Genomic DNA, 57,671 nt, shown 5'->3' with positions numbered 1-57,671 from the left:
AGCAGATAAAATCTCTACTTGGGGTGATAAGAAGAAAGTCAGCACTCATAAGAAGCACAGTACCCAGGGGGCGAAAGCTGGAAAACCCACCAGAAGCAAGCCCGCAGCTAAAGATCCAGTGATCCTTCTGTTCAACAAGCCTTTCGATGTACTCTGTCAATTTACCGATGAACAAGGCCGAAAGACCCTCAAGGATTTCATTCCCGTGAAAGATGTCTATGCCGCCGGTCGTCTAGACAGAGACAGTGAAGGCCTACTGCTACTGACCAATGACGGAAAACTGCAGTCAAAAATCACTGAGCCGAAGAAAAAAACCTTCAAAACCTATTGGGTTCAAGTGGAGGGCGCACCGGATGAAGCAGCGCTACAGGCATTGCGTGACGGTGTAGAACTGAAAGATGGCATCACGCTACCCGCTAAGATATCCATCATCTCAGAACCCAGAGTATGGGACCGAGAGCCCCCTATCCGTGAACGTAAAAATATTCCGACCACCTGGCTTGAGATACAGATCTGTGAAGGCCGCAACCGACAGGTGAGACGCATGACCGCCCATATTGGTTTTCCCACCCTCAGACTGATCCGTTATAAAATAGATCAATGGAGTCTGGACGATATCGATATCGGCCAATACCGGATCCTGGATATGAAAGCCAAAGGCTAACACAGACAAGTTTACAATCACTCCCTTGAGGGCATTGAAATGACACCTAGATATAGACCCAATGTAACTGTTGCCTGCATCATAGAGTCCCAGGGTAAATATCTGATTGTCGAAGAGCTTATCCAAGGTCAACGACGGTATAACCAACCTGCAGGTCACCTGGAGCTAGGAGAAAGTTTGCTTCAGGCCTGCCAGAGAGAGGTTCGGGAAGAGACTGGGCTCGAAATAATCCCCCAAGGCCTAACGGGCATTTATCAGTTTTCTGCCAATGAATCCCTCACCTTCTTACGATTCACCTTTCATGTGACACTCGAAGACTGTGCCCAGACTCAACCACAAGATCCGATAATTCAGGACACACATTGGTTGACCTATGCTGAAATTTCGGCACTGGGAAGCCGTTTGAGAAGCCCGCTAGTGCTCTCTTGCATAGATGATTTCCTGAATAAAATTCACTATCCGCTGGAAGTGCTCAATGATGACTATCTCAAGTTAGCCCCGAACAATAATGCGTGATAGAATACGTCCCCGAAAAAGTCGCTTATTTTGCTCATTGTTTGAAAACGGTCAACGCAGAATTTTGTGCTTGATTCATGGGCTCTTCTCTAAGTAAATCAGCGATTAAAGACACATTCAATGGTTTTAGGATCTATGGCATTTATCGAACCCACAGCAAATAGCAGTAAAAAAGTCATTGTCGGTATGTCCGGCGGTGTTGATTCATCAGTCTCGGCTTACTTGCTACTTAAGCAAGGTTATCAGGTCGAAGGCCTTTTCATGAAAAATTGGGAAGAAGATGATACCGATGAATATTGTGCTGCTGCAGACGATCTAAAAGATGCCCAAGCTGTATGTGACAAGCTTGGCATCAAGCTCCATACCGTCAACTTCGCCTCCGAATATTGGGACAATGTGTTCGAATACTTCCTAGCCGAATACAAGGCTGGTCGAACTCCAAATCCAGATATCATCTGTAACAAAGAGATCAAGTTCAAAGCATTTCTCGAGTTTGCCGATGAAATTCTCGACGCCGATTATATCGCCATGGGGCATTATGTACGCCGCAGCGATGAAACAGGTCAAAGTCAGATGCTACGTGGTGTCGATGGCAATAAAGATCAAAGCTATTTCCTCTACACGCTCAGTCATCAGCAGATTGCCCGTTCTCTCTTCCCCGTGGGCGAGCTCGAGAAGAGTGAAGTCAGAGAGATAGCCAAAGAGATGGGCCTCATCACCCATGACAAGAAAGACAGTACCGGAATTTGTTTTATCGGCGAGCGAAAGTTCACCGACTTCTTAAGCACCTTCTTACCTGCCCAGCCCGGCAATATAGAAACTGCAGAAGGCGAAGTCATCGGCAAGCACCAGGGACTCATGTACCACACCTTAGGCCAGCGTAAAGGCCTGGGTATCGGCGGAATGAAGAACAGTAATGACGACCCTTGGTATGTTGTCGATAAAGAGATGGACAGAAATGTCTTAGTCGTCGGCCAAGGTGGCACTCACCCGAGATTAATGTCCGTGGGTTTTTATGCTGATCAGCTCCACTGGGTCGACAGAAAAGGCCCCATCAATGAAGCAAAAATCACGGTAAAAACCCGCTATCGTCAACGAGACGTAGCCTGCACCCTGTTCCTTGAAACCAATGATAAAGGCGAAGACACAATAAGAGTCCTTTTTGATGAACCTGTTGCGGCCGTGACCCCAGGCCAATCGGCTGTCTTCTATTCTGGTGAGCTCTGCTTAGGCGGCGGCATCATCGACTCATTAATCAGAGAGTAATCCGTGAACGAGCAACTAAATGAACGCACAATGGCCTTCGCAGGTATCTTACAGGCCATCGCCCAGGTGCAACATATTGCCAGACACGGAAGTGCTGATACTGATAGTCTCGCAGCCAGCCTGAACACGGTCTTAGTCACTGAACCTGAGAGCACATCAGATGTCTACGCAGATAAAGTTGCCCTAAGAAAAGGCTATCAACTGATAGTCAATCAGTTAGGCGACGGCAAAGAGAAAGATGTAGAGGTCACACGTTACCTTATTGGCATTTTGGCTCTGGAACGCAAGTTGTCCCGAGGTAATGCTATGGGGATCCTGGCCGAAAGAATCAATCAGGTGCACCGTCAACTGCACCATTTCGCCATCACAGATGAACAGGTAGTTGCCAATTTTGCTGGCATCTACAGCGATATTATCAGTAACTTAGGTCCTAAAATCCAGATATCGGGTAACCCTGAATATCTGAAACAGTCTCAGGTACAGGAAAAAATCCGAGCCCTATTACTCTCTGCCATGCGCAGCGCAGTATTATGGCGCCAATTAGGAGGCAAGCGTAGACACCTTGTCTTCGCCAGAAAAACAATAGTCGATATAGCTAAAAAAAGCCTCACCCTATAATAAGTCAAGTTCATTAAGGAGCTTCTAATGGAACTTTCCGCACTAACTGCTATCTCTCCCGTAGACGGTCGTTATGGTAGTAAAACCGCCTCATTAAGAGGGATTTTCAGCGAGTACGGCCTGACCAAGTACCGTGTTCAAGTCGAAATAAACTGGCTAAAGCTGTTGTCCAGCTGCCCAGAAATAGTTGAAGTCCCACCGTTCAGCGAAACGGCATTAGCCCTTCTGGATCAAATTAAAGATAACTTCAGTGAAGAAGATGCACTGAGAGTTAAGGCTATCGAAGCGACCACTAATCATGATGTGAAAGCGGTCGAATACTTCATCAAAGAGCAGATTACCGATAATGCCGAACTGGCCGCTATCGGGGAGTTTGTTCACTTTGCCTGTACCTCGGAAGACATTAACAACCTGTCTCATGCTCTGATGCTAACCGAAGCTCGCGAGCAAGTGCTGGCTCCTTACTGTCAGAAGGTTATCGATGCCATCAAGGGACTCGCAGTCGAGCACAAAACAGTGCCACTGATGTCCCGTACCCATGGTCAACCCGCCTCACCTTCGACCTTAGGTAAGGAGATGGCCAACGTAGTAGTTCGTCTGGAGCGTCAGCTTAAGCAGATCCAAGCGGTCGAAATCATGGGCAAGCTCAATGGCGCCGTGGGTAACTACAACGCTCACATATCAGCTTATCCTGAAGTCGATTGGCACACATTATCCGAGCGTTTCGTCACAAGTCTGGGCATAAACTGGAATCCATACACCACTCAGATTGAGCCTCACGATTATATCGCCGAGCTGTTTGATGCCATCGCCCGTTTCAACACTATCTTGATCGACTTCGATCGTGATATCTGGGGCTATATCGCACTGGGCCACTTCAAGCAGAGAACCATAGCCGGTGAAATTGGTTCTTCAACCATGCCTCACAAGGTTAACCCTATCGATTTCGAGAACTCGGAAGGTAACTTAGGCATAGCAAATGCCTTGATGCAGCACTTAGCCGCTAAGCTGCCAGTATCGAGATGGCAACGTGACCTTACCGACTCTACCGTGCTGCGTAACTTAGGCGTAGGCATGGCACATGCCTTGATCGCTTATCAGTCAACCCTGAAAGGGATCAGCAAGCTGGAAGTTAACGAAGCTCAGCTTAGAGCCGAGCTGGACAAAAACTGGGAAGTATTGGCAGAGCCAGTTCAAACCGTGATGCGCCGCTACGGCATCGAGAAGCCCTATGAGAAGCTTAAAGAGCTGACTCGCGGTAAGCGTATCGATGGCGAGCAGTTAGCCGTATTCATCGAGGGTCTGGAGCTTCCAGCTGAAGTGAAAATTGAACTTAAGAAGATGACGCCAGCCAACTACATTGGCCGCGCCGAAGCCTTCGTAGATGAACTAAAGTAACGCTTTAATAGTCTATAAGACAAACTACACCAAAGGCGGTAAGCTTATCCTTACCGCCTTTTTTATGACCTTATCAATAAGCATCTATGTATAAACTGAATATCAATACTCAAGACTTCCTAGCACAGCATTGGCAGCAGACCCCCTTAGTCATCAAAAATGCCTTCACAGATTTTATCGATCCTATCAGCGCCGATGAGCTTGCGGGTCTCGCCTGCGAAGAAGAGCTCTCCTCTCGGGTTATCATAACCAAAGGCGATGGCTGGGATATCATTCAGGGCCCCATAGAAGAATATGATCAATTTGGTGAAGATAATTGGCAATTGTTAGTGCAAGCCGTCAATCATTGGCACCCTGATTCAGTCTCATTAGTCGAAGCCTTCAGATTCATCCCAGATTGGCGCTTCGACGACCTCATGGTGTCATTTGCGACACCTGGAGGCGGCGTCGGACCTCATATCGATAACTATGACGTTTTCCTGCTTCAAGGAGATGGGACACGCCGTTGGAAAGTAGGTGCGAGAGGAGATTACTCTCCTCGTGGTGGCGATACCCATACCGCACTCATCGACGACTTCGAGCCTATTATCGATGTGGTGCTGGAAAAAGGCGACATGCTGTATATCCCCCCTGGCTACCCACACAGAGGGGAAACTATCACAACGGCCTTGAGCTACTCCATAGGCTTTAGAGCACCGAGTCAGCAAGAGCTGATGAGTGGACTGGCGGATCATCTGCTTGATACCAACACGGGCTTACAGCGTTTTATCTCTGCAAATGAGCCTGAGTTTCCAGCGAGTCTTTCCATAGACCATCAAACAGGAATACTGGATCTGCTCAAAGACTTATTAGCACAGCCTCAGCATTACCAGCAGATGTTAGGCCAACTGCTGAGTCAGAACCGTTTCGAGTTGGACTTGTGCGAGCCAGAGCAAGATTACTCGACGGCAGATTTAACCTCTGCCCTGTCGGAAGGTGCTCAGTTAGTCCGAATTGGAGGCTTAAAAGTTATCAGTCTCGAGGACGATACTCAATCACGCTTATTCATTAACGGTGAGGAGTTCAAGTTAAACATAGACCAAGATGAGCTGAGCTATATCGCCAATCAGATGAGTCTGGATAATGATAAAGTGCTCGGCTTAATCCGCTCAGCAGAGGTGACAAAGTTTCTGCTCACTATGCTTAACTTAGGCTATTATTATCTAGCTTAAGCTGAGTTCCTTTAGGCTTAGCTCACGTAAAGCTAGCAGAATCAAAAATGGCACCTCAAATAAGGTGCCATTTTTATGTGCAGTGTTTAAAACAGAGAATAATCTACCACTAGCCCCAGAGTTTTTCATCGTTATGAATGTGGTACAAACTTTCGGCTCTAGAGACCAAAAGTTGAGCAAATTTAGCTTGAGTAGGCTCTCTTGTGGCGCCACTTTTTTGTAAGTTTTCCGCTTTCAACTGCCACACCATAGAGAAGTGACGCAATGCCTCACGGGCTGTTGCCGCCACTTTTACATCAACATAATCCGAGGGTAGATCGCCAGACATCACCCAAAAAGTCTGCTTCTTAGGCTGCTTAGACTGCATCTTCCAAACCGCGACGTAGGGCGCCAGGTAACGGCTCTCATCGGCTATGACCTTGCTAGGAATGATGCCTTTTTCAGCTAAGAATTTATTCGCCTTTTGAAAATGCTCTCTGATCCACTCCTGTCTCAGCTCTTCTTGTTGTTCTGCTGTTAGCGCTTGAGTTTGATCGACTGCTTGTTCCGTCATACTGAATTCCTATCTTATTATTGTAAACATATTGATTTCGCTTCGCTGGCTAATGCAATTTGGACATTAAAACCACTACTACTTTACGTTGACGTAAAGTGGAAAGCTAGATTGCCACACAGATCACAATTAATCCGAATCTTTACTTTGTTGAGAGTATCGCTAAATGCTATCGTTCTGCAATAAATATAACAAGCCGTCGGAGCATCTCTTTGAGCTCTGGCGTTTACATCCCCAAGTGGAGAACAGTACGTGGCTGTATTTAATCATATCTCTTTCGACGATCATGAACAGGTCGTATTTTGTCAAGACAAGGAAAGTGGCTTAAAAGCCATCATTGCCATTCATAACACCAATCTTGGGCCAGCCGTTGGCGGTTGTAGGATGTGGAATTATGAGTCTGATGATGAGGCATTAAACGATGTGTTACGCCTATCACGTGGCATGACCTATAAGAACGCCCTCGCGGGCCTCACCATGGGAGGCGGTAAGTCTGTCATCATCGCAGACCCTAAGCTTCAAGACCGTGAAGCCCTATTTCGCGCCTTTGGTCGCTGCATCGACGCTCTGGGGGGAAATATTACTCCGCAGAGGATGTCGGGGTGTCGACCAAAGATATCATGATCGCTCATGAAGAAACGCCTTACATGGCAGGACTCGAAGGAAAAAGTGGCGATCCATCACCTTTCACCGCATTGGGTACTTTTTTAGGCATAAAAGCGGCGGCGAAGCATAAGCTAGGTGTCGACTCACTCAAAGGACTCAAGATATCTGTCCAAGGTGTGGGCCATGTCGGTTATTACCTGTGTCGTCACCTCCATGAGGAAGGGGCTGAGCTAATCGTCACTGACATACATCAGGCTTCTCTAGATAAGGCAGCCGCCGAATTTGGTGCCATAGTCGTTGCTCCTCAAGATATCTATCATCAAGATGTCGATATTTATGCCCCTTGTGCTCTGGGCGCAACGATTAACGATACGACTATCCCACTGCTTAAGGCCAGCATAGTGGCAGGTTGTGCCAATAATCAGTTAGCCGAAGCACATCACGGCGAGAAGCTAAAAGAACTGGAGATTCTTTATGCGCCGGATTATGTGATCAATGCTGGTGGCATCATCAATGTCTCTTTCGAAAAAGACTATGATGCCAATGCATCGACTAAAAAAGTCGAAGAAATCTACCACACCTTGATGACTATTTTTACTGCATCTGATGAGCAAGATCGCACTACCGCTTCTATTGCCGATGAGATGGCCCGCAAGATCATCGAAGCGGCAAAAAAATAGGAAATATCGGTAAAATTACTACAGATTTTTTCACTATATTGATGGGACAAAATTAATTTTTTGTCCCATTTTTTATTTCTAAAAATAAATTTTCAATGCAGGCAAATAGATACAAGTCAGACATAGAAATTTAATCAAACCGTACTGGAAAATGTCATATTTGTCAGCTTAACTTAGAGGCTCGTTTACTCGCATAGGAAAATGCTATGGTGACTTTCAGGTATGATCTCAACCAAGACATGATAGAACTTCAGGCCAGTAACTGGTGTGGTTTAGAGCAAGTTTTTGTCAATGGGAAACGGGTTTCAAGAAAACTAAATTTTGGCCATAACAGTGAACACAACATCCGGCTCAATGATGGTAATTCCTGTCGTTTTCAATTACTTATAGATCCAACATCCGAAGAGATGATCTGTCGAATTTATAAGAGTAACAGTCTAATCACTAGCATTCACCAGGGGAAAGAGAACCTGAGCAAGAGTAGACAGTTGCTGCAAAATCTCGTCATTTTCACCACATTGTCAGGCTTACTCTTGCTGCTATTAAACTGATCACTTTATTCAATAAGAGGGATCAGACTAAACCAGTAAGGTGATGGATACACCTCTATCGCTCTGAGCTAGCAAAGGCTGAGCCTTTCACCTTGGATGCAGATAAGCTGGCTAGTTTGGTAATTGCCACTGCCTGCCGTGATGGTGGTAATTGACAGCTTTTGTTTATGAGTGCCATGTTCAATCAATAACGACGTTAATATCGTCCCATCTCTGGGATATGACACTGCAGAGACGAAGTCTCCTACGCTTAAATCCCGATACAGTTTTACGGTAACACTTCCGATAGATCTCGGTTCCAACGGGCCTTCAGACACCACCAGAGTGTAACCCCTTGCAAGCTCGACCTTAGTGACATAAATTTGGGCAGTATTGTTCTCGCTCACCCGCTTTATGGATGACGGTTCGGCAGTTTTCTGAATATTAACAGAGCATGCGCTCAGCATAAGAGAAAAGACGAGTATTGCAGTGGATTTTGACATTTGAAGCTGTGCCTATTGTGACCAATGGCAGGTATCTTAACCGATCAGGTGGGGAAGCGATTGATCTTATTGAGCATAAGGATAAAAGACGCTTGCTCATCTTCAGACAAATTGACCAGAAAATTATCATTGACCCTTTCGGCTTCACGGATTAAATCTTGTTCTAGGGCTTTGCCAATGTCGGTTAAAAAGATCTGAAAAGCACGACGATTGTCGGCCTCTTGGTGGCGATGGATTAAACCTTGTGTCTGAAGTTGGTCTAATAACCGAGTCATGGTGTAGTTAGCAACATCGCAACGCTTAGATAACTCAGTTTGCGTTATCCCCTCCTCTTGCCAAAGAGCAAAAAGAACCGGCCAAAGCTTAATATCGAGTTGGTATCGTTTGAGTTTCTCATCCAGTGCATTTTGCAGGTCAATATTCAAGTGAGATACCAAGTAGCCAAGACTTTCATAATGTTTCAACTAGCACCTCCAATTCAATAAGAACCTAATTTAATACTACCACTAAGCTCACAAGAAACTAGCAATACTCAAAACTAATTATGAAAACGATATAACATCAAAGCGTTAACCTAGATTTTCTTTATACCAGCTCACTCAAGAACATACTCTTCTACGAATCGGTAATAACAAGCCCTGCCGAGCTTGGCCGCCAGCCCATTAGATAGCTCAACGAAGACGCCATCCTCTTCAATGGTAAAGGCGCTTACGCCCTCAATATTAAAGTAAGTATCCAAGCCTGTCACCAGCTTAAAACTGCCACTTTCTAGCGCTTGATAATCAACAATAATGAGAGGAACAGATTCCACCGACACCTTAAGCTTTTCAACCGGCGTGATCAAAAAATGTTCTGCATCGATACGCTGAAGAATACTACTGAACAGACGAGCAAATTTTGTCGGTAGGGGTTCATTTTGGTAAAACCATTGCCCCTGATTGTCGATATGAAATAACACAGTTTCAGTGCATAGGGCATTATCTTGCCTCAACTGCTTCAATGCACTACCGACTTTATCTGCCTTGCTATTTTCCGATGTTTTACTCATCTCATCTCCTTATGCCGCCCTCCCCTTATTACCAGTAGAAAGGCCAATAGAAAGGGCAGTGGAAAGGCTAATAAAAAGACCAGGGTAACCTAGCCTTTTTATCTCATACTCAACAATGATTAAATTAAGCTCAATAACGCCTGCACGGGATGCCTCGGCTTGAAACCGCCAAAACGCTTCACCTGGCTTCGACAAGAGTAACCCGAAACCAATATTTGCTCCTGAGGCACGGCCTTCATGGCCTGCTCCCATGACATATCATACAGGGACTTAGAACGCTCCTTGTTCTCGAGTTCATGGCCATAAGTGCCAGCCATGCCACAACAACCTAGACTCACAGTGTCAAGTTTGGCACCAAAGTGAGAGAAAATCGTCTTCCATTCGGCGCCAGTACTTGGCTTAGCAGTCGATTCAGTACAATGACTAAACCAAGTAAAACTGGTGTTCTTGAGCGCCTCCCCTACCTCGGGCATGGTTTTTATCGCCTCAAGCAGCCACTCGCTGGACAGTTTAACCTCGAAATTACCTCTGGTATCACCTAAAACTTCCCGATACTCATCGCGATAACACAATACCATGGCCGGATCTACGCCTACCATGGGCATGTTCAATGCGTGCAACTTGGTCAGAAAATCTGCCGATGATTGAGCAGTCTTGGCAAACTTATCCAAGAACCCCTTGATATGAATGGGCTTACCGTTAGGTTTATAAGGCAGCAACACAGGCTTAAGCCCCATTTTTTCAATGAGCTTGATGAAATGGTAAACCGTGTCGGCCTCATAGAAACTATTAAATGGGTCTTGAACCACCAAGACATATTGATGACGTTCATCATCGTCTATCGCCTCCAGCGCCTCAAGATCATAACCTCTGCAAGCATGACCATCTAATTGCTGCTTCAGAGTAGGCACAGATAAAGCCGGCGCATCCACATAACCCAAGGATTTCTTGATCACCCATTGACTGATGCTGTTTTGCGCCAGTGCATTGGTGAGTCTGGGCGCGATGGCCATCAAGGGTAAAGAGTCCTCGATGCCGGCCACCAGATAATCTTTTGCCGGACGCAGATACCTTTGATAGTAGATATTGAAGAATTGTGCCCTGAACTTAGGCACATCGACCTTAACCGGACACTGAGATGCACAGGCCTTACAGGCTAAACAGCCCTTCAACGACTCCATGACTTCGTGTGAATAATCGTATTCACTCTTAGCTTTTAAGCTATTTTGTGCCCTCTGTAGCAAGCCCTGAGGTTTTTGCTTCGCAAGCTCTACGACATCCACCCCCTCTTTCTCAAGCAGGCGAAGCCACTCTCGCATCAGACCCGCACGACCTTTCGGCGACTGGACTCTGTCACCTGTGGCCTTAAATGAAGGGCACATGGGTGAATAGCTGCTGTAGTTGAAACACAGGCCATTGCCATTACAGTTCATCACATCGGGAAATGCATTTCGAGTCTGTATCGGGATCTGTCGATCTAGGCTGCCACGTTTGGCACTGTCGACATTGTAGATCAAGGCACCAGTGCCTTTAGGCGCCACCAGCTTGCCGGGATTGAGTTTATTATGGGGATCGAACAATCCCTTCACCTCTTCGAGCAGGCCATACAGATGCTGACCAAATACCGCCGGGCCATACTCACCGCGCACTCCTTTACCGTGCTCGCCCCACATAAGGCCGCCATATTTAAGGGTTAGCTCAGCGACTTGATCGGAAACTCGCTTCAATAACCTCTCGTCATTGATATCACACATGTCCAGCGCCGGCCTCACATGCAATACCCCGGCATCTACATGACCGAACATGCCATATTGAAGCTGATGGCTGTCGAGCAGGGCTCTAAATTCCATGATAAAGTCGGCTAACTTCTCCGGCGGTACGGCGGTATCTTCGGCAAAGGCTATGGGCTTACGTCGCCCCTTCATCGCCCCTAGCAAGCCAACCGCCTTCTTACGCATGGCGTAGATCATATTGATACTGGTTTTATCACTGGTCTGCTGATAACCAAGTAAGCCACAAGAACCTGCCGCTAGCTGGGCGTCTAGGCTGGAGATAAGTTTTGATACTCTCGCTTCAACCTCTTCTCTTTCACCGGCAAACTCCACCATGTTCAGGCCATCGATACGACTACCGGGAACATCTTTAATCAAGTCTGAGACAGAATGCCAGATAATATCCTGCTGCGCTAAATTGAGGACCTTAGAATCGACAGTTTCTACCACTGTCGCGTTGGCTTTAACCAGCTCGGAAGCATGACGCAGCGCAGATTCGAATGAGTCATACTTGATGTTGACCATCATGCGGACATCAGGCAGAGGCGTAATATCCAATTTAGCCTCGGTGATCACCGCCAAGGTCCCTTCGGAGCCAGTTAAAATACGCGACAGGTTAAATTCGGTGAGTTCATCATTCCAGACATTTTTTAGATCATAGCCGGTGAGAAATCGATTGAGCTTAGGAAAACGCGTTTCTATCTCACCACGATTGACACTGCACATATCGGCAATCTTAGCGATTAATTGCTGACCTAGTGGGTTATTAGTGAGCGCTTCGACATTTTTCAGTTTTTCACGCTTAATTGCATAAGTATTCAATACGCTGCCATCATATAACACGCTGGATAGCTCGAGTACATGATCGGAAGTCTTGCCATAGACCAGCGAGCCAGCCCCGGAAGCATCGGTATTTATCATGCCCCCCATGGTGGCACGGTTGGAGGTGGAAAGATCTGGACTAAAAAAGAAGCCATGATCCTTGAGCGCATCGTTGAGGGCATCCTTGACCACACCGGCCTCTACCCTCACCCAGCCCTCCTCGGCATTGATCTCCAGCACGCTATTGAGGTAGCGGGACAGATCTAAAATCAAACCATGGGTCAGTGACTGACCATTGGTGCCGGTGCCGCCACCACGAGCACTGAATACCACGCTATCAAACTCTTTTCGTGAAGCAAGCGAAAGGGCAAGGGCAACATCTTGTTGATTTCTGGGGTAAAGAACAGCCTGGGGTAGAAATTGATAGACAGAGTTATCGGTTGCCTGAGCTAAGCGTGCACTGTAACGCTTGTCTATGTCACCGCTGAACTCACTGCGTTCGAGTGCGATTAAGAAGGCAAGGTATTCAGGCTCGAGGGTGTTTTCATGTGATAACTTGGGCAACTTAGCGTTAGGTAACATATATGTTTCTGTCTATTATATTTATGTAATTATACCGCTATTATATAAAAATCTGACACAAAAAAAAGCCGCTATATAGCGGCTTTTAAGATTAGCTTATTCTATGTAAAGAATAATTAACTCTGTGCTTTACCCAAATACAGCCAGGTATCGATCACAGTGTCGGGGTTCAGTGAAACAGTATCGATGCCTTGCTCGACTAACCAGGCAGCAAAATCGGCATGATCTGAAGGTCCTTGACCACAAATCCCGACATAAGCACCCTTAGCCTTAGCGGCTTTAATGGCCATAGCCAGCAGGATTTTAACAGCTTCGTCACGCTCATCAAACAGATGACTGATGATACCTGAGTCGCGATCCAGACCTAGCGTCAACTGAGTCAAATCGTTAGAACCGATAGAGAAACCGTCGAAGTACTCGAGGAACTGCTCGGCAAGCAGTGCATTAGAAGGCAGTTCACACATCATGATGACGCGAAGACCATCTTTACCGCGCTCCAGACCTTCCTCTTTAAGCAGTTCAATCACCTGAGCCGCTTCACCTAAAGTACGAACGAATGGGATCATGATCTCGACGTTAGTCAGACCCATTTCATTACGCACACGCTTGATAGCCTCACACTCGAGTGCGAAACAGTCACGGAAAGAATCAGAGATGTAGCGACTAGCGCCACGGAAACCTAACATAGGGTTCTCTTCTTCAGGCTCGTATCTATCACCACCGACCAAGTTAGCGTACTCGTTCGACTTAAAGTCAGACATACGAATAATCACTTTCTTCGGATAGAAAGCCGATGCGATAGTCGCCATGCCTTCAACCAGACGCGCAATATAGAACTCAACCGGCGATGAATAACCCGCTATCATCTCGTTGATCTCTTCCTGAAGCGCAGCATCTTGCTGGTTAAACTCGAGTAGCGCCTTAGGATGAATACCTATCATGCGGTTGATGATGAACTCAAGACGTGCAAGACCAACGCCGGCATTAGGAAGACGGGCAAAGTCGAACGCTCTGTCCGGGTTACCCACGTTCATCATGATCTTCATTGGAAGATCAGGCATAGAATCTACACGAGATGAAGTGACTTCGAAGTCCTGGATACCTTCATAGATAAAGCCAGTATCTCCTTCAGAACAAGAAACTGTGATTTTTTGACCGGTCTTAATACGCTCAGTCACGTCACCACAACCTACGACAGCAGGCACGCCTAATTCACGGGCTATGATCGCCGCGTGGCACGTACGACCACCACGGTTAGTGATAATGGCACTGGCGCGCTTCATGATAGGTTCCCAATCGGGATCCGTCATATCAGTAACCAGTACATCACCTTCTTTAATCTGATCCATGTCTGCGATTGAAGACAGAACCTTAGCCACACCACTGCCTATCTTATGACCGATGGCGCGGCCTTCACAGAGTACCTCACCCTTAGTCTTAAGATGATAGCGCTCAATCAACTGCACATCTTCACGAGAACGCACAGTCTCAGGGCGAGCCTGAACGATGTAAAGCTTGCCATCATTGCCATCTTTAGCCCACTCGATGTCCATTGGACGTCCGTAGTGCTTTTCGATGACCATGGCCTGTTTAGCCAGTTCCATGACTTCATCGTCATTGATAGAGAACTGACGACGCTTATCGGCGGCAACGTCTTCAATCTTGACTTGCTTGCCATGGGCCTCATCATCGGAATACACCATCTGAATGAGCTTGCTACCGATATTGCGGCGAACAACGGCTTGATGACCGGCCGTTAAAATGGGCTTATGGACATAAAACTCATCCGGGTTAACCGCACCTTGAACAACCATTTCACCCAGGCCGAATGAAGAGGTAATAAATACCACATCATTATTGCCTGACTCGGTGTCCATGGTGAACATAACACCAGAAGCGGCGGTGTCAGAGCGAACCATGCGCTGCACACCGGCTGACAGGGCGACACCTTTATGGTCGTAACCTTGGTGAACACGATAAGAGATAGCGCGATCGTTGAACAAGGAGGCAAATACATGCTTCATCGCTACCAGAACCGCGTCATAGCCTTTAACGTTAAGGAAGGTTTCTTGCTGACCGGCAAATGAAGCATCGGGCATATCTTCTGCTGTCGCCGATGAGCGAACCGCAAAAGATGCATCCTTAGTTTCAGAGGAAAGCTTGTCGTAAGAATCTCTTACGGCCTGCTCAAATTCGGGGTGGAATGGGGTATCTATCACCCATTGTCTGATCTGTGCACCGGCTGTAGCGAGTGCGTTCACGTCATCTACATCTAGAATATCTAGAATGTCGTATATCTTCTGGTTCAGTCCGCTTTGTTCAAGGAATTCGTTGAACGCGTAAGAGGTGGTGGCAAAACCGCCAGGCACTTGAACGCCTGCATTAGCTAAGTTGCTAATCATCTCTCCAAGAGAAGCGTTCTTACCGCCGACCTTGTTGACGTCACCCATGCCTAATTCTTGATACCAGAGTACATATTGCTGCACAGTTCTATCTCCGCAAGTTTATTTCAGTGTGGCCCCTTCACAGGAGGGCAGCGGCATTTTACACTCCATCGCAACAAGCGTAAATCTATAATTTTATTTGTAATTTTATTACTACAAGAGGTCAAAATGTTACGTAAAGTTTTCTATATTTCAGACGGTACCGCCATCACAGCAGAGGTGTTTGGCCATGCAGTCCTCTCACAGTTTCCCGTTGAATTTGATGCACTTACAATTCCATTCGTCGAAACAGAAGCTAAAGCTCAAGCAATTAAAGCCCAAATAGATGATTGTTTTATTACAACAGGTGAACGTCCCTTAGTCTTCCATTCTATCGTCAAACCTGAGATTCGAGACATCATCTTCAGCAGTGAAGGCATAGATTATGACTTTTTGAACACTTTTGTGGCCCCATTGGAGAAACAATTGGGAATGAAAGCCTCTCCCGTGGTTCATCGAACTCACGGCAAGGATAATGAAGGCTATGAGGCCAGAATAGAAGCCATCAATTACACCATGGATAATGATGACGGTCAGACATTAAAGAACATAGATAGTGCCGATCTAGTTCTATTAGGTGTGTCTCGTTGTGGTAAGACCCCAAGCAGCCTCTACCTTTCGCTGCAGTTCGGTATTAAAGCCGCCAACTATCCTTTTGTCGAAGATGACATGGATAACCTCAAACTTCCCCCTGAGCTCAAACGAAATAAGAAAAAACTATTCGGTCTAACCATAGATCCGGTACGCCTCCATGAGATACGCCAGAGCCGCATGGAGAACAGCCGTTACTCCTCATTGCGTCAATGTCGTATCGAAGTTAAAGAGGTAGAGATGATGTACAAACGCGAGCGTATCCCCTACGTCGACACCACCAATCATTCGGTCGAAGAGATAGCCACTAAGATCCTCGATGTCACCGGACTGAAACGTCATATGTTCTGATGTAGGGCTGAAACTGCTTAAATATTCACTTATTTGGCAACTTATATGCACAGAGAGCCGAAATTAACCTCACTTTTCGTGATTAAGGCGCTGTGCATCTTTAAACTATTCGTTATAATCCGAAGCAATCAGGCTAAATGCCCTTACGAACGCTCGGTACAATGAATGACCATTAAAACAGACGAACTACGCACCACTTTATTATGTAAGGCAATTTCTCCGGCTAAATTAGCTTCTGAATATCCCCTCACCCAAGAGGCTGCCGACTACCTGGTTCAACAGAGACGCGAAGTCGAAGCTATCTTAACCGGTGAAGACCCAAGACTGCTGGTTATTATAGGTCCCTGCTCAATTCATGACACCAAGGCGGCCGTAGAATATGCGGAGCGCTTGGCAAAACTGCATATGGAGCTGAAAGACGATCTGTGTATCCTGATGCGCGTCTACTTCGAGAAGCCCAGAACCACAGTCGGCTGGAAAGGACTCATCTCAGATCCCGATCTCGACGGCAGTTTCAACGCCAACAAGGGACTTCGTCTCGCCCGTGAATTATTGCAAAAAATTACCGAACTCAAGTTGCCTATCGCAACCGAATTCCTCGATATGGTGAACGGTCAGTATATCGCCGACCTCATTACCTGGGGCGCTGTCGGCGCGCGCACCACAGAGAGTCAAATTCACCGTGAGATGGCATCGGCCCTATCTTGCCCGGTTGGTTTTAAAAATGGCACCGACGGCAACATCAATATTGCCATCGATGCCGTGCGCGCTGCGAAAGAGCCGCACATCTTCTATTCTCCGGATAAAGATGGCGCCATGGCGGTTTATCGCACCAGTGGTAACCCATTTGGCCACATCATTCTACGGGGTGGTAAGCAACCTAACTATCACGCCGAAGACGTTAATGCCGCTGCAGAGCAACTGAAAAGCTTAGGTGTTTCCCATCGTATGGTTGTCGACTTCAGCCACGGCAACAGCCAGAAGAAACATGCCCAGCAACTCATCGTCGCCGACAGCATCATCAAACAGATGAATGAAGGCTCGACGGCTATCGCAGGTATCATGGCCGAAAGCTTCATCGAAGAGGGTAACCAGAAGGTGATCCCTGGTGAGGAGCTGGTCTATGGTAAGAGCATCACAGATGCCTGTTTGCATTGGGAAGACTCAGAGAAACTGCTTCGCTCTCTCGCTAAAGCGTCGAGAGACAGAATAAATAAACTTAGCTCGTAAAGGCTAATCCCGTAAAAAAGGCTTCTCAGCATTGCTAAGAAGCCTTTTTTTGATCTAAAAATCCATCAAGATCATTGACACGCTCCCAATAACTGCCACACGCCCGACGCGGATGGAAGTTCATTCTGAGTCCACCACTTGGCTTGATAGCTGAGTGACTCATATACCACGAGATCGCCACTGTTATAGGTACCAGACTCATCCCATGGAGACTGAGTGCATGTTTTAGGTGGCTCAGTGGGCGTTTTCACATCCAGCCTGAAGGTGAGTCCTAACTGGTTAACCCACACTTTATTAAGAGCCAGATCCTCTGAATAGACAATTGCATCACCACTAGATTTAACTCCCACTTGTATTACTGAAAAATATTGAGCCGACACTTGCTGTGAAAGCTGTTTAGCCCATATCTCAGTGGCCAGGTTTGACTGCTCTACCGTAATTTTCTCAAACACCAACTCATCCCCCTGGGGGCTAAACAGACGGAACCAGACTTCATCACCTTCATTAGCCGTTAAACCGTTGACGATATATTGGTCTAACTCGGTCCACTCCAAAGGTTGAGTCTCATTTACTATGGTAATATCACTGCAATTGTAAAAACCTTCACCAGCGGCATCTTCACGCTGCCATCGAGTATACAAGGTCGCAGCACCAAGGCGGTCTCGAGGAAAAGGAACCCTTATCTGATACACATTACGGCCATCGAGACTGGTGACAGCAACATCGCTCACCTCGGCAATAAGCGCGAGTTTTTGCCAACTCAGAGTTTCCGTGTCAGCATCGAAACTGGGGGCGGACAGGTAAAACTCCCAGAAACTGGGGTTATGGGGAGTATGAGCATCGAAAGTCACAGTCACATGACCCTCGCTGTCCGGGGTGATCAGGCTACGCTGCCAGTATGGTGAGGCGATATCCATGCCGGACTTGTCAATGTCTCCACCGGCGCAGAGCTGACCATCCGGGATAGCCAGTTTTACCGCTTCGATATTGTGGTAATCGATAACATTGACCGAGAATTCGTTATTTTGCACGAAAGGTTTAGTGCCCTTGGCAAGAAAAGCCACCCGGCAAGCCAGATTCGGGATGGCCGAGCCGTCTTCGGGCCACCAATAGCCCCCCGCTTCGACACAAAACTGCTGACGCGCCTTAGGATTTTCCATAAAACCGTGAGCCTGAACGAGCTGACTGCTTAGCAAGGCCATTGTCAGGCCGAGACTGATGATAATTTGAATTGAGTTTTTCATTGTTTCTCACTCATCGATTAGGCAGTACCACTGAGTCTGCCTCAATCAAAAACGGGTAATACAAGGGAAAAGCCACCACTTGGCCTGATACTGATTGCCTGAATAAGCGGCTCTGTCGCGACTTAGGTCCATTGCAGCGATCTGGAGTCAGTATTTAAGCGAACCGTTCCTTTAGTTTGGTTCACTCAAATACTGGCTTAGCCAATCAGTTATTTAATTAAAAAACTGATTCAGTTGATGACTTACGCAGTTAATGACTTAGTTCATCACCTAGTTCAGGTTACAAACAAAGTCCCAATCGCCGCTCGAGGCACTTGGCTTGGCATTGGTCCACCAAAGCGCAACGAATACGGCCGTCTCATCTTTCATCCTGTCTCCACCAGTGGCGTGACTGGGATTTCCCGCCCAGTCTGTTTGAGGGAAGTTCGGATAAGCCGGGATAACGGACGGTTCGATATTGGCATCACGACATGAATCAGATATTGGTGGTGTGGTATCACCACAACCCGGCGCCGTTGGATCCAGCTCACATTCACCCGGCACTGTGCTCCCTGCTTGACCAAAGTCATAGGTAACCCCATCAAATGACACGGTGAAGTTCGAAGGCATAGACACAGGTAAGTAATACTTAATCGTGCCACCAAAATCGGCACCAGGCGCGATAGACTTGTAGCTAGGCAAAGTAAAGCGAACCCGATGGAAATCATTTTCCAGGCCGCCGACGTTACCCGAAGCCGCGTTTGACCCATCGGTAACAACCGCTAAGTTCATGCCCGATTGATCGCTTATTTGAGATGACGTCGACGTCGAGATATCAAACTCAAACACGGCACCGCCAGGTATAGTGCTCTGGCTGTTGTTGCTGATGGTGAGTGTCGGCGTAATGGGATAATTACTGTCACCCACCTTGTAACCCGACAAGTTCGCGCTCAAGGCTAAGGCGTTAGCCAGCGCAGGAGAGTTGCTGACGGTATTGCCGTAAGGCGTCGCACTGGCAAACTTATCGTAGGCAATCGTTGTCATCGTTTCACCGATGAAATACTCGCCTTGGCCAGAGTTACGCTCTGGATACCAGTCAAAATCACCGGCCAGCTCCCAGAACATCACGCCACCGATACCTTTGTCGACCACATACTGAACCTTAGTATTCATCGCCTGCTCATCTTCGGTAGACAGGTAGACTTGCTTTGATGGATTCCATAACCAGGAAGACTGGGCGACATTATCGTAATGACGCTCGTAAGTTCCCGTCAGTTCATCGGCAGGATCATTGATAGGATCTAGGCCATAGCTGGCAAGGTAACTGCCGGTTATGCCCTGTTCCAGGTTCTTGGCATGCCACATGGGATTAGATCCGGCGAACATCTCGTTGCCGTTTTTATCAAGATCGTGCCAGAGGTTATCTATCCCCTGAGCACCATAACCACAATTATTGTCGCCTTCACCGGTACCCGATGGACAAGAGGCTTGATCAGGTAATGCCGCCTTACCCCACAGACCGTTTAACCCACCAGTGACTCCTTGCCAACCTCGGGTATAGTAAGGTAAGCCTATATTAATACGGCCCGCTGGCATGGCGCCGCGGAAATAATGATAGGCCCAGTCGGTGTTGAGGTAGCCAATGCCACCATATTGCGCAGTCGAATACACATCCCAAAATGCCAGCTCGGCATCTTCGCCGGTATCATAAAGCGCGGCGTTATGGCCGACAAAATCGTTCCAGGCACCGTGTAGGTCATAACTCATAATGTTGACGTAATCGAGGAATCGCGTCATCTGATACGCTTCCATGCCGCGCAGCAAATAGCCAGATGCAGGGGCGGCAACAGTAAGCATGTAGTGCTTATTGTCTTGCTTACCGGCAGTATCAAGCTTCTCACGCAGGGTTTTCATCAAGGTGTCGTACTGAGCAAATAGGGTCGCTCTGAGCGGATCGGCGACGGCAAAGTCATCGGGATTACCGGATTTAGCCATCGAGGTGGCATACTCATAATCAATATCTGCGCCATCGAAACCATAGGTTTGCAAGAACTCCACCACAGAATCGGCAAAGGTATTGATCCCAGCTTGTGTCTTGGTCATCTCATAGAAACCACCACTGGCAATACGGTTACCAGTATCATCGAAATAGCCACCGGTCTCGGCCCAACCACCGATTGAGATCAAGGTCTTCACCTGAGGATGCAACTTCTTATACTTATTAAGCAGGTTGAAATGTCCCTTATAGCTGTACTCAGGATCCATCTCGGCGCCGACCACTCCCGCCCAAGTCATGCTGGTTGCGGGGTTTTCCAAACTGTTTGGATCACCAACCGATACCTTGTTATTGCCATCGATATGGGCAAATGCATAGTTAATATGGGTGATCTTATCCCATGGAATATCGTTCACCAGATAACTTGGCTGGCCGTTGGTACCATTTCTCCAGGAGGTAAAGTAACCAATTACGCGGCGCGCATGATCGGCGCCCATCTTCTCACGACCATTTTCATCATAAATATCACAATAAACTGAATCCCCTTCTAAACCATCGGGACGACAGGCTTCATGGCTTGTCGGTCTATCACCCACATAACCAAGAATGGCACTCGAAAGCGCACTCGCCCCCAGGTTATCGGTCACTTCGGCCGTAATAGACAGATCGCCCACTTGCGCTGTGCTATACAGAGTCGAATACGGCGCTAGGGTGTCTGTTTCTATCAAGACACCATTGGCGAAGAAGCTCACCGAGACGATATCACCATCACTGTCCAAGGCATTGGCACCGATAGACAGTTCACCATTGACAACCAAATTGAAATTGGCACTCGGAGAGGTTAATTCAACACTCGGCAGCTGATTGGCCGCTGTAACGTTTATATTGACTGACGCAGAGACAGCGCTGTCATTTTGAGAGTCAAATGCACGCGATTGCAGACTATGATCTCCCGCATAGCTAGCAATCCAGCTAAACTCATAGGGATCGCTAGTATCTGTGCTCACAACCACGCCGTCAACAAGCAGCTCAACCTTAGCTATGCTGTCGCCAACATCGGGATCCGATGCATTTGCAGTAATAAGAATCGAGTCTCCGGATGTGACAGCGCTGTCATTAATTGGCGAAATAATAGCTGTCTCAGGCGATAAATTCTGGTTATTCACCACAGTAATATTAACCAGCTGCTCAGTCGATGCACCATCATTATCGGTAGCGGTGACCTTCAATACCACGGCGCCTTGAAGGTGTGCTAACCAAGGGCTGGTCACCGGAATATCGTTCGCCGTCCACATCAAGCTGTCTACCGTGCCATCACTGTCGGTCGCTTCGGCGTTAAGCACCATCGAATCATTTAGGTTGACTGTACTACCTGCTTGAGGCGCGAGTATGTTCACCACAGGCGCTTGATTTGAGGCTCCATCGCATTGACCTAAGGTTTCCCACACCCCCCACTCACCGGCATCCGCTGGTGACTCGTTGGTGGTCCACCATTTATTTTGAAAGAGGGTATTTTGCTCTGTGACCTGTGTGGTACTGGCATACACGGTATCGGCTAGCCAAGGTGCGACCCCTTGGCAATCGACAGCGTAAGCTTGGCTGACCACGGCTTGACTCAAAAGCGATGTGCTTATTAATAAAGCGAGGCGGTGCCGCCTGCCCAAATATGCAGTTTTGTTACTCATTTGATTATTCCTATTATTATTTAGTTGTACCGAAATACCTAAATACAGAGACAACAAAACTCAACAACCATAACGGCAAGATAACTTCATCGGTATTTACACCCGCTCACTTCAAGCCATTGGTTATGAAGTGGTTTGGATACTATTTAAACTACACTCATATTCTGAATTTGTTTATTAGTTTAATATAATAATAAAATCACCTCTTATAACTTAGCTAACTTTTCATTTATTTTTCAAAGACTAACAAATACGCCACAAGCGATGAACTATGCGAAATAGATGCGTATTTATTATTTTAAATACAATCAACTCAGGTTAAATAAACTCAATATCAGTTTATTTTTTAACAAATGACACCGCTAAATCATAGATAATCGGTTTTAAAAACGGCAATAAAACACTCGTTTAATAATGATTCCTTTAGACAGGAAGTTTCACTATAATTCTCCGCCTATATTCCGCCAATATTGAACTAGCATAACCTTAGGTTGCCGTATGCCATTATCCCAAACACCCGAATGTCGCTCGCCAGTGATCAATGCCCGTATAGAACAATCCGAAGCCCGTGTCATCAAGGCCATATTTCCGTCCATCACCAACCACCACAACACCCTCTTCGGTGGCGAAGCCTTGGCCTGGATGGACGAAACCGCCTTTATCGCCGCCACTCGCTTCTGCCGTAAGCCTCTGGTTACAGTGAGCTCGGACAGGATTGACTTTAAGAAGGCTATTCCTGCTGGCAGCCTGGCCGAAATCATCGCCAGGGTTATCCATGTGGGTAATACCTCTTTAAAAGTCGAAGTGAATATCTTTGTCGAAGACATGTATAGAGACCACAGAGAGCATGCTATTCGAGGCGTCTTCACCTTCGTTGCCATAGATGATGACAGACAACCCACCCAAGTCTGGACGCAAGGGTCATAAATCATAAAAGGCGGTGACAATAATCACTGCCTTGATGACCAGATTATTGTCCCGATAGTTTTCATCCCCTGAAACTCCGTATGCCTCTAGTTAGACCGAAGTCGAATAAAATCGGGCTTTAAGGCTAAATCACCGCCAAATACCCATAAACCAATAGTCCCCCCCATACTTTTTCTGTTACATTGATGTAATCTTCACGCGCAACGAAATAAAATATAAAGCCATGAAGCTAGAAAATTTAAACATTATTATTGCCGATGACCACCCGCTGTTTCGTAACGCCTTACGACAAGCCTTGAGTGGTCCCTTCTCAAACACCAACTGGTTCGAAGCAGACAGTGCCGATGCACTTCAGAGCCTGCTTGAAAATAAACAGCAGGCCTATGATTTAGTCATGTTAGATCTTCAGATGCCTGGCTCCCACGGGTATTCGACCCTTATTCATCTGCGAACCCACTTTCCCGATCTTCCAGTCATCGTTATCTCCGCCCATGAAGATAATATGACCATCAGCCGTGCCGTCCATTATGGTAGCTCAGGATTTATTCCTAAGTCATCTTCGATGGAAACACTGGCTGCCGCCTTGGCCTCGGTACTCTATGGGGATATTTGGTTACCGGATCATGCCGAGATACAGGAGATAAAGGAAGATGCTACCGCTCTTGTGGCCAGTAAGCTTGCCGATCTCACTCCACAACAATACAAGGTGCTGCAGATGTTTGCCGAAGGCTTACTCAATAAGCAAATTGCCTATGACTTAAGTGTATCGGAAGCCACAATCAAGGCTCATGCCACAGCGATATTTCGTAAGTTAGGCGTGAGAAATCGCACCCAAGCCGTTATCTCGTTGCAGCAGTTAGAGATGGAAAAAGTAGAGCTCTAGTCAAACTCAGACGTAATTGAAGCAAAAGCCAATCTATTTAGATTGGCTTTTTAGTTTATGGATTAGCATAGAAACTCAATGTGGGGACATTAACGAAAATGTTCCATCATCCGGTAGTAAGTCATCCCCAGTGCCATAGCCTGATTGCCCAGCCATTCATTCATGGGAATGCGGATATGTTTCATCCCGGCAAACAAGTCAAATTCAGTTAGCTGACCTATGATTGCCTTGGACATGATCTCCCCCATGATATGGGACGTGGCCACCCCATGACCCGAGTATCCTTGGCAGTAAAAAACATTAGCCGATACTTTACCCAGCTGTGGAATACGATTAACCACGATACCGGCCATACCTGTCCATTCGAACTCGATATCGACTCCCTTCAGACGAGGAAATGTCCGCTCAATTGCCGGGCGTAATTCAGCTGCCAGATCTTTAGAGTCCCGTCCCGAGTAATTTGTACCACCACCGAACATAAGCCGGTTATCCGCCGTCATTCGATAATAATCGAGCACAAACCGACTGTCGTACACAGCAACATCATGAGGATTTATCGCCTTAGCGACATCGGCAGAGAGCTTTACCGTGGCGCAATTGCCCAAAGATGCGGGAAACAAGAGGCCACTGAGTTTATTGCGTGCCAGTTTATGGTAGGCATTTCCCGCTAATAGTACGCTGTTGGCGGTGATGGAGCCATGCTCAGTTTTGACTACTGCTAAGTCACCATCACAGATATCAATGACAGCCGAGTGCTCGAAGATCAATGCACCTTGCATCTCTGCCGCCCGCGCCTCACCGATACACAGGTTTACCGAATGTAAGTGCATATTGCGTTTATTGAGTAGTCCGCCATGGTACAGGGGCGTCTCCAGATAGTCAGGGATCTCCTGCTTCGACAACAGATGCACCTCATCACCCATGCCTCTTAAGAGCGCTTCTTCATAAGTCTTTTCCATCTCTGCCATGTGAGCAGGTTTGTAAGCGGTATGCAGATGACCAAACTTGAGATCGCAGTCGATATTATATTTGGCTACCCGGCTCTTGATGATCTCATGCCCGCGCCACCTGAGATCCCAGACATAATCTTCCGCTTCGGTGCCTATGCTATTTCGCAGCTGTTTCGTCATGGCGGCATCACCGGACAAACTGCCGGTCACCTGGCCGCCATTACGCCCGGTAGCGCCCCAAGCTATCTTGTTCGCTTCTAGGATGGCAACTTTTATTCCTTTTTCCGCTAGCTCCACCGCAGTCGCAACGCCGGTAAACCCGCCGCCTATGATGACCACATCGACCCGAATGTCTTCCTCCAGCCGAGGATAATGTGTTTCATCATTGATGGTGGCGTTGTAGTAAGAATCACAGCGTTGTTCTGGCATAGGCTCTCCGTCTGTTTGCTAAGGCAAATCTTTCTGTTTCGGTTGTTTTACATTTTTTACACGCGTAAAAAATTTAAGTATATACCAGGCTATTTTCTCGTCAACACACTGATTGAAATATTTTACAAATAGCGAGAGACATGACCTCTTCAAGGCCATGTGAAGGCAGTTCAAACATAAAGGCCCTAGTTAGAGTCATTTATTTTTTACGTAAGTGGGCACTTCTTAATAACAGAAAGTAGCAACAGAAAGCAGTCGACAGAAAGGCGAGACTGAGCGTCTTGCCTTAAACAGGCTTAAACAATTTTAAAGAAGGTAGAATACGGGACTTATTGAGCCGTCCAACAAGCTTGTGTCAGTAACAGCTCTTTATCGTAAAGCTTAGCGTTGAACTTATCGTCTCTGTTAACGACTCCAACCCCCTTCGGCGTGCCAGTCATCACGATATCGCCGTCGATTAAACTCATAAAACTCTGTATCTCGGCCAAGATTTGCTCGGGTTTATTCAGCATTAACGCGATAGTGCCAACTTGTATTCTTACATCATTGATCATCAGCTCGAATGTCAGGCTCTCACTTACACTCTCAATGGCAACAAATTCAGAAAATACCACAGAGCCATCAAATGCCTTGGCTCTCTCCCAGGGAAGCCCTTTGGCTTTGAGCCGACTCTGCAAACCACGTTTGGTGAGGTCTAGCCCAAGACCTACGGCACTAAATTGTCCATTTTCAACCACAAAACATAACTCGGCCTCATAATGTATCGCCTCTTGATGAAAACTCACCAACTCAGTTGAGATCGCCGAATTTGGCTTAACAAATAGCACCATCTCATCGGGTACCTCATTATTGAGTTCCTTAATATGCTCGACATAATTGCGTCCCACACACACGACTTTCGAAGGCCTTACCACTCTTTTATCGACTGTAACTCTATTATTGACGACTACTGTATTCATCTAGCTCCACTCCAAAAAATAGGCCCACATTATTCTATCAAAACACCTTCATAAAAGGACGACTCGATAAGAGCTGACGATCACATTGCAAGCTGGCATATTCAGCCCTCAATCTTGGTATTATTTAACCAGACTCGAAATTAAGGCTCTCAACGCGGCGGGCTTCACCATCTTCGCCATATAGCGATACCCTTTACGCTCAACTTCATCCACCAGCTCTTTATTGGTATTGGCAGTAATAAGTACGCCGGGAAGATGGCTACCATATAGGGCACGTATGCCATCCATAGCATCGACACCATTTTCATCATTATCCAGATGATAATCGGCTAATACGATGTCTGGTGCGACCCCCTTGAGACCCAGTTTAATCCTGGCATCGGCAAGATCGGTGGCACAGATCACTTCACACTGCCAACGGCTGAGTAAACTCTCCAGCCCCGCTAAAATTGTTTCTTCATTATCGATACACAATACCTTAACACCGGCTAAAGGCTGGATCATGGCCGCCGTTTTTTTCACCTGCGTCTCAGTAATTGTTTTGCCCATAGGGACTCTGATTGAGAAAACTGAACCTTGACCAAGAATTGAATCCACCTTGATCTCATGCTCCAATACTCTGCTGATCCGATCGGCAATCGCTAAACCAAGACCCAGGCCGCTGACGCTCTTACTGGTGGGGTTATCCAAACGCTTAAACTCTTTGAAAATCTCCGAAATTTCACTCTCATCGATACCACACCCCGTATCCAGTACCTGGATTTCAAGATAATCTCCCCGATGACGGCAGCCTAGCAAGACGCGATTACCCTTGGCATAGCGATAGGCATTGGTCAAAAAGTTTTGCAATACCCGCCTGAGCAGACTCAGATCTGAGTTAACGGAGGCTGTACTTGGCACCATACTGAACTTGATCTGATAATCTTGGGCCATGGCAGCAAATTCTACCGCCAAGCCATCGAGCAGTTCTGAGATAGCAAAGTCACGACGATTGACATCCACCACACCCGAATCCAACTTAGAGATATCCAGCAAATCCGTGAGCAGCTCACCGGCAATCTTGAGCGAGCTGTTTACATGGGAGAGTGTCGTCTTGCTCTCCTGATCTAAGTTTGGATATTGAGACAAGGAGGCGGTAAATAATCTCGCCGCATTCAAGGGCTGCATCAAGTCATGGCCCACTGCTGCCAAAAATTTACTCTTAGAGGCATTAGCCATCTCTTCCTGAGCTTTAGACTCCAATAACTGACTGTTTAACATCGCCAGCTCATAGGTCCTCTCCTTCACCCTCGCCTCCAGAGAATCGTTCACCTCCTGCAGGGCCTTAGCGTGCTCACGATACTGAGTAATATCGGTGAAGGTCATCACGAAACCACCACCCGGCATAGGATTGCCCTGTATTTTGATCACCTTGCCGTCTTGCCTCTCTCGCTCCGACACATGGGCGGTGCCGTTTATCATGTGCTGCACCCGCTTATTAACCTGATCCTCTATTTCACCCACACCACAAAAACCACGTTCGGCGTTAAAACGCACCACCTCACTGATGGGCATTCCCTCTTTGAGGAAACCTGGCGGGTATTGATATAGCTCAGAGTATTTATGATTCCAGGCGACCAGATTTAAGTCTTTATCCACCACACTCATGCCTTCATAGGCGTGTTCTATGGCGCCGCGCAACATGTCTTGGCTGAGAATTATCTTGGAAGAGGCTTCATCGACCAGATTAAACACTTCATCGAGTGCCAGATCCCTGCCCTGCAACACAGAATCCATCACCAAGGCTGCACTCGAGCCGCCTAATACCCCTGCCAGAATATGCTCAGTGTGGGCGATAAGCTCGGCAGGAGCCGCCTTATGCCAACTGTCACTCTTCACTGCTTCTTCGGAAAATCGAGAAAAACTCTCATAGGCGCGAGTCGGGCTAACGAAGCGGCTCGCCAGGATCAAAAGATCTTGCTGAGAGATGGGTGCTCCCTTGCGGCTGCTGCTATTCTTCAACTCCCCGGGAGTAACAAATTCACTGGCTTGAATACGCTCCGATACCCCAGCCCTAAACCAGATAGAGCCTAAGATATAGCAAGCTAAGTTGGCGAGTAAGGCGGTTAAAATATCTCTTACATTGGGATTAATCGTCTCCAGCAGACCAAAGTCACTACCAAACACACCGCTGGCATCATACGCTCCCTTGATTAAGATGTAACACCAGAGACCGAAGCCAACAAGCAAACCAAGTAACACCCCAGAGCGATTGCCATGCTTCCAATACATACCACCTATGAGCGCAGGCCCCAGTTGAGCGAAAGCGCCGAAGGATAACATCCCCAGCGCCGAGAGGGAGTCGCTGTCCATAAAGGTGAGATAGCTGAAATAACCTAAGCCTAAGATGACAATGATCGACAAGCGGCGGGCATTGAGTAAAAACTGAGAAAATTGACTGAAATTTTTCTGCTTAATTTTCCCGGTGCGTAACATGATAGGCACCAACCATTCGTTACTCACCATCACGCTGATGGTCACCACTGCCACCACCACCATGCCGGTCGCAGCCGAAAGTGTACCGAGCAGGGCCACAACGGCCAACATGGGTTGATCTAAGGCTAAAGGCAAATTAATCACATAAGTATCGGCGGCTACCGAATCCCCTAAAATCAGCTTTCCAGCTAAGGCTAATGGCGCGACAAACAAGCCAAACAGCAATAGATAGATGGGAAATATCCAGCGGGCCTTTAATAGACTTTTCTCATCCATACACTCCACCATCATCACATGGAACTGTCTGGGCATGCACAGGAAAGCCGCCATTCCCACCAAGAGCTGAGGCATCAGGGACTCCACTCTGAGGCTGGGCTCGCTGATCAAGTTTCGCTCCGCCGCCTGGCGCCAGATATCACCGAAACCATCGAAATAACCAAAACTTATCACCGCACCGACGAGTAAAAATGCCGCTAACTTGACCAAAGACTCGAAGGCTATGGCCAACATCATGCCGGGATTATGCTCGGTAGCATCGAGTTTTCTGGTACCAAATAAGATGGCAAACACGGCCAGTACAGCTGTGATAATCAAGGATATCTGGGCACCATCGAAGGGAGAGTCATCGGGCTGAAACAGATTAAGGCTAAATACCATGGCCTTAAGCTGCAAGGCGATGTAGGGCATGATGCCAAATAGCGCAATTAAGGTGACGATTACCGCGAGTAGTTGAGATTTGCCATATCGGGCGGCAATAAAATCCGCCACCGAAGTGATGTTATGGGTTTTAGAGACAATCACCATCTTTCGCAGCAGGCCAAAGCCTAAGGTAAAGATGAGGATGGGGCCGATAAATATAGGCAAGAAAGACCAGAGGTCTTGGGCCGACTGGCCAACAGTGCCGAGAAAACTCCAGGATGAGCAGTAAACAGCCAGACTCAAGCCATAGATCCACACCTGGATCTTCTTGGTTATTTTACTGAACCAACGCTCCGCCCCCACGCGAGCAGGAAGAGCAGACAAACATAAAAAACGGCAATAACGCCAACCACTATGGTCAGATTCATATGACTCTCATTTTTTATGCTCATTGTGCGTTAAATAGAAGATTAAATCCAGACATGAGTTTATTGACAACAGACTAAAAACAAAGGATATTTTTGTACTAGACCAAGGTCTAATAGAGCAAATAGCCCCGAAACCTACATACTGAACCCAATCTCATTAGATATAAGGGAAGCCCCATGAGCACGCAGTCTCTCTATAAAGTTCCCAGCGAAATCGCTGCAAACGCACATATAAACGAAGAAAAATACAAAAAGATGTACCAAGAGTCGATTGTGAATCCTGAAGGTTTCTGGAGAGAACACGGCCAACGCATCGATTGGATTAAGCCCTTCACTAAGGTAAAGAAAACCTCATTCGACGATCATAACCTGTCAATCAATTGGTTCTATGACGGCACACTCAACGCCTCAGCCAACTGCTTAGACCGTCACCTTGAAAAAAATGCCGACAAGGTCGCCATTATCTGGGAAGGCGATGATGCTAAAGATCAACGCATCATTACTTACGGTGAATTACACAAAGATGTGTGTAAGTTTGCCAATGCATTAAAAAGCCAAGGTGTGAGACGTGGCGATGTGGTCACCATTTACATGCCTATGGTCCCGGAAGCTGCCGTTGCCATGTTGGCCTGTGCTCGCATTGGTGCGGTTCACTCAGTGATATTTGGTGGTTTCTCACCGGACTCCATTGCCACACGCGTCATAGATGGTAACTCTAAGGTTATCGTCACCGCCGATGAAGGCGTGCGTGCAGGTCGCATTATTCCGCTCAAGGCCAATATAGATCAGGCACTGTCACACCCTGATGTGACTTGTGTAGAGCGTGTCATCGTTCTCGAGCGTACCGGTGGTGATATCAACTGGGAAGAAGGCCGTGACATCAAGTGGGATACTGTCATGGAAACAGCTTCTGAGCATTGCGTACCCGAAGAGATGGGCGCCGAAGATCCTCTATTCCTGCTTTATACTTCGGGATCAACCGGTAATCCTAAAGGTGTGTTACATACTACAGGTGGTTACATGGTCTACGCGTCCATGACCCATGAATATGTGTTCGATTACAAAGACGGTGAAGTCTACTGGTGTACCGCAGATGTGGGTTGGATCACCGGTCACTCCTATATGGTCTATGGCCCGCTTGCCAATGCCGCAACCGTACTGATCCACGAAGGGGTACCTAACTACCCAACACCTTCTCGTTTGGGTGAAATTGTCGATCGCCATAAAGTCAACATACTCTATACCGCACCGACTCTTATTCGCGCTCTGATGGCAGAAGGCAAGGAACAATTTGATAAATTCGATGGCAGCTCACTGCGCATCATGGGATCCGTGGGTGAACCCATTAATCCAGAAGCTTGGCGCTGGTATAACGAAGTCATAGGTCACGAGCAGTGTCCAATCGTCGATACCTGGTGGCAGACCGAAACCGGCGGTATTCTGATCAGCCCGCTTCCTGGCGCCATCGATACCAAGCCTGGCTCGGCTACCCGCCCCTTCTTCGGCGTACAACCAGCCCTTGTCGATAACATGGGTAACATCATAGAAGGTGCAGCCGAAGGCAACCTGGTTATACTCGATTCTTGGCCCGGACAGATGCGTACCGTCTTTGGTGATCATGACAGATTTGCACTGACTTACTTCAAGACCTTCCGCGGCATGTATTTCACCGGTGACGGCGCTAAACGTGATGAAGACGGTTATTACTGGATAACGGGACGTGTCGATGATGTGATCAACGTATCTGGCCACAGACTCGGCACCGCCGAGGTAGAGAGCGCTTTAGTTTCACATGAAAGTGTGGCAGAAGCCGCTGTTGTGGGTTACCCCCATGACATCAAGGGTCAAGGTATCTACGCTTATGTCACGCTAACCAGAGGCACGGTAGAATCTGAAGAGCTTCGCCAAGACTTGAGAAAATGGGTGAGAAAAGAGATTGGCGCCCTGGCGACACCGGATCTCATTCAATGGGCTGGCGGCCTGCCTAAGACTCGTTCGGGTAAGATCATGCGCCGTTTCCTGAGAAAGATTGCAGCCAATGAAGTGACCAACTTAGGTGACTCATCGACACTAGCCGATCCGGCTGTGATCGATGTCTTGATTGAGTCTCGTCTGAACCGCAGCGAATAACTGATTTACAGCGAGTCATGATTCGAAGATAGACAGTAATCTTGCTAGCCCCTCACATGAGGGGCTTTTTATTGTCCAGATGAAATTAATTAACGGGAAACATAGCGACTCAATCATCCCACTGATATGCTTTGCCATCGGTATTTTGAACAGCAGATTTTTGTGCAATTAAGAGACTATCAACAACAAGCGATCGACTCGGCGGTAAAACACTTCAAGGCAAGCCCAGACTCAGCCGTACTGGTGTTGCCTACTGGAGCGGGTAAAAGCATAGTGATTGCCGAGCTGGCCCGTATCGCCAATGGCAGAGTCTTGGTCTTAACCCATGTCAAAGAGCTCGTTGCACAAAATGCCGAAAAAGTCGGCATATTGACCACGGCCGCCGGGATCTACTCTGCAGGCTTGAATCAAAAATCCACCGAAGATAAAACCATAGTCGCCAGCATTCAATCTGCGGTGAGAGCGCCGGAGAAGTTTAGCACCCCATTTTCTCTGGTGATCATAGACGAGTGTCACAGGATAAGTCAGGATAAAGACAGCCAATATCAACAGCTGCTAATACACCTTAAGAGCATCAATCCCAAAATCAGGCTGCTGGGACTCACAGCAACCCCCTACCGACTCGATCTCGGTTGGATCTACCGTCACCACTATCATGGTAAGGTAGGCAACCCTGACAAGGCGGTATTTGAGCAATGCATCTTCGAACTCCCCATGCGCCCCTTGATAAAACGCGGCTACCTGAGCACACCTAAAATATTCGATGGCCTCAGTGCCCAATATGATTTCAGCTTCCTTAAAGCCTCTACTAGCGGCCAATATCAAGAAGCCGAAGTCAATGACCTACTCAGCCATTGCGGCCGGGCAACCACGGCCATCGTTAAACAACTGGTGCAGATAGGCAGCAGCAGACAAGGCGTGATCATCTTTGCCGCCACAGTCCGTCACGCCGAAGAGATACTCAAACTCTTATCTAAAGAGCAAGCGGCGCTGATCACAGGCAAGACCAGCACCGAGCAGCGCGATAGCCTGATTGAGCAGTTTAAGGCCAGAAAGATTAAGTACCTGATAAACGTCGCCGTATTAACCACAGGCTTCGATGCGCCCCATGTGGATCTTATCGCCATTCTACGCCCGACAGCTTCGGTGAGCCTGTTCCAGCAGATGGTCGGTCGGGGCTTGAGAATCTGCGAGGGAAAATCTGAGTGCCTCATCATTGACTATGCCGCTAACGGCTACGATCTCTACTTTCCGGAAGTGGGTCAAAACAAGCCGAACAGTAAATCTGTTCCGGTACAGGTACATTGCCCAGTGTGCGATTTCGCTAATATCTTCTGGGGCCTGGTCGATGACGATGGCGACATCATCGAGCACTTCGGTAGACGCTGTCAGGCGTTAATCGAACAAGGTGGCCAGAAGAAGCAATGTGATTTCAGGTTTAGATCTAAAGTCTGCCCAAACTGCGGTGAAGAAAATGATATTGCCGCTAAGATCTGTCATAGCTGCGATGCCGTGCTGATCGATCCCGATAAACGCCTCAAAGAGGTACTGCAGCAGAAACATCATCATCTGTTTAAATGTGACGCCATGTTATTCGAAGAGGATAAGGACAGACTAAAAATCAGATACATAGACACCGACGGTAACGATTTTTGTCAGTACTTCAATTTTCAAACCAAAGCGCAGATCCGCGCTTTCTATGCCATATTCGTATTGTCGCACACCAGAACACCTGGGCTAAAGCATCCAAGATACAGCAAGGTACAAGAAGTTATTGCAACCCGAGACCTGTTTCGTAAACCAGATATGTTGCTACTCAAAAAGCATAAAAAGGGTTGGGATCTGCAGGAAACCTTCTTCGATTATCAAGGCCGCTACCAAACTGAGAATAAGTTTCTTCAATAGAGAATATGCAATTTAAGCACAATTATGGTATAAAAGTAGCGACTAAATTTTCAGGAGTTAATATGTTTGTCGTAATCTTTGGCCGTCCAGGCTGTCCTTACTGTGTTAGAGCGGTACAACTTTCTGAGCAACTCGTTGAAGCTCGCGATGACTTTAAGTTTAAGTATATCGATATCCATGCAGAAGGGATTAGCAAAGCGGATCTTGAAAAAACAGTCGGTAAGCCTGTTGAAACTGTCCCACAGATCTTCATCGACAAAGAACATGTCGGTGGTTGCACTGAGTTTGAACAGTATGTCAGAGACAATCAATTACTTTCAGCTCCGGCTTAACGTATAAGATTGCATTCTCAATTCTCAACTAAAAAAGGAGGCCTAAGCCTCCTTTTTTGATCTTACTGTTTTATAAACGGATGTATCGATTGATATTAGAGCACGTATTTCACAGAGAATATGACACGATTTAACTCGCCATTATCCCCATTTTGTTTGGTGTTCTCTGCATACATATACTCGACACCCACTGTCATAGGCTTAACCGGTGAATAGAGTAAGTTTACATAAGCAGAATAAGATTCTTTGTTTACCCCTCCCCCCGTTAGTGCTTCATTATTGTCAGCCTTAAAGCCCGAAAGCGTGAAGCTTGAGCGCCACTGATCAGTCCACCAATGACGATATGAAGCAAAGCCACCATAAGAGCTGATGGTTTCAATTTCACCGTTGGCATCTAATACACCGGCGTTAGCATAGTTCAGCGCCATGTAACGGCCTAAACCATCGCCAGCGGTAGCAGAGAGCTTAATGTCATCGTCACCAACAGGAATGACCCCTGTGAAGCTCACACCATAACCCATCTCTTGGGTATCGAGATTATCTATCTCAACATTTAGCTGTCTCGCCAAGCCCGCAACGGTGAATTTCGCGCCGCCTTCAGTCTTGAAATTATATCGAGCCACAAAATCTGGTACCATGCCACTGCCGCTGGTAATACGGGAACTTGATCCGCTGCTGCCAGCATAACTGTTCACTGTGGTTTCTGGGTTCTCTATCGCGAACTGGAAGCCGCCATTGGTATAACGCACCATAGTCTGACGAACAAAAGGTGTACCTTCTGCTGCACCGACAAAGTCCAGGTTCTCAGGAAGTGCTCCGGGATTCTGGAAAGTTGTCCAGGTTTGACCCACTGTCCAGTTGTCAAAACTGACGAAAGCCTGTCTGATACGAGGAGAATAACTGTTAGATACTCGCTCATTACCATCGGTATGGGTCATAAAATCGAGTTCGATAAAACCCGTGAGTTTATGGCCGTCGAGATCTGTGCTGGTCTTAAAATTGAAACGGGTCTCACGAACCTGAAAGTCTACAACTTCATTGCCGTTACTAGCATCACCATATATGGTACCAGGAACATAGAACTGTCTGGACAGGTTACCGGAATCAGGAGCGCCATTACTGTAATCACTGAACATCACATCAGCTTTGACATAACCTCCAAATTTAAACTCTGTATCACCTGCTTGTGCCCCTGAGCTGACTGCTAGCATAGTCGCCATGGCCACAAGGCTCATCTTTGCTTGTCTCATTATCTCTCTCCCGTAACATTATTATATTATTTACAATAATATGAACTAGATAACAATCGAACAACATTGGCAATACGTCTATAAGACAAAAGTATAACAGCGAGATCTGAAGTAATAAGCTACCGCTTTTATCGGGCACTCTCTTTGAGATGCTATCTCTGAAATGCTGTAGCGTTAAGTACAAGGCTTTGAACTATTCGAACGTGAAGGATTCGCCCCCTTGTATGTAATAAGAGTTAATACCAAGACTGCTGCGCTCCTATAAAAAACCATTAACTGAGCTAACGGCTCTTTCTGGCATTGCTTAATTTTCTGAATCACTAATTGGGTGGATTATGTAAGGGCTAACATTTTAGAAAGGAAAATCGATTTAAACCAGAATTAGGGGGATCACTAAAAAAGTGGTGGCTTCTTGCTGCCTAAAATGAAGAATTCGACCAATTGGCCTAATGAGTAAAGCCAACTGCCTTTTCATATACAACCAAGCACTTATAAGAAGCCAACAGAGCTAACGACCCTTTTTGGCATTGCTTTTCTGAATCACTAATTGGGTAGATTATATAAGAACTAAATTTTAGAAAGGAAAATCGATTTGAACCAGAGTTAAGGTGACCACCAAGGAGTGGTGGGCCGTGAAGGATTCGAACCTTCGACCAATTGGTTAAAAGCCAACTGCTCTACCAACTGAGCTAACGGCCCTTATCTGGTATTGCTTTCCTGAATTCATTTGCCTTGAAGCAAATCCACCTCAGAAGTGGTGGGCCGTGAAGGATTCGAACCTTCGACCAATTGGTTAAAAGCCAACTGCTCTACCAACTGAGCTAACGGCCCTTTCTGGTATTGCTTTTCTGAATTCATTTGCCTTGAAGCAAATCCACCTCAGAAGTGGTGGGCCGTGAAGGATTCGAACCTTCGACCAATTGGTTAAAAGCCAACTGCTCTACCAACTGAGCTAACGGCCCTTATCTGGTATTGCTTTTCTGAATTCATTTACCTTGAAGCAAATCCACCTCAGAAGTGGTGGGCCGTGAAGGATTCGAACCTTCGACCAATGTGGTAGTTAAGAGTAAAGCCAACTGCGCTCTTTATACAAAGCATCAACTGAGCTAATCTCTCTTCAACCGTTCCTCAGTTTATCCACCTAAAGGAAGTGGTGGGCCGTGAAGGATTCGAACCTTCGACCAATTGGTTAAAAGCCAACTGCTCTACCAACTGAGCTAACGGCCCTTTCTGGTATTGCTTTTCTGAATTCATTTGCCTTGAAGCAAATCCACCTCAGAAGTGGGGGCCGTGAAGGATTCGAACCTTCGACCAATGTGGTAGTTAAGAGTAAAGCCAACTGCGCTCTTTATAACAAAGCATCAACTGAGCTAATCTCTCTTCAACCGTTCCTCAGTTTATCCACCTAAAGGAAGTGGTGGGTGGTGGGCCGTGAAGGATTCGAACCTTCGACCAATTGGTTAAAAGCCAACTGCTCTACCAACTGAGCTAACGGCCCTTTCTGGTATTGCTTTTCTGAATTCATTTGCCTTGAAGCAAATCCACCTCAGAAGTGGTGGGCCGTGAAGGATTCGAACCTTCGACCAATTGGTTAAAAGCCAACTGCTCTACCAACTGAGCTAACGGCCCTTTCTGGTATTGCTTAAACTTCTGAATTTGCTTCTTCATCGCAATGAACAAGTCCACTTTCAGTTAGAGTGGTTTGAATTTTACATCCCAAGGATTAACTTAAGTCGTACACTTTCAAGAAGTGGTGGGCCATGAAGGATTCGAACCTTCGACCAATGTGGTAGTTAAGAGTAAAGCCAACTGTGCTCTTATAACAAAGCATCAACTGAGCTAATCTCTCTTCAACCGTTCCTCAGTTTATCCACCTAAAGGAAGTGGTGGGCCGTGAAGGATTCGAACCTTCGACCAATTGGTTAAAAGCCAACTGCTCTACCAACTGAGCTAACGGCCCTTTCTGGTATTGCACTCTGAATTTGCTTCTTCATCGCAATGAACAAGTCCACTTTCAGTTAGAGTGGTTTTGAATTTTACATCCCAAGGATTAACTTAAGTCGTACACTTTCAAGAAGTGGTGGGCCGTGAAGGATTCGAACCTTCGACCAATTGGTTAAAAGCCAACTGCTCTACCAACTGAGCTAACGGCCCTTTCTGGTATTGCTGATAGTTCAAAGTTAATAACCGATTATCACCCGATTAAAAGCCAACTGTCTGTTCCTACAAAAAACTGAGCTAGCGGCCCTTCTTAGTAGCAAAATCTCTGGTTAAACGATTCGAAAACTGATTAACTCAAGACCCTCAAGCGACTCTGCCGCTCTGAGGGCGCCTATAATACCTTTTTCGTCTTCTCTTGCAAGTGCATTTTTTACATTTTTTGCTGTTTGCATGAAAAACAGACTAAGAGCCTGTTTTTTGAATAAATAAGGATTAAAGAGCAGACAATTGCTGTTGTGCCAAGCGAGCTGCTGCGCTATTTGCATACTCTTTAATAACTTGTTGGTAGTAAACTTTCGCAGAAGACACCTTTCCAACCTTCTCAGCTATCATCCCAAGCTTAACTAAACTATCAGCACGCTTATTTGAGTCTTTAAAGCGATTAACTACAGTATCGAACGCTTGCTTAGCAGGTTCAAAATCACTCTTGTTATATAAGAGCTGTCCCAGCCAATAGTTAGCGTTAGCTGCGTAGGTAGAGTCAGGGTACTGTTTTATGAATCCCCTGAAGGCAGGAATCGCCTCGTCATATTTCCTCTGCTTGAGCACCAAGTTAACGGCATGCTCATAACTGGCTGTTTCGCCTAAAGTAGAAGAGGAGGAAGTTGAGCTAGCTTGTGACGTTGCCACAATAGGCGCTTGAGCGGACTTAGCCGATAGATTTGCGATCTCTTCGTAGAGTTGACGCTGACGCTGGAGCATCTGGTCTATTTGATAACCTTGCTGCTCATTTAAACCACGTAGGTCGAGCACTTCCTGCTGTAGCGTATCCAAACGTTGCAGAGTCTGGAATTCTGACTGTTGCTTTGCTTGAAGGATCCTTTCTAAACGTGCAACTCTGTCTTCAGTAGAACTACCGGTAGCATCAGCCACCGGTGCAGGTGCAGCAGACGCCACACCTATACTAAGAAGAATTGCCGTCGTTAATACGGCTCTTTTCATAGATAAACCTACCAAACGGTTAGTAAACTAAAACAGCTCGGCGATTAATCGCGAAACCATCATCTGTACGAGACATATCTAATGGCTTCTCTTCACCATAGCTGACAATACTCATTTGGCTAGGCAGTACGCCCATTCCTTGTAGGTACTTAGCAACAGCCTTCGCACGCCTCTCTCCTAACGCGATATTGTACTCAGGAGTTCCACGCTCATCGGCGTGACCTTCGATCATCAAGCGAACATTTGGATGCTCAACTAAATAGTTACCATGGGCTTGAAGGACTTCTGCGAACTGAGCCGATACCGAACTGCGGTCAAAATCAAAATAAATGATGTGCTCTTTACGCAACTCTTGATATTTCAGACGTTGTTGCTCTTCAGGAGTCAAAATTGGAGCTACGCCTCCGGTTTCAACACCACCAGTAGCTAACTCACTACCGGAACCTGAAGTTGAGCTAGTCGCATCAGTTTCAGACTCAGAAGTAGAGCTACAAGCACTGAGGGCCATAATCGGAAGTACAACCAACATAGCTTTAAACAGCTTATTGAGATCCATTTTAAAATCCTTAATATTTTTTATAGTTAAAAATTGTTAGAGAAAAGGTGACCATGAAGGAGACTTAACCTCCCCCTGGCCCGCAGGCAATCTTGCTTTGAATCGTCCGTCCGTAGATACAGCCCCTAAAACCTGCTTACCTTGATAGGTTGTTCCATATATCACCATAGTGCCATTTGGCGCTACACTCGGTGACTCATCGAGCCGCGTTGACGTTAGTACTTGCATAAAACGCGTCTCAAGATCCATTCTTGCAATATTATACTTACCGTTAGTACGGTTTACGAATATCATACTGCGACCGTCTGGTGCAATAGAACCACCTAAGTTCCACTCCCCTTCAAAGGTCAGGCGCTGCACTTTACCCGAGGCTAATGTCACCTTATAGATTTGAGGGCGACCGCCACGTTCAGAAGTAAATATTAAAGACTTACCATCGGGAAACCATGAAGCTTCGGTATCGATAGCGTAATGGTTTGTAACTCGTTTGAGTGCTTTGGTCGCGATGTCGATCACATAAATTTCAGGCTGGCCATCTTTAGATAAAGTCAATGCCAACTTCTTTCCATCAGGGGAAAATACCGGAGCTCCATTAATGCCATTGAAACTGGAGACCTTGCTACGAGACTGAGTATAGATGTCCTGAATAAATATTTCGGCTTTTTTATTTTCAAAGCTGACATAAGCCAATTTACGACCATCCGGAGACCAAGACGGTGACATAAGTGGCTCAGGGGAACGCAATAACATCTGCTCGTTATAACCATCATAATCAGAGATCATTAACTGATAGGGTGACTTCTCACCATGCTTCACTACCACGTAGGCGAGACGGGTTAAGAATGCGCCGCGAATGCCAGTCAGTTTCTCATAGACCAGATCGCTGATCCTGTGACCATACTGCCTAAATTGTGCGGCTGAGATAACCGTCTCTCGACTATCGATAAGATATTCACTATTAGACTGAGGACCCGTACCTTGTTGCATTTGAGCCTTAACCAGGTCGACCAAGTCGAAAGTAACCAAGTATTGATCATTACCATAAGGTTTGACAGAGCCCATCACAACAGCTTCGGCGCCGATGCTTGACCAGCCTTTAGCGACAAACTGAGACACACTACTAATATTACGTTGAGGTAGGCCTAATTCATCGAGCGGCTTAAATGTACCACTACGAATAAGATCCGACATAACAACATCTGAGATCTGCTCAGGCGCGGCCCCGGCCCCTTGCCAAACAAACGGGATCACGGCAATAGGACGTGCGGCATCCACTCCCTCGGTAATAACGATATCTAACGCGGCTCTTACTGGTGAGCTTAAAATAATCAGGCTTAAAAAGAGCCACTTCCCCAAAGTCTTCATAGGACTCCTCTTAATTGAATTCCGGTTGAACTGTTAAATTAATTTCTTTGAGTTTGCTGTACACATCTGGCTCACTCGATACAGGCAGACGTCCAGCCTTGTTTATAGCAGCCTTAGTCGCACGGCATACTACAGAATCTCCAGACAGTATCTTGGTTCCTGTAACGAAGCCATCATTAGCTAGGCGAATAAATACCCTACAACTTTTTCCACGCATCGACTCATCGACCACCAAGTTACGTTGGATGGTCGCCCTAATCATGCTGGTAAAACGCTGAACCTCACTCATCACTTGCCTGTTACGGGTTTGCGACAGTGCAGCCTGCTCTTCCGCCAAGGCATCTTGCATCATCTGCTCTTGCAGTTGACGTTCTCTCTCCTCGGCCTTACGTTTACGCTCGGCTTCCTCTTTACGCTTTCGCTCAGCATCTGCTTTACGTTTACGCTCATCGGCAGCTTTTTTAGCCACGGCCTCTTCCTGTTTTCGTTTCGCCTCGGCTTTCTTAGCCGCCTCTTCAGAAGCCTGACGCTCTTTCTCTTTCTGCTTACGGAACTCTTCTGCCTGTTGCGCCTTCTCTTTTTCCTGCTTCTGCTTCAACTGAGCCGCTTTTGCCGCAGCCAGTGCATTCTTAGTTTCTATCTCTTTCTGCTTGCGCTCAATTTCCAACTTTTTAATTTGAGCCTGCTCGCGCTCTCTTTGCTGACGAGCTTCAGTCGCTTGGCGTTCCAATTCATCCTGACGCGCCTTCTCTTGTCGAGCAATCTCTCTTTTCTCAGCCTTTAACCTCTCAACATGCTGAGCCACTAATTTCTGATCGACCACCACGGCCTTCATCGCTGGCGCGCTCACCTGAGGCTGAGGTTTTGGTTTATCGGAAAAATCTACGCCCATGACGAGGATGACTAACACGCCAATATGAATACCAGCTGAAATAACTAAAGGTAAGGTAAAATCTGATTTAGCTGCCACCGACTAGTCTCCAGGTGAATCTGTCATCAAACCAACCGAAGGAACGCCTGCACCTTGTAAGCTCACCATTAATTGGATCACTTTATCATAGGCGATACTTCTATCGGCTTTTACCACTACAGGGCGCTCGGGTTCCAATTGAATGATGGCGCCCACACGAATCGCGACCTCTTCAAGATCTAAGGGCTCCTTCGAACTTGAGCTGCCCACATCCAAAAAGTAATCCCCGTCGGCATCGATAGAGGCGACGATCGGCGGCTTACTGTCGGCGGGAAGCATCTCAGATGTCGCTTGAGGAAGATCCACTTTCACGCCTTGGGTGACAATTGGCGCCGTCACCATGAAGATGATCAACAATACCAACATCACATCGATATAAGGCACCACATTAATCTCGGCAACGGGGCGCCGGCGTTTTCGCTGATAGCCCTGCTGCATTAGCTTTCTTCCCTGTCACTGTATGCTTGACGATGCAAGATGCTGGAAAACTCCTCCATGAAATTCGCATAGGACATCTCAACACTATCCACCAGAGTCGTGAAGCGGTTATAGGCGATCACGGCTGGGATAGCGGCAAACAAACCCATAGCCGTGGCAATCAAGGCTTCAGCAATACCCGGAGCGACCATGGCAAGAGTGGCATTTTGCACCGCGCCCAGAGCGATAAAGGAGTTCATGATCCCCCAAACAGTGCCGAATAACCCAATATAGGGACTGGTAGACCCGATTGTGGCTAACAGAGGTAAATGGACTTCGAGCTTTTCCATCTCACGAGACAGAGATACGCGCATAGCGCGATAACTGCCGTCCATCACAGCCCCTGGAACCTTACTATTGAGCTTACTTAATCTCGCATATTCTTTAAAACCTGTATGGAACAGGGTTTCTAATCCGGTATTGCTATCTTGTCTGGCCGATAACTCTTTATAGAGTTTATTGAGATCCACTCCAGACCAAAACTTATCCTCAAACTTGAGGGCATTTTGCTTCGCAGCTTTCAATAAACGGTGACGTTGAATGATAACGGCCCAGGACATCACAGACAGCCCCAGCAAGGTGATCATCACAAATTTAACCAAGATACTGGCTTGTAAAAATAACCCTATAATTGAAATTTCAGCTTCCACCTTTAAACTCCTGAACTATATTTTTGGGGATGGCACGAGGTCGCATACGCGATAAAGAAATACAGGCGACTAAGACTTTAGCCTCACAATATATAACGCCTTGCTCGTCAATTAACTTCTGTTCAAACATCAAGGATGCTTTCTTCAAATCTATGACAACTGTTTCGACGATAAGGTTCTGCTCAAATCTTGCTGCACGGCAAAAATTTAATTCGGCCCTTTTAACCACAAAAGCAATATCATCGGCCAACAGAGCAGCCTGCTTGACCCCCATAGCCTTCAGCCACTCGGTACGAGCTCGCTCAAAAAAATTAAGATAATTTGAATGATAAACAACGCCACTTGCATCGGTATCTTCGTAATAGACAGAAATAGGCCAACGAAACATGAATTCTAAGCGCCAATCTTGAGATAAAATAGAGGCCTACTATACCTAGACCCAATGCAATTGTGAATGCTTGCCATGCTTAGAAGCGGGTGATAATCATAAAAAATTGTTAATAAAAAAGAGGAGCGAGGCTCCTCTTTTCTTCATCATTTCACGATTACATGATTATCAATTAACTTTTTCCGGTATTTTTAACCCGAAACTTTCAAATAGAAAGCTGTAGATATCGGCAAACTCATCGATCTTCATCGATGTTGGCTTACCCGCACCATGACCCGCCTTCGACTCGATACGCATGATGATTGGTGCATCTCCCTGTTGTTTCGCCTTCATCATGGCACCAAACTTAAAGCTATGCAGCGGTACCACTCTGTCGTCATGATCGGCTGTCATCACCATAGTCGCCGGATAGCTACGCTTGGTCACGTTATGATATGGGGAATAAGCCTGCAAGGCTGGAAACTGCTCGGCAACATCGGCACTGCCATATTCGCTGGTCCAGGCCCAGCCAATGGTGAACTTGTGGAACCTGAGCATGTCGAGCACACCAACTGCCGGTAACACGGCGGCAAACAACTCTGGACGCTGAGTCAGCGTCGCTCCCATCAATAAACCGCCGTTACTGCGGCCATAGGCCCCAAGCTTACTTTTATTGGTGTAGTTCTCATCGATTAAATATTCCGCCGCTGCATAATAGTCATCGAACACGTTCTGCTTCTTATCTAACATGCCTGCCTGATGCCAGCTCTCACCATACTCGGCGCCACCTCTTAAGTTGGGTACCGCATAAATCCCCCCATGTCCATCCAGGCTATATTGGCCGGACTGAATCTTGGTGTCAGCGAGATAGCAAAGCCGCCGTATGCGTATAGCAGTGTCGGGTTTGCGCCATTCTTCTGCATGCCTTTCTTGTATGAGATCATCATAGGTACGCGAGTACCATCTTTACTGGTATAAAAGACTTGCTCCGAAGTGTAATCTTCAGGCTTGAATGACACCTTTGGATCAGCGTAAATTGATGATTCACCCGTCTTGAAATCAAACCTGTACGTTGTCTTAGGTTGCACGTAGCTATTATAGACATAGTAAAAATAGTCTTTACTGCGCTTACCATAGGGACCGGCAACCTTGCCTTTACCAGGAAGAGTCACGTCTTGGCGCTTTACCCCATTCATGCTAAAAATTGATAGTTTACCGAGCACATCATGCAGATAACTCACGACCAAGTGATCGTTAATAATTGCAATATTGCTGATTGGATCACTCGACTCGGCAATGAGGGTTTGCCAATTGGCCTTATCACTGTGATTGACATCGATTGCGATCACTTTACCATTTGGTGCATCGAGATCTGTCTTAAAGTAGAACACCGACTTATCGTTGCCTAAGAAAATGTATTCGGCTTCTAGGTCCGTGATCAACTCCAGCATTTCAGCAGGCTTCTCCAGCGACTTATAGAAGAAACGATTACGCGTATCTGTGCCTTGGGAGATTGAAAGCAACAGATAGTCACCCGCTTCCGAGACTTCAATACCAAAACCCCAGTCTTTATTCTGTGGACGCTCATAGACGAGCTTATCGGTCAGCTGCTCTGTCCCTATCTGATGAAAATACACCTTCTGATTGAAGTTAACATCGGCCAGTAAGTTGCCACCTGCGGGTGCATCATATCGAGCGTAATACACACCGGTATTATCTTTGTTCCACACGGCTTCGGAGAATTTAATCCACTTTAGCTCGTCATCGAGTTTAGCTCCACTTTTGACATCGACAAATTGCCACTGCTGCCAATCAGAACCCGACTTAGACACGCCATAAGCTAACGTCTTGCCATCACCACTGACCGAGACACCCGATAAAGCCACAGTACCATCACTCGATAGCATGTTTGGATCCAATACGACTTTCTCAACCCCATTGGCAGCTTTAACATAAAGTACCGATTGAGCCTGCAGGCCGTCATTTTTATAGAAGAAGGTGTATTTACCATGCTCGAACGGCGCCGATACCTTCTGGTAATTCCACAACTCGGTGATACGGTCAACCACGGCTTGTTTGTTGTCGATGCCTGAGAGGTATGCTTTCCCTTCTGCTTGCTGCATCTTCACCCAAGCTTGAGTTCGCTCTGTGTCTTGTTCAAGAAATCGATAGGGATCTGCAACTTGCACACCGTGAATGGTTTCAATCGTACCGGCATCTATTGCGACCGAAGAAGATTTTTGCCCTGACTCTTGCTGCGCTGCCTGGCAGCCCATAAGCGCAAGAGCTAAACTCGCGATTAATAGGTGCTGCTTTCTCAATTTGCTTTTAAATATCATGTTTGCTGTCCTGCTGATATTGATGGTATTTCTTATTATGTTTCCCCTGAGCCTAGGCCCAGCATTGCAAGCCACTATACAAGTAATTATTTGCGAGGCAATCAAAGAATATTGACTGGCTAATGATTGCATCAATAGCCATATTAATAACCCTGTAACATGGATTAATTAAGTAGATGTTGAATTATGCAGTTAATTTGCTTAATCAAGCGGAAACCAGCTAAATTAGTGCATTTACGGACCTAGATCACATTTATACGCATTATATATTCTAATGCTAAACGGTATTTTTTCTAGTTTGTCAGTTCAGGTGCCTAAGCCTATACTTATCTCGTTTTCAGGAAGTATCTGTTTTACAGATATGAAAACAAGAACTCTTAATTCCCGTGTCTGACACGTGAATTTTATCCCTGGTTCTTATGCTTGACTTCCTTCCTTCAATTTGTTGATTGCAATATATTATTTGCGGCCCGCTTAAGTTATTAAGCGGGCTTTTTTTTACCTAAAATTCTCTAGCTCTCCACTGACTAGAATGTCAGCAACAAAAAGCCCAACTTCAAAGCTGGGCCTAATCACTAACACATAAAGGGTATGGCGTACCCTTTACTGAAATCCATCACATAGGTTTACTAATCCTAATGACAACCCGTCTGTTTCTGCCTCGTTCATCTATGGTTGAATTAGAGGCCACATGACGACGTTCCCCGTGACCAACCGTAGAGATACGATCTTGATTGATCCCCGCCGATAAGAAGAAGTTCTTCACCGAGTCCGCACGCTGCTCTGACACTTTCTGGTTGATTGAACGACCACCATAGCTATCCGTATAAGCATCGATCAATACCAGCTCTACTTCAGAGTCATAAGCGAGGTACTCTTGTACTTTGGCTATCTGTGCTTTAGAGAAGCGGGTTAACTCCGAACCACCCGACTCATAGGTTAATACAGTAAAAGCGATATCGTCGAAACTATAAGGCAATAACCCGGCAAGACAAGCCTTAAAATCTCTGTATTTACGATTAAAATTCACCGCAGAGAGGCCAACAGCGATTTTATTTGATTGGTTGTACCAATCGGCGTAGTAAAAGGTAGGTTCCATGCCGCGTTCAAGCTCGGCCAACATGGACCAGGCCGCATTACGTGGTACTTCGCCGCTGAAATACTTCTGATAGGTCAGCTCAGTGATCTCTTTAGAGAGAATCCCCGGTCTCCAAGCTGGTGCCATACTCATCAAGGTTGCTTGAGTGACTTGATCAGGTTTAACCCACATATCTAAACTGAAATTCAAATTATGGTTTTTACCTGCAGTGCTAGTAAACACCGCTTTGCCATAAGCGGGGATATCATGTTCGAGACGGCATATGATCGGCGTATTGCCACTCAGCTTCCACTGTGACTGATCGAGAGAGGCAACATAATGACGCAATTCTGCCGTCGCAAAAAAGGGCATACATAATGTCGACGCTATCAATACTCTAAGCCACATACCTGATACTCATATTAATTCTATTACTTAATGCTATCGGCACACTTTTACAGACCTTTAGCTTAAAAAATAGCCATTCAGACATGACAGCATTAAGTGCTTCCCTCATAATAGCGGCCTGATAACTATTTGGACACTTTCAATGAGCGAAATTTGCGACGCCAACAAATTAAATCACCGTTTTAGGGGCTATTTCCCTGTGGTCATCGATGTCGAGACTGCCGGCTTCAATTCCCAAACCGATGCGTTGCTTGAAATCGCCGTCACCATGCTGAAAATGGATGATGAAGGTATACTCAGTTTAGACAAGACTCTGCATTACCACATAGAACCGTTCGAAGGAGCGAATTTAGAACCTGATGCCCTCGCCTTCAATGGCATAGATCCAACGAACCCACTACGCGGAGCTGTCAGCGAGAAAGAAGCCTTCCTCGAGATCTTCAAAGAGGTCAAGAAGGCGCAGAAAGCCGTCGGCTGTCACAGAAGTATCATAGTCGCCCACAACGCCGCATTCGATCATGGCTTTGTATCCAAGGCGATTGAACGTTGCGCGCTTAAACGTACGCCTTTCCACCCTTTTGCCACCTTCGATACCGCCGCACTTTCAGGCTTAGCGCTGGGGCATACCGTGCTGGCCAAAGCCTGTTCAATTGCCGGCATCGATTTTGATAACAGCGAAGCCCACTCGGCGCTTTACGATACCGAGCGTACCGCAGAGCTATTTTGTCATATAGTCAACAAGTGGAAAGCCCTCGGCGGCTGGCCATTAGCGGTTAATCACGACCTTGATGCACCTGTTGAAACGGCGAGTCAAGCAAGCACGGATTAATAGGCTTAAATCTAGAGCCAAGCTAATCATTAACTAGACCCAATCTAGTATCAAGAAACGGCCTCATGGCCGTTTTTACTGGATAAAAGAGGATGGATTGCTATTCCTGATTGCCGCTCAGATTGCTTGTGACGATAATGAACAATGGAAGATGGGATTAAAGGCGCCGGGAGCGGAACAGAATGAGCAGTTTCTCCTCAATACCAAGCTCTGGTTATCGGGCATGATAAATAGTAAAGAATAAAACAGACATAAAAAAACCGCGATCATCGCGGTTTTATTAATGCTTTAGACTAACGATAATCAATTAAGATTATAGAGAATCTGCATTATCACTTAGGTAAGAAGCAACGCCTTCTGGGCTTGCGTCCATACCTTTGTCGCCTTTTTCCCAACCTGCAGGACAAACGTCACCGTGCTCTTCGTGGAACTGAAGTGCATCGATCATACGCAGCATTTCATCGACATTACGACCTAGTGGAAGATCGTTAACCACCTGGTGACGAACCATGCCTTCTTTGTCGATTAGGAAAGAACCACGGAAAGCAACACCAGCTTCTGGATGCTCAACGTCGTATGCCTTACAGATCTCATGCTTAACGTCAGCAACAAGAGTGTACTGAACTGGGCCAATGCCGCCTTCAGCAACTGGAGTGTTACGCCATGCGTTGTGAGTGAATTGTGAATCGATAGAAACACCAATCACTTCCACGCCACGCTTCTTGAACTCTTCAATGCGATGATCGAAAGCGATCAGCTCAGATGGGCATACGAAAGTGAAATCAAGTGGGTAGAAAAAAACTACCGTTGGCTTGCCTTTGATGGCTTCAGTTAGGTTGAAGCTATCGACGATTTCGCCGTTACCAAGTACAGCTGCAGCAGTAAAATCAGGTGCCTTACGGCCTACTAATACGCTCATTTTATATCTCCATCTATGGATTGAAAAACGCTTTTCGTTTTAAATCTTATGGCATTATAGGCAGTGTTTTCTCGCATACAAGCTTTTTGCGACGAATATCACCTTTATTAATTGAATCTTCATCTCTTCGTATATTAAGGCATCGTAATAAACTTATCGATACTGTGGTTATTTACAAAAATTAACTATTTATGTCCACATTGAGTTAACAAACCCTCAGTTTTAACAGATATATCCTCAGTCTACTGGACAAGGCAAGCCTAGCTAGGCAAGAATGTCTGCCCAACTAAAGATAAGAAAGAATTTATTGATATGAACGCAGTCGTCATCGCTGTTTGCCTCATGCTAGGCCTAAGTTTAGCTCGGGTAAATGTTGTAATCGCACTCACGGTAAGTGCACTGGTCGCAGGTCTGGTTGGGGGAATGAGTCTTCAACAATCGGTAGATGCATTTAACACCGGCTTAGGTGGTGGAGCACAGATTGCGTTAAGCTACGCACTTCTAGGCGCATTTGCCGTGGCTCTGTCACATTCAGGCTTAACCACGCTTATTTCCACAAAGGTCATTTCGTTACTAGGAAAAGAACAGAACAGCGCTAATATGAATCGCGTTCGTTGGACCCTGTTACTGGCTATCCTTGCCATGGCGGTTTCTTCCCAAAACCTGCTCCCAATCCACATCGCGTTTATCCCTATTCTTATTCCACCACTACTACATGTGATGTCTAAGCTAAAACTGGACAGACGTTTGGTGGCCTGTGTACTCACCTTTGGTTTAGTGACTACCTATATGATCTTGCCCATTGGCTTCGGCGGCATTTTCTTAAATGATATATTACTGGCCAACCTAAATAACAATAACCTCAACGCCGTACGCGAGCAGATCCCCACCGCCATGATGATCCCGGCAATGGGCATGATAACGGGTTTGCTTGTGGCAGTATTTATAAGCTACAGAAAGCCTCGCGAATATAAAGAAGAGCAGATCTTAGCCGCCGAGCCCGAAGAAACGGTGAGCGGTCGTAATATTGTCATCGCAGCCATTGCTATCGCCTCAACACTCGCGGTTCAATTAATTACCGGCTCAATGATTTTCGGTGCCTTGATTGGTTTTATTATCTTCAGCTTCTCTGGCGCACTCAAGCATGTCGCCGATCAGGATGTGTTTAACCAAGGCGTGCGCATGATGGCCAACATTGGCTTTATCATGATATCTGCTGCAGGGTTTGCCGCAGTAGTGAAAGCAACCGGCGATGTAAGCAGTTTAGTCGACTCACTGAGCAACATCATAGGCGACAATAAAGCTTTAGCCGCCTTCCTGATGTTACTCGTGGGCTTACTCATTACCATGGGTATAGGCTCATCTTTCTCTACTATTCCGATCATCGCCACCATCTATGTGCCATTGGCCATGAACTTTGGCTTCTCTGTCACCGCCACAATCGCACTTGTAGGCACTGCGGCAGCGCTGGGAGATGCCGGTTCACCAGCCTCGGACTCGACACTAGGTCCAACGGCAGGCTTAAACGCCGATGGACAGCACGACCATATAAAAGACAGTGTGATCCCAACGTTTATTCACTACAACATCCCATTGCTGGTGTTTGGCTGGATAGCAGCTATGGTGCTGTAGCAGAAAGATTCGAAGTTCGAAGTTCGAAGTTCGAAGTTCGAAGTTCGAAGTTCGAAGTTCGAAGTTCGAAGTTCGAAGTTCGAGCATTGAATCAAAATGAAAATTGAAAACAAAAAAGGAGCCATTCGGCTCCTTTTTCTATTTATAAACTAGAGATATAAACTAAGGGTTAGTTTAATTTAAGTTTATACATCAGTGCTTATGACTACCTTTATTGAGACTACTTAGTACCGAATATCTTATCACCCGCATCACCAAGACCAGGAAGAATATATCCCTGCTCGTTCAGGCAATCATCGATAGAAGCAGTGTAAAGCTCCACATCTGGGTGAGCCTTCGCTAATGCTGCAACCCCTTCAGGTGCAGCAACCAGTACCAAAGCTTTAATCGCGGTACAACCACGGTCTTTTAACAGATCGATAGTTGAGATCATTGAGCCACCCGTCGCAAGCATAGGGTCGACGACCAAGGCGATGCGTGAAGGCATATCACTGGCAAGCTTTTCAAAGTAAGGGACTGGCTGAAGCGTCTCTTCATCGCGGTACATACCAACAACTGAGATACGCGCACTCGGGATATTCTCCAGAACACCGTCCATCATACCAAGGCCGGCCCGAAGAATAGGCACAACCGTGACCTTCTTACCTTTAATCTGTTCAACTTCAACCGGACCATTCCAACCTTCGATAGTGACAGTTTCGGTATCAAAATCAGCAGTTGCTTCGTAGGTCAGTAGGCTACCCACTTCCGCAGCTAACTCACGGAAACGCTTAGTGCTAATATCGCCTTCGCGCATTAAGCCTATTTTATGACGAACTAATGGGTGTTTAACCTCGACAACTTTCATTTTTCTCTCCTGATTTTTAGCGTTGGTACAAGCAAATTAACGAGATTTTAGTTTATTTGTCCGCAATGGAAAACATAAAGTTTTAAAAACACGATAAATCGTGAGCTATGTCCGCTATAAATAGCCAAATCTTCGCTTTCGAGGCCTGTCACAAACTGGTAGAATGGCGCCGCATAAAATCCAATAATCATTCTGTACCCGAGAGGATCTTCGTGAGCACTCCTACACAGCTTAGCTATAAAGATGCAGGTGTCGATATCGACGCCGGAAATGCACTAGTTGATAATATTAAATCTGCCGTGAAACGCACCCACCGTCCAGAAGTTATGGGCAACTTAGGTGGATTCGGCGCTCTTTGTGAGCTTCCGACTAAGTACAAACACCCTGTGCTTGTTTCTGGTACCGATGGTGTTGGCACCAAGTTAAGATTGGCAATCGATTATAAGAAGCACGACACAGTCGGTATCGACCTTGTCGCTATGTGCTCTAACGATTTAATCGTTTCAGGCGCCGAGCCACTCTTCTTCCTCGATTACTATGCGACAGGCAAGCTTGATGTTGATGCCGCAACTGCAGTCGTTAAAGGTATTGCCGAAGGTTGTGTACAGTCAGGCTGTGCACTTATCGGTGGTGAAACAGCCGAGATGCCAGGCATGTATGAAGGCGATGATTATGATCTAGCCGGCTTCTGTGTCGGTGTCGTAGAGAAAGCTGACATCATCGACGGCACTAAAGTCGTTGCTGGTGACTCACTTATCGCACTAGCGTCAAGTGGTCCTCACTCAAACGGATTCTCATTGATCCGTAAGGTACTCGAAGTCAGCAAGGCTAACCCTGAAGATGATTTCGAAGGCAAGCCACTGATTGACCATCTGCTTGAGCCGACTAAAATTTATGTGAAGTCGCTGCTTAAGTTACTCGAACAAACTGAAGTGCACGCTATGGCTCACATTACTGGTGGCGGATTCTGGGAAAACATCCCACGCGTTCTTCCTGATGACTGTAAAGCCGTTGTTAAAGGTGATTCATGGCAGTGGCCAAGCATCTTCAACTGGTTGATGGAAAACGGTAACATTGCCGAATTTGAAATGTACCGTACATTCAACTGTGGCGTAGGCATGGTTGTCGCGCTACCGTCAGATAAAGTCGATGCTGCACTGAAGCTGCTTAACGCCGAAGGCGAGAAAGCTTGGCTTATCGGTGACATTGCTAAGCGCAATGGCGACGAAGAGCAAGTGGAGATCCTGTAATGTCCTCAAACTGTCGCGTTTTAGTATTAATCTCAGGAAATGGTAGCAACTTGCAGGCGATCATCGATGATTGTGATGATCACCTCGAAGCTGAAATCGTCGGTGTGATCAGTAACAAGCCCGATGCTTACGGTTTTATCCGTGCTCACCAAAGCGAGATTGACACTAGCTGTGTGATTGTTCGAAAGGATGAAGCAAGATCCGAATATGATGCCCGCTTAAAGCTTGCCATAGACAGATATCAACCAGATCTGATTGTCTTAGCCGGCTTTATGCGGATATTGAGCGATGAATTTGTACAAGGTTTCGAAGGACGAATGATCAATATTCACCCTTCTCTCCTCCCTAAGTACACAGGGCTTAATACCCATCAGCGTGCTATCGATGCTAAAGACACCGAACATGGCGCCAGCGTACACTTCGTGACGCCGGAGCTAGACTCGGGTCCTGTCATACTGCAGGCTAAAGTGCCTGTCTATGATGAAGATACCGCCGATACCTTAGCTGAGAAAGTTCATCAGCAAGAGCATGCCATCTATCCTATGGTCGTAAAATGGTTTAGCCAGAATCGACTCGAGATGAAAGATGGTCAGGCGTTCCTCGATGGTAAAGCACTCGAAGACATGGGCTACGCTGCGGACTAATAAGCTTCCACAGGCAAGTCGATAATTTAAAGGCGTTGAATTTAATTCAGCGCCTTTTTTGGGGCTCTGTCCCGTCCCGACTATACCAATTGGTATTGAGTTGAACGTTTTGAAGTAAACCTAGTGATCTACTTAGCTGATTACATTAGCTTTCAGCTTTCAGTGACCCATCATTACCAATAGATCCATGCATATATTGATGTTAATGTTACCTGTAACATTAGAGTGAGAATATGTATGAGCGCAGCACAAAAAACCAGACCAACCCTTCAGGATATCGCCGACAGAATTGGCATCACTAAAATGACGGTTTCACGCTACCTGCGAGATCCTAGTTCTGTTGCGCCAAGCACTCGGGATAAAATTGCCAAGGAGATAGAAGCTACAGGTTATATCCAAAATCGCGCTCCCACCATGTTGTCAAAGTCGTCGAGTAAGGCCATAGGCATCTTACTGCCTTCACTATCGAATCAAGTTTTCGCGCGTTTTACGCAAGGCATAGAAGAGATCACTAAAGCCCATGGCTATGAAACGCTTATCGCCCACTTTGGTTACAGTGAATTAGAAGAAGAGACTAAGGTCGCATCCCTGCTCTCTTATCAAGTCGATGGGCTCATACTCACGGAAACCTCACACACAAAGCGCACCTTACAGATGATACGTACAGCAAGCATTCCTGTAGTTGAAGCCATGGAGTTACCTCAAAATCCGATTGATATGGCTGTTGGTTTAGACCATCAAGGGGCTGCGTATAAGGTTGTCACCCAGATGCTCAACTCTGGTAAGAAACAGATAGCCTACTTCGGTGCACGTCTGGACAGCCGGACCAAACTCAGAATGCAAGGTTACACACAAGCTGTAGAGGCTCAGGGTCATAAACCCATTTATGTACTAACAGAAGAACACTCAAGCTTCTCAATCGGCGCAAGCCTACTCGAACAAGCACTCAAGCAATACAAAATCCTCGATGGGGCCTTTTGTACCAATGATGATATCGCCGTCGGCATCATGATGGCCGCGCAACAAAAAGGCATCGAGGTGCCAAAGCAGTTAAGCATAGTAGGCAATAACGCCTTAGACATAGGGACTGTTATGAGCCCAGCGCTCACCAGTATCGACTCCCCCGATATGAAATTGGCAAAAAAAGTGCCGAGCTGATTATCAATGCTTTAACTGGTGACAGTTGTGAGCAGAAGGTATTCGACTTGGGCTATAGCATTTCTGCAGGCTCAAGCCTGTAATACTCCATCTAAATGCTACAGGTATCATCAGCGTCTTACCCAGATGTAGAGCAAGCTGCAAATGAAGCTTGATCACATTTTTATTTGATTCATTTGGCTGTTTTGTTGTTGGGTAGTTTTGAAGGTCATACTTTCGTGGTTATCTATCGCCCGCCCGGCGAAGCATGTGCATAACTTCTGCGAAACGCTGTAAAGCACATCAGACTGCCAGACGGTGGGAGTGCCGAAAACGCCATAGGATTAAGGTTCATACACAAAAATCCTATCGGATTTAGCCCTCAAAATCGAATCTAGCCGCGTTTTCTGCTCTGCATCATTTTGTCGATGAGTTTTTTTACATAGGTGAGCGATTTTATTGAGATGATTTAATTGACAATATCTAAAGTTGATTGAAAACAAACCAGTAAGATGGGATGTTTATATTAAATTAGCTCAAAAAGAGGACGCGATAGATAAAGCTACACTGCTGTGGCCTGAATCTCGAAAACGGCAATTAGTTGGTCAAGTCATTATTGGTGGGGCACGGGATAATGAGGCTAAAACTCAACAATGTGACAAGAGTATTTTTAACCCGTTATTACAGCCTAAAGGAATTGCACCATGAGCAGACCCAAAATTAAATGCCAGAACTCCCACTTATGTGGAATCTTTTATTAGGCGATTATGATTGCAACCTAAATGTCTGAGGAAAAGTAGATATTGACGCTTGCCGCTAACAATCTGATAAGTCGCTGCAAATGGAATCTATCTCAACGTAGCAATACTCTCTCATCATGGTCAGTCTCATTGGGTAAGTCGTTCTGAATAATCATCATCGTTTTAATCTTGCTTGAGATCTCTCTTGGATACCTTGTTATCACTGGATTTCGTGTTTTTCATTTATAACTAGCTGTCCAAATGGGTAGCTACACTAATGGTGCCTTTTATGGTTAACTTGTTAGGTTATTCCGGTGGTATAAGGTGAATGACTGTCTAAGTTGTTGGTTCTGACTCACGTCCTATGGGACAAAGTATCGTCAGTCTAATGTTAGCCGCTCTCGGGATTATTGATAAGTGAGAGCACGAAGAGTACATCTTTTAATTACAGCAGAGAGTATGCAGATCAAATCTGAAGTTAAGGAAAAACCTAAGCCTAAGTCTAAGCCAAAATCTAAGACTAAAATAAAGCAGCGCATGGTGCGTCATAGCATAGAGGTACACATAGAACGGCGTGAATTGAGCGCAGCATTAGGTCTCGAAGAGGAAGAGGTTACCTCTTTGCTTAATCATGACGATAATTGAGAGACCCATGAAGTATTGTCAATATTGCTTTCTTATCAATAAGCCACATTGTGTAAATATCTGCGTATTGAGTCTCGACCCTAGCCGTTATGTTTTCTCTCAGCTTAGAGAATATTGGTATCTCACCCATCCAGAGTATTACGATCCAATTGCAATAATCAGTGAACAGGAAAAAGAGACCATCACCTTTTTTAAACAATTGCTTGAACAGTTAAAAAGCGAAGAAGTTAAGTTAAGTTAAGTTAAGAATAAGTCATCTTCAATGGGCTGTGTCGTTCAGCATCAAAGACAAGCCCCTCCAAATGCCTAATTGGCAGTGCCGTGGGCGTGGTACAACAGGTGTCATTTATGGACGTCGACTCCACCAAGGCATTATCCCCGACTCATCAAATGCTTATTGATGAGGCTCATAGCAGCTAAAAGCGGTTGTATTACCTATCATTCGGACTTAACGCAAGATCATATTACTAACAAAACGTGTAAGGGGATTCGTTACGCGCGGCATTTTTAGTTTGCAGTAAGTTTCGTGTTTAAGGCACATTGCCGAGACCTAGGGTTACTCGCAACTTATCTCGGCATAATTGTCCATACTTACAATCTGTAGATTTAATAATTTAGGATTTAACAACTTATAACTCAATGATTTTACACTTACAAATCAAATGATTACCAACAATCGAACAAGTTGAAGAAACAGATAATCAGGTGCGAACCCGACTGTGTCCTTCGGCAACAAAAAAACGGTCATAACTCAGAGCTTAACTGAAAGTGAGCTAATCAGCCCCGCTTGTTTCAGCGCTATCATTGAGCGACTGATAACCTCTTCTTGGGAGCCATCAATATTTACCACCATCACTTTCGATTCTAACTGCGGATCTTCTAATGTGTTGAACTGACTTTTAACCATACTCTCTTTCATGAAATGTCCCTTTCGCTGGCGCATTCGATCTAAGATCAACGCCATATCACCGTATAAATGCACAAAGTACACATTTTTATTGCCATCACGAATGAGATCGCGATAACTTTTCTTCAATGCAGAGCAGACTATTATCCCGGTTTCGTTCTTGGTTTCTATGCTGTAAGCCGCATCCCTGATCCTTTCCAGCCAGGGGCCTCTATCTTGATCATTTAACGGCTTACCCTTTGCCATCTTGATGATATTTGCCTTGGGATGCAGATCGTCACCATCAATAAACTTTGCGCCTATCATCTCGGCAAGTTGACTTCCCACTGTGCTTTTTCCGCAACCACAAACACCCATAACGATAATACTTTTACCAAGCATATAACTTCCTCTACCTTCAGAGTGACTCAGATGACATTTTTGCTATTCAGATTAAAAATAGTACTTTACACAAGAAGTGTTACGGGTAACATGTTACCCGTAACCAAGAGATTTGTGAACTAAAACACAAACAAACTTACCCCTTACATGAGATAGGTATCATTATGAACCTGATGGCTCAAACAGCAGATCCAACATTTCTACTTAGTGTCGCGGTGCTCGCTATCGCTGCATTGCTCATCTTAATCATTAAATTAAAAATCCATGCTTTTGTTTCTCTCACCTTAGTGAGCTTCGCTACCGCAATCGTCACAGGGGTACCATCTCAAGACGTGGTACCTACTATGATGAGTGGTTTTGGTGGCACCTTGGCATCTGTTGCCTTGCTCGTTGGCCTCGGCGCCATGATAGGCAAAATATTGGAAGTAACTGGCGGGGCTAAGGTATTGGCCGATAAGCTGGTTGGACGTTTTGGTGAAAAAAATGCGCCACTAGCTTTAGGTATCGCATCCTTGCTTTTCGGCTTTCCCATCTTCTTCGATGCAGGCCTCATTGTGATGATGCCCATCATCTTGAGTGTCGCCGCTCGTTTTGGTGGTTCACCGCTTAAATATGCCCTGCCTTCAGCGGGTGCATTTGCCGTCATGCATGGTTTCGTCCCCCCTCATCCGGGACCAGTCGCCGCAGCAGACTTATTAGGCGCTAACATCGGCTTGCTGTTATTTGTAGGTAT

45 protein-coding genes, 8 tRNA genes and 3 pseudogenes (2 of these 56 only partly in view) are annotated in these 57,671 nt (G+C 46.3%); 24 read left to right on the top strand and 32 right to left on the bottom strand.

Annotation, left to right across the window (positions count from 1 at the left end; all coding sequences use genetic code 11):
- The 6 genes from FM037_RS12030 to FM037_RS12005 all read left to right on the top strand — a co-directional run.
- On the top strand, positions 1-664 hold the 3' portion of the coding sequence (locus FM037_RS12030; RefSeq protein WP_144046202.1) for an rRNA large subunit pseudouridine synthase E. 56 nt of this gene lie to the left of the window's left edge; only the last 664 of its 720 coding nucleotides appear in the window; its start codon lies off the left edge, out of view; its stop codon occupies positions 662-664.
- 39 nt (positions 665-703) lie between these two features.
- Positions 704-1,180, top strand: coding sequence for an NUDIX hydrolase (locus FM037_RS12025; RefSeq protein ID WP_144046201.1), 477 nt, complete (start codon positions 704-706; stop codon positions 1,178-1,180).
- Between the two features lie 135 nt (positions 1,181-1,315).
- Complete coding sequence (gene mnmA, locus FM037_RS12020) at positions 1,316-2,446, top strand: tRNA 2-thiouridine(34) synthase MnmA (protein ID WP_144048926.1); 1,131 nt, start codon at positions 1,316-1,318, stop codon at positions 2,444-2,446.
- Between the two features lie 3 nt (positions 2,447-2,449).
- Complete coding sequence (gene hflD / locus FM037_RS12015) at positions 2,450-3,064, top strand: high frequency lysogenization protein HflD (RefSeq protein ID WP_144046200.1); 615 nt, start codon at positions 2,450-2,452, stop codon at positions 3,062-3,064.
- A gap of 27 nt (positions 3,065-3,091) precedes the next feature.
- Positions 3,092-4,462, top strand: a complete 1,371-nt coding sequence (gene purB / locus FM037_RS12010; protein WP_144046199.1) for an adenylosuccinate lyase — start codon at positions 3,092-3,094, stop codon at positions 4,460-4,462.
- An 86-nt stretch (positions 4,463-4,548) separates the two neighbouring features.
- On the top strand, positions 4,549-5,673 hold the full coding sequence (locus FM037_RS12005) for a ribosomal protein uL16 3-hydroxylase (protein WP_144046198.1): 1,125 nt from the start codon (positions 4,549-4,551) through the stop codon (positions 5,671-5,673).
- A gap of 109 nt (positions 5,674-5,782) precedes the next feature.
- Here the strand turns inward: FM037_RS12005 and FM037_RS12000 are convergent, their stop codons facing one another.
- Positions 5,783-6,226, bottom strand: a complete 444-nt coding sequence (locus FM037_RS12000; protein ID WP_144046197.1) for a DUF4826 family protein — start codon at positions 6,224-6,226, stop codon at positions 5,783-5,785.
- A gap of 252 nt (positions 6,227-6,478) precedes the next feature.
- On the opposite strand from FM037_RS12000, the pseudogene FM037_RS11995 reads away from it, so the two are divergent.
- Both FM037_RS11995 and FM037_RS11990 read left to right on the top strand, forming a co-directional pair.
- A pseudogene (locus tag FM037_RS11995) lies at positions 6,479-7,512 on the top strand (Leu/Phe/Val dehydrogenase).
- A 206-nt stretch (positions 7,513-7,718) separates the two neighbouring features.
- A complete protein-coding gene (locus FM037_RS11990) occupies positions 7,719-8,063 on the top strand; it encodes a hypothetical protein (protein WP_144046196.1) in 345 nt (114 codons plus the stop codon).
- 68 nt (positions 8,064-8,131) lie between these two features.
- Here the strand turns inward: FM037_RS11990 and FM037_RS11985 are convergent, their stop codons facing one another.
- The 5 genes from FM037_RS11985 to ppsA form a co-directional block, all read right to left on the bottom strand.
- Complete coding sequence (locus tag FM037_RS11985; RefSeq protein WP_144046195.1) at positions 8,132-8,545, bottom strand: PliI family lysozyme inhibitor of I-type lysozyme; 414 nt, start codon at positions 8,543-8,545, stop codon at positions 8,132-8,134.
- Positions 8,546-8,589: 44 nt separating this feature from the next.
- Positions 8,590-9,009 (bottom strand): MarR family winged helix-turn-helix transcriptional regulator, encoded by a 420-nt coding sequence (locus FM037_RS11980; RefSeq protein WP_144046194.1) that lies wholly within the window; start codon positions 9,007-9,009, stop codon positions 8,590-8,592.
- A 131-nt stretch (positions 9,010-9,140) separates the two neighbouring features.
- Positions 9,141-9,593 carry a DUF1285 domain-containing protein gene (locus FM037_RS11975; protein WP_144046193.1) on the bottom strand — a complete coding sequence of 151 codons (453 nt, stop codon included), beginning with the start codon at positions 9,591-9,593 and terminating at the stop codon, positions 9,141-9,143.
- A gap of 119 nt (positions 9,594-9,712) precedes the next feature.
- A complete protein-coding gene (ydiJ, locus tag FM037_RS11970; RefSeq protein ID WP_144046192.1) occupies positions 9,713-12,769 on the bottom strand; it encodes a D-2-hydroxyglutarate dehydrogenase YdiJ in 3,057 nt (1,018 codons plus the stop codon).
- A 116-nt stretch (positions 12,770-12,885) separates the two neighbouring features.
- Positions 12,886-15,255: a phosphoenolpyruvate synthase gene (gene ppsA, locus FM037_RS11965; protein ID WP_144046191.1), complete on the bottom strand. Its 2,370-nt coding sequence runs from the start codon at positions 15,253-15,255 to the stop codon at positions 12,886-12,888.
- A 126-nt stretch (positions 15,256-15,381) separates the two neighbouring features.
- Here ppsA and ppsR point away from each other — a divergent pair, with 126 nt between their 5' ends.
- Together ppsR and FM037_RS11955 are read left to right on the top strand one after the other, a co-directional pair.
- Complete coding sequence (ppsR, locus tag FM037_RS11960; protein WP_144046190.1) at positions 15,382-16,194, top strand: posphoenolpyruvate synthetase regulatory kinase/phosphorylase PpsR; 813 nt, start codon at positions 15,382-15,384, stop codon at positions 16,192-16,194.
- A gap of 165 nt (positions 16,195-16,359) precedes the next feature.
- Entirely contained in the window at positions 16,360-17,424 is a 1,065-nt protein-coding gene (locus tag FM037_RS11955; RefSeq protein WP_144046189.1) for a 3-deoxy-7-phosphoheptulonate synthase, read from the top strand.
- Positions 17,425-17,495: 71 nt separating this feature from the next.
- Here FM037_RS11955 and FM037_RS11950 read toward each other — a convergent pair whose 3' ends face one another.
- A complete protein-coding gene (locus tag FM037_RS11950) occupies positions 17,496-18,668 on the bottom strand; it encodes a lytic polysaccharide monooxygenase (RefSeq protein ID WP_144046188.1) in 1,173 nt (390 codons plus the stop codon).
- A gap of 270 nt (positions 18,669-18,938) precedes the next feature.
- Positions 18,939-22,328: a glycosyl hydrolase family 18 protein gene (locus tag FM037_RS11945; protein WP_144046187.1), complete on the bottom strand. Its 3,390-nt coding sequence runs from the start codon at positions 22,326-22,328 to the stop codon at positions 18,939-18,941.
- Between the two features lie 498 nt (positions 22,329-22,826).
- On the opposite strand from FM037_RS11945, the gene FM037_RS11940 reads away from it, so the two are divergent.
- Together FM037_RS11940 and FM037_RS11935 are read left to right on the top strand one after the other, a co-directional pair.
- Positions 22,827-23,255, top strand: a complete 429-nt coding sequence (locus FM037_RS11940; RefSeq protein ID WP_144046186.1) for an acyl-CoA thioesterase — start codon at positions 22,827-22,829, stop codon at positions 23,253-23,255.
- A 223-nt stretch (positions 23,256-23,478) separates the two neighbouring features.
- Entirely contained in the window at positions 23,479-24,138 is a 660-nt protein-coding gene (locus tag FM037_RS11935) for a response regulator transcription factor (RefSeq protein ID WP_144046185.1), read from the top strand.
- A gap of 89 nt (positions 24,139-24,227) precedes the next feature.
- On the opposite strand, the gene FM037_RS11930 is transcribed toward FM037_RS11935, so the two are convergent.
- The 3 genes and pseudogenes from FM037_RS11930 to FM037_RS11920 all read right to left on the bottom strand — a co-directional run bounded on the left by FM037_RS11930 (position 24,228) and on the right by FM037_RS11920 (position 30,018).
- Entirely contained in the window at positions 24,228-25,517 is a 1,290-nt protein-coding gene (locus FM037_RS11930) for an NAD(P)/FAD-dependent oxidoreductase (protein ID WP_144046184.1), read from the bottom strand.
- Positions 25,518-25,846: 329 nt separating this feature from the next.
- Positions 25,847-26,476 (bottom strand): fumarylacetoacetate hydrolase family protein, encoded by a 630-nt coding sequence (locus tag FM037_RS11925; RefSeq protein ID WP_144046183.1) that lies wholly within the window; start codon positions 26,474-26,476, stop codon positions 25,847-25,849.
- A 120-nt stretch (positions 26,477-26,596) separates the two neighbouring features.
- Positions 26,597-30,018 (bottom strand): annotated as a pseudogene (locus FM037_RS11920) (hybrid sensor histidine kinase/response regulator).
- Positions 30,019-30,195: 177 nt separating this feature from the next.
- Between FM037_RS11920 and acs the strand changes: the two are divergent.
- The 3 genes from acs (at position 30,196) to FM037_RS11905 (ending at position 34,385) form a co-directional block, all read left to right on the top strand.
- Complete coding sequence (gene acs / locus FM037_RS11915; RefSeq protein WP_144046182.1) at positions 30,196-32,148, top strand: acetate--CoA ligase; 1,953 nt, start codon at positions 30,196-30,198, stop codon at positions 32,146-32,148.
- Between the two features lie 162 nt (positions 32,149-32,310).
- Positions 32,311-34,053, top strand: coding sequence for a DEAD/DEAH box helicase (locus FM037_RS11910; protein WP_144046181.1), 1,743 nt, complete (start codon positions 32,311-32,313; stop codon positions 34,051-34,053).
- A gap of 62 nt (positions 34,054-34,115) precedes the next feature.
- On the top strand, positions 34,116-34,385 hold the full coding sequence (locus tag FM037_RS11905) for a GrxA family glutaredoxin (RefSeq protein WP_013051073.1): 270 nt from the start codon (positions 34,116-34,118) through the stop codon (positions 34,383-34,385).
- A gap of 95 nt (positions 34,386-34,480) precedes the next feature.
- Here the strand turns inward: FM037_RS11905 and FM037_RS11900 are convergent, their stop codons facing one another.
- The 18 genes and pseudogenes from FM037_RS11900 to FM037_RS11815 all read right to left on the bottom strand — a co-directional run bounded on the left by FM037_RS11900 (position 34,481) and on the right by FM037_RS11815 (position 47,007).
- Positions 34,481-35,635: a DcaP family trimeric outer membrane transporter gene (locus tag FM037_RS11900; RefSeq protein WP_144046180.1), complete on the bottom strand. Its 1,155-nt coding sequence runs from the start codon at positions 35,633-35,635 to the stop codon at positions 34,481-34,483.
- 623 nt (positions 35,636-36,258) lie between these two features.
- Positions 36,259-36,334: transfer RNA gene (locus tag FM037_RS11895), tRNA-Lys, on the bottom strand.
- A 56-nt stretch (positions 36,335-36,390) separates the two neighbouring features.
- Positions 36,391-36,466, bottom strand: a tRNA-Lys gene (locus FM037_RS11890).
- A 55-nt stretch (positions 36,467-36,521) separates the two neighbouring features.
- A tRNA-Lys gene (locus FM037_RS11885) sits at positions 36,522-36,597 on the bottom strand.
- Positions 36,598-36,786: 189 nt separating this feature from the next.
- Positions 36,787-36,862 (bottom strand) — tRNA-Lys (locus FM037_RS11880).
- A 195-nt stretch (positions 36,863-37,057) separates the two neighbouring features.
- Positions 37,058-37,133 (bottom strand) — tRNA-Lys (locus FM037_RS11875).
- A 55-nt stretch (positions 37,134-37,188) separates the two neighbouring features.
- Positions 37,189-37,264 (bottom strand) — tRNA-Lys (locus FM037_RS11870).
- A 255-nt stretch (positions 37,265-37,519) separates the two neighbouring features.
- Positions 37,520-37,595: transfer RNA gene (locus tag FM037_RS11865), tRNA-Lys, on the bottom strand.
- A gap of 118 nt (positions 37,596-37,713) precedes the next feature.
- Positions 37,714-37,789: transfer RNA gene (locus FM037_RS11860), tRNA-Lys, on the bottom strand.
- A gap of 279 nt (positions 37,790-38,068) precedes the next feature.
- The gene (ybgF, locus tag FM037_RS11855) at positions 38,069-38,797 is read right to left on the bottom strand and encodes a tol-pal system protein YbgF (protein ID WP_144046179.1); all 729 of its coding nucleotides are present in this window, start codon (positions 38,795-38,797) and stop codon (positions 38,069-38,071) included.
- 19 nt (positions 38,798-38,816) lie between these two features.
- The gene (gene pal, locus FM037_RS11850; protein ID WP_144046178.1) at positions 38,817-39,353 is read right to left on the bottom strand and encodes a peptidoglycan-associated lipoprotein Pal; all 537 of its coding nucleotides are present in this window, start codon (positions 39,351-39,353) and stop codon (positions 38,817-38,819) included.
- A 36-nt stretch (positions 39,354-39,389) separates the two neighbouring features.
- Positions 39,390-40,718: a Tol-Pal system beta propeller repeat protein TolB gene (gene tolB, locus FM037_RS11845; protein ID WP_144046177.1), complete on the bottom strand. Its 1,329-nt coding sequence runs from the start codon at positions 40,716-40,718 to the stop codon at positions 39,390-39,392.
- A gap of 10 nt (positions 40,719-40,728) precedes the next feature.
- The gene (gene tolA, locus FM037_RS11840; RefSeq protein WP_144046176.1) at positions 40,729-41,688 is read right to left on the bottom strand and encodes a cell envelope integrity protein TolA; all 960 of its coding nucleotides are present in this window, start codon (positions 41,686-41,688) and stop codon (positions 40,729-40,731) included.
- A 3-nt stretch (positions 41,689-41,691) separates the two neighbouring features.
- Entirely contained in the window at positions 41,692-42,126 is a 435-nt protein-coding gene (gene tolR, locus FM037_RS11835; protein WP_144046175.1) for a protein TolR, read from the bottom strand.
- Positions 42,126-42,815 (bottom strand): protein TolQ, encoded by a 690-nt coding sequence (tolQ, locus tag FM037_RS11830; protein WP_144046174.1) that lies wholly within the window; start codon positions 42,813-42,815, stop codon positions 42,126-42,128. Before tolQ ends, tolR begins: the two co-directional genes overlap by 1 nt.
- The gene (gene ybgC / locus FM037_RS11825; protein WP_144046173.1) at positions 42,805-43,203 is read right to left on the bottom strand and encodes a tol-pal system-associated acyl-CoA thioesterase; all 399 of its coding nucleotides are present in this window, start codon (positions 43,201-43,203) and stop codon (positions 42,805-42,807) included. The genes tolQ and ybgC overlap by 11 nt, the downstream gene beginning before the upstream one ends.
- A gap of 168 nt (positions 43,204-43,371) precedes the next feature.
- Positions 43,372-45,521 (bottom strand): annotated as a pseudogene (locus FM037_RS11820) (prolyl oligopeptidase family serine peptidase).
- Between the two features lie 616 nt (positions 45,522-46,137).
- Positions 46,138-47,007, bottom strand: coding sequence for a flagellar protein MotY (locus FM037_RS11815; protein ID WP_144046172.1), 870 nt, complete (start codon positions 47,005-47,007; stop codon positions 46,138-46,140).
- Positions 47,008-47,149: 142 nt separating this feature from the next.
- Between FM037_RS11815 and rnt the strand changes: the two genes are divergently transcribed.
- Both rnt and FM037_RS28545 read left to right on the top strand, forming a co-directional pair.
- The gene (gene rnt, locus FM037_RS11810) at positions 47,150-47,836 is read left to right on the top strand and encodes a ribonuclease T (RefSeq protein ID WP_144046171.1); all 687 of its coding nucleotides are present in this window, start codon (positions 47,150-47,152) and stop codon (positions 47,834-47,836) included.
- 97 nt (positions 47,837-47,933) lie between these two features.
- Positions 47,934-48,080, top strand: a complete 147-nt coding sequence (locus tag FM037_RS28545) for a hypothetical protein (protein WP_185977016.1) — start codon at positions 47,934-47,936, stop codon at positions 48,078-48,080.
- Between the two features lie 69 nt (positions 48,081-48,149).
- On the opposite strand, the gene FM037_RS11805 is transcribed toward FM037_RS28545, so the two are convergent.
- Positions 48,150-48,755: a peroxiredoxin C gene (locus tag FM037_RS11805; RefSeq protein ID WP_144046170.1), complete on the bottom strand. Its 606-nt coding sequence runs from the start codon at positions 48,753-48,755 to the stop codon at positions 48,150-48,152.
- A 312-nt stretch (positions 48,756-49,067) separates the two neighbouring features.
- Between FM037_RS11805 and FM037_RS11800 the strand changes: the two genes are divergently transcribed.
- The gene (locus FM037_RS11800; RefSeq protein ID WP_144046169.1) at positions 49,068-50,387 is read left to right on the top strand and encodes a Na+/H+ antiporter family protein; all 1,320 of its coding nucleotides are present in this window, start codon (positions 49,068-49,070) and stop codon (positions 50,385-50,387) included.
- Between the two features lie 220 nt (positions 50,388-50,607).
- On the opposite strand, the gene upp is transcribed toward FM037_RS11800, so the two are convergent.
- Positions 50,608-51,234, bottom strand: a complete 627-nt coding sequence (gene upp / locus FM037_RS11795) for a uracil phosphoribosyltransferase (RefSeq protein WP_144046168.1) — start codon at positions 51,232-51,234, stop codon at positions 50,608-50,610.
- Positions 51,235-51,446: 212 nt separating this feature from the next.
- On the opposite strand from upp, the gene purM reads away from it, so the two are divergent.
- The 5 genes from purM (at position 51,447) to FM037_RS11770 (ending at position 55,891) form a co-directional block, all read left to right on the top strand.
- A complete protein-coding gene (gene purM, locus FM037_RS11790) occupies positions 51,447-52,484 on the top strand; it encodes a phosphoribosylformylglycinamidine cyclo-ligase (RefSeq protein WP_144046167.1) in 1,038 nt (345 codons plus the stop codon).
- A complete protein-coding gene (gene purN / locus FM037_RS11785; protein WP_144046166.1) occupies positions 52,484-53,128 on the top strand; it encodes a phosphoribosylglycinamide formyltransferase in 645 nt (214 codons plus the stop codon). Before purM ends, purN begins: the two co-directional genes overlap by 1 nt.
- Before the next feature lie 237 nt (positions 53,129-53,365).
- A complete protein-coding gene (locus FM037_RS11780) occupies positions 53,366-54,286 on the top strand; it encodes a substrate-binding domain-containing protein (RefSeq protein ID WP_229381164.1) in 921 nt (306 codons plus the stop codon).
- 1,178 nt (positions 54,287-55,464) lie between these two features.
- Entirely contained in the window at positions 55,465-55,650 is a 186-nt protein-coding gene (locus FM037_RS11775) for a hypothetical protein (protein ID WP_144046165.1), read from the top strand.
- Between the two features lie 7 nt (positions 55,651-55,657).
- A complete protein-coding gene (locus FM037_RS11770) occupies positions 55,658-55,891 on the top strand; it encodes a hypothetical protein (protein WP_144046164.1) in 234 nt (77 codons plus the stop codon).
- 510 nt (positions 55,892-56,401) lie between these two features.
- Here the strand turns inward: FM037_RS11770 and FM037_RS11765 are convergent.
- Positions 56,402-56,938, bottom strand: a complete 537-nt coding sequence (locus FM037_RS11765) for a gluconokinase (protein WP_144046163.1) — start codon at positions 56,936-56,938, stop codon at positions 56,402-56,404.
- A 164-nt stretch (positions 56,939-57,102) separates the two neighbouring features.
- Here FM037_RS11765 and FM037_RS11760 point away from each other — a divergent pair, with 164 nt between their 5' ends.
- Positions 57,103-57,671: the 5' portion of a GntP family permease gene (locus tag FM037_RS11760; RefSeq protein WP_144046162.1), read on the top strand. Its footprint extends 808 nt past the window's final position; only the first 569 of its 1,377 coding nucleotides appear in the window; its start codon is at positions 57,103-57,105; its stop codon lies beyond the right edge, outside the window.

The sequence above is a fragment of the Shewanella psychropiezotolerans genome (assembly GCF_007197555.1).
GTDB lineage: Bacteria > Pseudomonadota > Gammaproteobacteria > Enterobacterales > Shewanellaceae > Shewanella > Shewanella psychropiezotolerans.
Note: the sequence above shows the minus strand (reverse complement) of the source record. Positions and strands in the feature narration are given on the sequence as shown.

Bases quoted from the DNA above. Each gene is read 5' to 3' on its own strand.
- FM037_RS12025 (WP_144046201.1), top strand. From the start codon at position 704: ATGACACCTAGATATAGACCCAATGTAACTGTTGCCTGCATCATAGAG.
- mnmA (WP_144048926.1), top strand. From the start codon at position 1,316: ATGGCATTTATCGAACCCACAGCAAATAGCAGTAAAAAAGTCATTGTC.
- purB (WP_144046199.1), top strand. From the start codon at position 3,092: ATGGAACTTTCCGCACTAACTGCTATCTCTCCCGTAGACGGTCGTTAT.
- FM037_RS12005 (WP_144046198.1), top strand. From the start codon at position 4,549: ATGTATAAACTGAATATCAATACTCAAGACTTCCTAGCACAGCATTGG.
- FM037_RS12000 (WP_144046197.1), bottom strand. From the start codon at position 6,226: ATGACGGAACAAGCAGTCGATCAAACTCAAGCGCTAACAGCAGAACAA.
- FM037_RS11990 (WP_144046196.1), top strand. From the start codon at position 7,719: ATGGTGACTTTCAGGTATGATCTCAACCAAGACATGATAGAACTTCAG.
- FM037_RS11985 (WP_144046195.1), bottom strand. From the start codon at position 8,545: ATGTCAAAATCCACTGCAATACTCGTCTTTTCTCTTATGCTGAGCGCA.
- FM037_RS11975 (WP_144046193.1), bottom strand. From the start codon at position 9,593: ATGAGTAAAACATCGGAAAATAGCAAGGCAGATAAAGTCGGTAGTGCA.
- ydiJ (WP_144046192.1), bottom strand. From the start codon at position 12,769: ATGTTACCTAACGCTAAGTTGCCCAAGTTATCACATGAAAACACCCTC.
- ppsR (WP_144046190.1), top strand. From the start codon at position 15,382: ATGTTACGTAAAGTTTTCTATATTTCAGACGGTACCGCCATCACAGCA.
- FM037_RS11955 (WP_144046189.1), top strand. From the start codon at position 16,360: ATGACCATTAAAACAGACGAACTACGCACCACTTTATTATGTAAGGCA.
- FM037_RS11950 (WP_144046188.1), bottom strand. From the start codon at position 18,668: ATGAAAAACTCAATTCAAATTATCATCAGTCTCGGCCTGACAATGGCC.
- FM037_RS11945 (WP_144046187.1), bottom strand. From the start codon at position 22,328: ATGAGTAACAAAACTGCATATTTGGGCAGGCGGCACCGCCTCGCTTTA.
- FM037_RS11940 (WP_144046186.1), top strand. From the start codon at position 22,827: ATGCCATTATCCCAAACACCCGAATGTCGCTCGCCAGTGATCAATGCC.
- FM037_RS11935 (WP_144046185.1), top strand. From the start codon at position 23,479: ATGAAGCTAGAAAATTTAAACATTATTATTGCCGATGACCACCCGCTG.
- FM037_RS11930 (WP_144046184.1), bottom strand. From the start codon at position 25,517: ATGCCAGAACAACGCTGTGATTCTTACTACAACGCCACCATCAATGAT.
- FM037_RS11925 (WP_144046183.1), bottom strand. From the start codon at position 26,476: ATGAATACAGTAGTCGTCAATAATAGAGTTACAGTCGATAAAAGAGTG.
- acs (WP_144046182.1), top strand. From the start codon at position 30,196: ATGAGCACGCAGTCTCTCTATAAAGTTCCCAGCGAAATCGCTGCAAAC.
- FM037_RS11905 (WP_013051073.1), top strand. From the start codon at position 34,116: ATGTTTGTCGTAATCTTTGGCCGTCCAGGCTGTCCTTACTGTGTTAGA.
- FM037_RS11900 (WP_144046180.1), bottom strand. From the start codon at position 35,635: ATGAGACAAGCAAAGATGAGCCTTGTGGCCATGGCGACTATGCTAGCA.
- ybgF (WP_144046179.1), bottom strand. From the start codon at position 38,797: ATGAAAAGAGCCGTATTAACGACGGCAATTCTTCTTAGTATAGGTGTG.
- pal (WP_144046178.1), bottom strand. From the start codon at position 39,353: ATGGATCTCAATAAGCTGTTTAAAGCTATGTTGGTTGTACTTCCGATT.
- tolB (WP_144046177.1), bottom strand. From the start codon at position 40,718: ATGAAGACTTTGGGGAAGTGGCTCTTTTTAAGCCTGATTATTTTAAGC.
- tolR (WP_144046175.1), bottom strand. From the start codon at position 42,126: ATGCAGCAGGGCTATCAGCGAAAACGCCGGCGCCCCGTTGCCGAGATT.
- ybgC (WP_144046173.1), bottom strand. From the start codon at position 43,203: ATGTTTCGTTGGCCTATTTCTGTCTATTACGAAGATACCGATGCAAGT.
- FM037_RS11815 (WP_144046172.1), bottom strand. From the start codon at position 47,007: ATGTGGCTTAGAGTATTGATAGCGTCGACATTATGTATGCCCTTTTTT.
- rnt (WP_144046171.1), top strand. From the start codon at position 47,150: ATGAGCGAAATTTGCGACGCCAACAAATTAAATCACCGTTTTAGGGGC.
- FM037_RS11805 (WP_144046170.1), bottom strand. From the start codon at position 48,755: ATGAGCGTATTAGTAGGCCGTAAGGCACCTGATTTTACTGCTGCAGCT.
- FM037_RS11800 (WP_144046169.1), top strand. From the start codon at position 49,068: ATGAACGCAGTCGTCATCGCTGTTTGCCTCATGCTAGGCCTAAGTTTA.
- upp (WP_144046168.1), bottom strand. From the start codon at position 51,234: ATGAAAGTTGTCGAGGTTAAACACCCATTAGTTCGTCATAAAATAGGC.
- purN (WP_144046166.1), top strand. From the start codon at position 52,484: ATGTCCTCAAACTGTCGCGTTTTAGTATTAATCTCAGGAAATGGTAGC.
- FM037_RS11780 (WP_229381164.1), top strand. From the start codon at position 53,366: ATGAGCGCAGCACAAAAAACCAGACCAACCCTTCAGGATATCGCCGAC.
- FM037_RS11775 (WP_144046165.1), top strand. From the start codon at position 55,465: ATGCAGATCAAATCTGAAGTTAAGGAAAAACCTAAGCCTAAGTCTAAG.
- FM037_RS11770 (WP_144046164.1), top strand. From the start codon at position 55,658: ATGAAGTATTGTCAATATTGCTTTCTTATCAATAAGCCACATTGTGTA.
- FM037_RS11765 (WP_144046163.1), bottom strand. From the start codon at position 56,938: ATGCTTGGTAAAAGTATTATCGTTATGGGTGTTTGTGGTTGCGGAAAA.